The following is a 55,831-nucleotide window of genomic DNA, read 5'->3' as shown; positions in this document are numbered from 1 at the left end:
AGGGCATCGACGCCGTGGGCCGCCCGTACCACGCGCTCGATCCGGAGACGTTCTACTGGGCGCACGCCACCTTCTTCGTCCTCACCCTGCTCGTCGCCGACCGGCTCGGACCTGGGCTGACGGAGGCGGAGAAGCGGCAGCTGTTCGACGAGCATGTGCGGTGGTGGCGGCTGTACGGGATGAGTACGCGCCCCGTACCGGCCGACTGGGAGGCGTTCCAGGAGTACTGGGCGCACATGGCCGAGAACGTGCTGGAGGACAACCGGCCGACCCGCGACGTGCTCGATCTGACGCTGATCGCGAAGCCGCCCGCGCTGCGGCTGCTGCCGGACGCGGTGTGGCGGCTGGTGCGCGGGCCGCAGGCGCGGGCCTCGGTGTGGTTCACGGTCGGCTTCTTCCCGCCCGCGGTACGGCGTCGCCTCGGCTACACGTGGACCTTGCGCGACGAGCGTCGGCTGCGCAGGATCGGGCGGCTGATCCACTGGGGCTGGAAGCTGGTCCCGCCGTCGCGCCGCTACCACCCGAGGGCGCGCGCGGGCTGGGAGCGGGCGCGTGGGGCCGGGGACCGGGACGCGCCGGTGGTGGAGACGCCCGCCCGCAATCTGCCGCCGCCCGAGGCGCGGGACCGGCCGCAGCACTACTCGCCCCCGGTGTGACGCGCCTTCGCGAAGGACTCCGGAAGGACTCCGTGAAGGGACGTTCGTCGAGGGAGCCCGTGCGCGGTGGGCCGTCCGTGGTGGCGGGCGTCACCCGGGTGCGGCGGGCCGTGCCGCCAGGAGGGTGGCGAGGACGGCCGCCGATGCAGCCGCCGCGAGGGGGACCGTGTACGCCCACCCGGCGGAACCGAGCGCTTCGGTGGCCCAGCCCCCGGTCGCCGATCCGGCGGCGATACCGCCGAGCAGCGCGGTCACGGCCAGCGTCATGCCCTCGTTGAGGCGTCCGGCCGGGGTGAGCCGTTGGACGAGTGCCATGCCGGTGACCATCGTCGGTGCCGTCGCCATACCGGCCACCAGGAGCGCCCCGGCCAGCAGCGGCAGCGGGGCCGTCAGCGAGGTGAACAGCGGCAGGGCCATCAGTGCGGTCATGGCGGCCACGCAGCCGGCCAGTCGGCGCCGGTCCGAGCGGGCGGGCGGCAGGGTGCCGAACGCGAGCCCGGCGAGGGCCGAACCGGCGGCCTGACAGGCGAGTACGGCGCCGGCCGCGGCTCGGTGCCCCTGCCCGTCCGCGTGGGCCAGGGTGACCACTTCCAGGGCTCCGAACACCGCGCCGGTGGCGAGGAAGACCAGCAGCAGGGCGGGCATTCCGGGCTGCCGCAGCGGCGCGGGACCGGCTTGTGCGCGGTTCCGGCCCGGTGGGGGTTCCGTCGAGCGCTGCGCGGTGAACAGCAGCGTCCCGGTCAGCAGCAGGGCGCATCCGGCCAGTGTCCCGGCCTGGGGGAAGAGTGTGGTGCACAGGAGGGCGGCGAGGACGGGACCGAGCATGAAGCACAGTTCGTCCGCGGCCTGTTCGAGGGAGTTGGCGGTGTGCCGGGCGGCCGGATCGCCGCGCAGCAGATGGGCCCAGCGGGCGCGTGCCATGCCGCCGATGTTGGGGGTGGTCGCGGTGGCGGCGTAGGCGACGAAGAGCGTCCAGTCGGGCGCGCGGGTGAGTACGCACAGCACGAGTGCGAGGGAGCCGAGCAGCGCGAGCAGGGTGGCGGGCAGGGCGGTACGGGACTGCCCGTACCGGTCGACGAGCCGTGCCACCAGCGGCCCGGTCAGCGCGGTCGCCGCCAGGCCGGTCGCGGTGACGCTCCCGGCGAGCGCGTAGGAGCCCCGCTCGCCCGCGATCATCAGTACGGCGCTGACGGTGAACATGCCCATGGGGAGCCGGGCGAGCAGGCTGCCGAGTGTGAAGCCGACGGTGCCGGGGTGGGCGAACAGCCGAAGGTACGGGCTGCGTGCCCGGCTCCGGCGCGGTGGCGGTGGCGGTGGCGGTGGCGGCGGTGGCGCGTGCCGTGCGACGGCGGGGCCCCGTGCGTCGGCGGCGGGTCGCGTGTCGGCGGGGGGTCGCGCCACGACGAGGGTGCTGCCGTGTACGGCGTACAACGGGCGCGCCGTGTGGGAAGGTCGGTGGTGTGCAGGCATGTCGTACAGCGTTGTCGCAGGTGGGAGTCGGGGTCCAACACCTGTTGGCGGCTCTTTCACACAGCTGTGTTGTGAATTTCCCTGTTGTGGACCGCGTGGCGCCCGCCTAACGTCTTCGGGTGCCCAGTGATCTCTCCCCGCGCCTGCTGCGGGCGTTCGTGGCGGTGGCGGAGGAGTTGCACTTCACCCGCGCCGCCGTCCGGCTGTACGTGGCGCAGCAGGCGCTCAGCCGCGACATCCGCTCGCTGGAGCGGGAGTTGGGTGCCGTGCTGTTCGTCCGCAGCACCCGGCGGGTGGCGCTCACTCCGGAGGGCGAGCGGCTGCTGCCGTACGCGCTGCGGGTGTTGGCGGCGCACGACGGGTTGGCCGCCGCCTTCGGGCGGGGCGAGGCGGGTGAGGCGCGGCCGCTGGCCGTCGATGTGGCGGCAGCCGTCTCCACCGGGCAGCGGGTGCTGGAGGCGGCGCGGGAGGCCGCGCCGGGTGTGGAGTTCGTCGCCCGCTACTACAGCGGTCTGACAGCGGCTGCCGGCGATATCCTCGCGGGCCGTATCGATGTCTCCTTCGGGCGGGTGGCCGGACTGCCGCGCGAGATGCCGGCCGGGCTGGAGCACGACCTGGTGCGGTACGAGCGCGTCGCCGTGCTGCTGCCGGAAGAGCACCGGCTGGCGGGGCTGAGCGAGGTACCACTGGCGGCGCTGGAGGGGGAGACGCTGTACGCCGGTGCCGGCAACCCCGACACCGCCGAGTGGACCTCCTACGCCCAGGCCCTGTTCGAGGGGCGCGGGATACAACTGGCCGCGCCGTTCCCGAAGATCGAGGGGGAGCGGGAGTTCGCCCGGGTGGTGCGGGGGAGGGGGTGGTCGGTGTTGGCCACCACCGTCTTCATCGGCATCGAGGGCATGGTGCTGCGGCCTCTGACCGAGCCGGTGCCGCTGTCACCGGTCTCGGTGGTGTGGCGCCGGGGACTGCGGCACCCGGGCCTGACGGCGCTGCGGGAGGCCGCGCGGAAGCCGGACGGGGACGAGGGCTGGCGCCTGCGCCCGCCCGGCTCCTGGCTCCCGGCCCCGGACGAGGCCCTGCACGGTCCCTGACCAGCGCCCGGGGCACCCCGCGCCGGAGCGGTCAGGCGTTGGCGCCGGCGTCCACGGTGAAGGTGGCGCCCGTGGTGCCCGCGCCGTCGGGGCCCACCAGATGGGCCACCATGGCGGCGATGCCCTCAGGGCTGCCGTAGCGGCCGAGGGCGGTCAGGGCTCGCTGCGCGTCGGCATTGTCGCTGTCGGCGGGGTTCATCTCCGTGTCCGTCGAGCCGGGCTGGACGAGGTTGGCGGTGATGCCGCGGCTGCCCAGGTCACGGGCCAGCCCCCGAGTGAGGCCGCTGAGCGCCGACTTGGAGGCGGCGTAGAGCGTGATGCCGGGGCCGGGGACGCGCTCGGCCAGGTTGCTGCCGATCGTGACGATGCGTCCGCCGTCCGTCATGTGCCCCGCCGCGGCCTGGGCGCCGAGCAGCGCGGCCCGTACGTGGATCGCGAGGGTGCGGTCGATCTCCTCGGGGGTGACGTCCTCCAGCGGGCCGTTGGGGAAGACGCCCGCGTTGTTGACCAGGATGTCGAGGCGTCCGAACTCTCGTGCCGTACGGTGCACGGCCTCCACCGGGTCGGTGGCCGAGGCGCTGTCCGCCTGGACGGCCAGTGCCCGGCGGCCGGTGGCGCGCACGTCTTCGGCGACCTCCTTGGCCCGGCCCTCCGCGCTGACATAGGTCAGTGCGACATCCGCGCCGTCCGCCGCGAGCCGCCTGGCGACGGCCGCGCCTATGCCCCTGCTGCCCCCGGTGACCAGCGCTGCCCTGCCGCTGAGGGGGAGTGTCGACGTCGACGTCATGGCTGTCCTCGTTTCGTGTCGCGTATGGAGCCGCAAGCTGCGCCCGCTCTTTCTGTAGCGAGCGCTTCATAATTAAGGCAGCGAGTATCCTCGGGCGTCAAGGGCTTTCGGTAGCGAGCGTTAAATAAACTGCCGCCAGGGGCCGGGGGCAGCCGACGCCGAGCAACGGCAGGAAGGGGGCCGGTGATGGCCACACGCGGACGGCCACGCGCCTTCGACCGGGACGCCGCGCTCGAACGCGCGATGCACGTCTTCTGGGAGCGCGGATACGAGGCCACCACGATGGCCGAGCTCACCGAGGCCATGGGCATCAGACCGCCGAGCCTCTACGCCGCCTTCGGCTCCAAGGAGGCCCTCTTCCGCGAGGCGGTGGAGCTGTACGGGCGCACCGACGGCACCGTCACCCCCCGCGCGCTGGCCGAGGCGCGCACGGCCCGCGAGGGCATCCACCAGGCGCTGCGCCGCAACGCCGTCGGCTACACCGAACCCGGCAGGCCACCCGGCTGCATGGTCGTCCTCGCCGCCACCAACTGCACCCCGGAGAACGCCGGCGTCAGCGCACTGCTGGCCGAGGACCGCCGGGCGATGGAGAGCAGTCTCCGCGAGCGCATGGACCGCGGCGTCGTGGAGGGCGACGTACCGGACGGCACCGACACCCGCACGCTGGCCTCGTTCTACGCGACCGTCCTGTTCGGCCTCTCCGTCCAGGCCAAGGACGGCGCCTCCCGCGACGAGCTGCTGTGTGTCGTGGAGGCCGCCATGGCGGCCTGGGACACGCTCACGGGCGCCGCGCCCCTCCCCCAGCCTCCGGCCGGGAGGTAACCCCAGGGGCACGGGAACTGCTCCCCCGGACTCCGTCCGGGAGGCGCCCCCACCAGCCGTGACCGACCCGCACCCGGCGCCCGGCAACCGACCGGCAGCGGCCCCCGACCGACAGCGGCACCCCTCGCCGGAACCGCCGGAGCCTCAGCGCTGGTAGAGCCCGACGATGTTGCCGCTGGCCAGCGCGGGGCCGTCCACCGCGCGGTGCACGTCCTCGGCGGAGGCGTTGTCGGGGATGCGCACCGCCTCGGGCAGGGCGTACAGCCGGAAGAAGTACCGGTGCGCCTCGTCCCCCGCCGGCGGTTGGGGGCCGCCCCAGCCGGATCCTCCGAAGCCGTTCGTGAGCGGGGTACCGCCCTGCGGGGTCTCCCCGGTGTCCACCGACCGCGCGGCCGGGTCGACGCCGGTCACCAGCCAGTGCACGAAGGTGCCCGACGGCGCGTCCGGGTCCTCGCACAGCAGCAGCAGTTCGGCGGTGCCGTCGGGCACCCCGGACCACTCCAGGGGCGGGGAGACGTCCTCGCCGTCGCGCGTGTAGCGGCGGGGGATCAAAGCGTGGTCGTTGAATGCCGAGGTGCTCAGCTCGATACCGGACATGCGCCTACGGGTATCCCGGGTGCGGCCCCCGGAATCGTGCCGTGGGCCAGGTAGCCGATGGGGAACCACCTTCCCGGCGGGACCCGTGAGGCAGGTGGGCAGCCGGTGATCGCCCTCCTCGCGCGGCGCCTCCGGCGAACTCTGCCCGCCCGGCGGAACGGGCACGAACGCGGGCCCCGGCAGCCCTTTCAGACCGCCGCCGTCCTCGCCGCAACCCGCCACAGGACGGCAGGCACCACCAGCAGTGCCACCGCGCCGCCCACCGTCAGCACCACCGACGGCGACGAACGGTCCAGCAGCGCGCCGCCGGCCAGCGCCCCCGTCGAGATGGTGGCCTGGAACGACGCGGTGAACAGCGTCGAGGACGCCTCCGCCTCCCCGGGAGCGGCCATGGCGAACAGCGTCCGGGAGCAGACCGGCACGGCCCCGTACCCCACGCCCCAGACCACCAGCAGCGCGAAAGCCCCCGCCTCCCACCGGCCCAGCACCGGCAGCAGCAGCGTCGCGACGGCGAGCGTCCCCGCCGCCGCACCGAACGCCGCGTACGGCCGACGGGCGGCAGCCGGACCGCCCACGAAGTTGCCGAGCATCCCGGCGGCCCCGAAGGCCAGCAGCGCCGCGGTGATCACTCCGGGGCCCGCCCGGGCGACCTGTTCCAGGAACGGCGTCACATACGTGTAGGCGCCGAAGTGCGCCAGCACGATCAGAAAGGTGACCAGCAGCGCGAACCGCGTACCGCCCCGGCCGAGTTGCCGGCCGAGCGTACGCAGCCGGGTGACCTGTTCGGGCGGCAGCGGCGGCACCACCGACAACAGCGCGGCGAAGACCGCCAGCGACAGCGCCCCCATCGCCGCGAACGCCGTACGCCACCCCGCCACATCCCCCACGAACGTGCCCAGCGGCACCCCGAGCACCGAGCCCAGCGGCACCGCCGCGAAGATCACCGCCGTCGCCCGCCCCACCGAGGGCGCCGCGACCAGCCGCGGCGCCAGGCCCGCGCCGATCGACCAGAACCCACCGATCGTGACCCCCACCGCGGCGCGCGAGGCGAGAATCCACCCGTAGTCGTCGGCCGTCGCGGCGACGAAGTTGGCCAGCGCCAGCAGCAGCATGAACGCGCACAGCATCCGCCGCCGGTCCACGCGTGCTGTCGCCACCGTCACCAGCGGTGCGGAGACCGCCGCCAAGAAGCCCGGCATCGTCATCATCAGCCCGGCCATACCGTCCGAGACGGTGAAGTCGGCCCCGATCGAGGTGAGCAGCCCGATGGGCAGGATCTCCGTCGTGACGAGGGAGAACAGCCCCGCCATCACCGAGATCACGGCCGACCACGATGTGAGCGGCGACCCCTTCGCCGGCTGTTCCTTCGTGAGCACTGTTTCCATGCCCACGAGTCCAGCAAGGCCCCCGCGCGAGGGCTGGCGGAAACCCGCCCTCAACGATGTCTCGGTGGACGTCTCGGCGGACGTATCGGTGGGCGTACTGGCGGAGGTCTCAGCGAGGGAAGCCGAGACAGCGAGGGGGCACCGCAGCGGTCAGCCACACGCCGTTCTCGCTCCGCCGGAAGATATGGCCCTGCTCGTGCATGTACCCCGCGGCGACCGTCAGCACCACCGCACGGCCCCGGCGGGCCCCCACCCGGGTCGCCGTCTCGCGATCCGCCGACAGGTGCACGGCATGCCGCGCCATGGGGCGCAGCCCCTCCGCGCGGATGGCGGCGAGAAAACGGGGCACAGTGCCGTGAAAGAGCACATGCGGCGGCGCCAGCTCGGGGAGCTCCAACTCGACAGCGACGGTGTGCCCTTGGTTGGCCCGAATGCGGCTGCCGTCCTCGGAAAGGGCGTAGCGCTGCTTGTCGTTGGTCGCCACCACCTCTCCGAGCTCCGCCCGCGTGACGGGGAAACCGTGCGCCGCGGCGGCGTCCAGCAACTCATCGACAGCGGCCCAGCCCCGCGGGTCGAGCCTGAGCCCGATGCGCGCGGGGTCATGGCGCAGATGGCGCGCCAGAAACTTGGATACGCGGACGTTCCGCTTCTCGTTCATGTACGACTCGTTCATGTACGACGAGGATGGCCCGGGTCCGGCATCGGCCGCACCGGGATATCGCCGGGCGCGAGGCGTCCCGCTTCGTTGTCGGTGCCCGGAATTAGAGTCGCGCCATGAGTTCAGCACTGAGTCTTTACCTGCTCGACGTCGCTGCCACCCGCGCCCTCGTGGGCTCCCGCGACGAGCAACTCCTGGAAGTCATACGCACCAACTTCGCCGAGGACCTCGAACGCGACGACGACTCCTTCAGCTTCGAGATCGAACGCGGCGCGCCCAGCGCGTACGAGGCGCTCACCGCCGTCGTCAACGGTGGCCCCTTCAGCGAGAAGGAGGATCACGCCTTCCAGTACGGCTACGCCTACCGGCGGCTGTGTGACCTCACCGGTTCGTTCCTGCCCAACGACTGTTTCACCCCGCACCGCGGCGACTGGCTCTCCGTCGTGGACGAGGGCCTGGAAGCCCTGCGCATCACCGCCGTATCCGTGGAGGAGTTCAGCTTCTCCGACTTCCCCGAGCCGCTTCCCTGGACCCACATGCCCGGCTGCGGCACCTGGACACCGCAGCAGATAGCCAAGGCGCTGGAGCAGTTCGAGGCCACGAAGGCGGCGGGGCACGCCCCGCCGCTCGAACCGGACGTCGTCGATGCCGTGATGCAGTGCCTCGACTGGATGCGGTACGCCGAAGCCCGGGAGGGCTTCGGCGTCATCGGCTTCCGCTCGTAGGGCTGCTGCCAGCCCCTGCGGGGCGTCTGCCCGCTGCGGGTCTGTTTGTGGCTGGGCGCGCCGTTCCCCGCGCCCCCTTCGGGGCGCGTCCCCGTCAGCGTCGGTGTGCGGCGTACGCCGTGAACTGCGCCCAGGCCGCTGGCGTGAGAGTGAGGGTCGGACCGGCGGGGTTCTTGGAGTCGCGGATGTGAACCTGGGCGTCGGGGCAGGTGGCGACCTCCAGGCAGGCGCCGCCTTCGTCGCCGCTGTAGCTGGACTTGCGCCAGTCGTAGGCGACCTCCAGGCAGGCGCCGCCTTCGCTGCCGCTGTAGCTCGACTTGAACCACGCCAGGTTGTCGGTGCCGGGTGTGGACTGTGCTTCGCTCATGCCTCTCCTACCAACCGGTCCAACAGGCTTCTGGACTCTTCGATGTTGAGAGCCTGGGTTCGCAGCATCGCATATTTTCGCGTAAGGATGCCGACCTCATTTGCGTCTGAGACGAGGATGCTTCCGCGCTGTGTCTCCATGTAGCCCAAACTCTCGTGGTCCGGAGTCCCCAGCAAGATGAAGGGGCCATTGAGCCCGGCATGGGTTTCGCGTCCGAGCGGCATGACTTGGATCGACAGCCCCGGCAGGTCGGCATCCTGCCGGAGGCGGCGTAGCTGCTCCCGCCGCACGAGGTCGCCGCCGATGCGATCCAACAGTACGGCCTCGGAGATGACGAAGCTCGCGGAGGGCGGAACCTTCCGTTGGAGAACGGCCTGACGGTCGATGCGCCCGGCGACCTGGACCTCGATCTCGTCGGCGTCCAGCGGCGGCTCCTTGCTCCGGAAGACCGCGCGGGCATACTCCTCGGTCTGCAACAGGCCGGGCAGTACCTGGTTCTCGAACCAGTCGATGGCCAAGGCCTCCTGCTCCCGGTCGATGAACTCTTCCGCCCACAGCGGATACTTGTCCATCTCCGGCATGTGCTTGACCGCGACCGCCAGGGCGCCCTTCGTATCGAGGAGCTCGTCCAGCTGTTCGGCGAGGTCGCTCTTCAGGGCGCGGCGGCCCTGCTCGATGGAGGCGACGGTTTCCTCTTCCGCGCATACCAGCCGGGCAAGGGACCGTTGCGTGTAGCCCGCCGCGCGGCGATAGTTGGCGAGGAGTTGGCCCACCATCTTCATGGCGGAGGCGTTCTTCGTACGCTTTTTGGGTTGTGGCATGACCGTGTCTCTCCCCCAACCGGCCCGGGGTTGACCGGTACTGAACCCGTACAACGGATCTGTACGAGTGGAACCGGTGTTGAGCGTAAACAAGAGACGCGACTGTTCTCATATGAACCGCGAAACTCACCTCCCGCATTTCCGGGAGCACTTCTATCGGCGGGAGCGGCGCTCAGTTCCCCGTGCGCGGGCCTTCGTGAGGGCCGCGCTCAGTGGTTGGGGTGTCAGCGAGCGCAGCGACGACGTACTGCTGTGCGTCAGCGAGATGGCGACGAACGCGCTGCTGCACGGGGTGCCGCCGGGGCGGGGATTTCGGGTGATGCTTTGGCTGGAGCATGACGGACTGTTGCGAATTGAGGTGCACGACAGCGGGGAGGGAACGCCGCGCTTGTCGTGCGTCGACGACGAGGCGGAAACCGGTCGCGGACTGCTGCTGCTCGAAATGCTGGCGGACAAGTGGGGAGTGGGGGAGCGGAGCCCGGGAAAGGTGGTCTGGGCGGAATTCGCGGGGTGCTGTGCGCGACCCCGGCGTCATTGAAGGGACGCCGAAAGGAAGACCGTGCCGGCGAGCGTCGGCCCCGAGCCGGCAGCCGCCGCCGCGGTGGCGCTGCGGCGGCGGCTGGTTCGGGGGACCGGTCCCGTCCCCCACTCCCTCGTTCCGGTGTCACCCGCGGCTGAGGGTGGCGGCGATGATCTCGGAGCTGTCCGCGTGCAGGGCCTGTGCCGCCGTCTGCCCGGTTGCCGCCAGGTAGGTGTCGACCAGTCTGTTGCCCGCGGCGTACCCGGCGCCCATCGGCAGTCCCACCGGGGTGAGACCGAAGCGCTCGGCGCTGGGGTCGCCGTGCACCCAGGCGGAGAAGTTCTCCATGCCTGTCACGTCGAGCCCGGTGAGCACCTTGCTGAAGACCTCGTCGTCGTGCAGGTGCGGCACGCCGATACGGGCGGGGCCGAGTTCGTCGCCGTAGAGCTGCCGGGCGAAGGCGTCGGCCAGGCCCTCGGAGACGATGTGCTCGCCGACCGTGACGGTCGTCGGATCCCACACGACGCCGCCCGGGCCGAACCGCAGGTTGTGGTGGAGTTCGTGGACGGCGGTGGCCTCCAGCCGCTCCACGTTCTCGGGGAAGGGCCAGAACGTGATGGCGATGTAGCCGGAGATGCCGCCGAACCCGGTCAATCCTTTGCAGGGACCCATGAAGTGCTCGTCACTCGGATCGCCGAGCACGAGCGCCACGGTGATGTCCGGAGCCTCCAGCCCCGGCGTCGCCTCCAGCAGTACGGCGAGGGCGTCGTCGAGTGCGCGTTGCATCCGCTCCCGGGCCCCGGCCGCAGCCAGGGTTTCGACCGCGTCGAGGCAGCGCTCCTCGTCGCGGTCGAGGGGGAACCCGGAGGTTTGGCGATGTATGCCCACCAGGTCGACCTCGCCGGGGTAGTAGCGGTACATGCCCTGGATGGGTTCCAGCATCGAACGCAGCAGGTCGACGCGGTCTGCGGCGGGGGCCGTCAGAATCCGCTTCATGGCGGAGCAGGTGTCAAGAACGGTGATCGACATGGCCGCGAGGCTAGAAGTTGACGCAGCGTAAAGGGCAAGTCCCGGTCCCCCGGTCCCCGGTGCTGCTCGTCGAGACGCGGCCGACCTGGCGCCGTCCCCCTTCCCGTCTCGTCACCTCATGACCGGCATTCGGGTGCGGGTGCCGCTCCGCTCGGCCCAGGCAGGGCTCCCTCGACCCCATGGCGAGCCAAAGCGGCCCGCCTCGCCCGAAAACCGGTGGATCCGCGCTCGGGTGTGCCGCTAGCGTGCTCCCGCTCCTGTCGCCTGGCCGAGGACGTGCCGTTGTACATCCAGTGAGATCTCCCGAGTGCTGATTGGTCGCGCGTCGCGTATGTGCGCCGCGCTGCTTCTTGCTGCGGACTTCTCACTGGAACCGGTGTACTTTCGTGCCCGAAAACTGGGTGGTCGTGCCCATCTGCCTGCCTGTCATTCTCCGCCGCTGCCACGTATGCGCCTCCGCGCGCTTCCGGGCGACCGGCAGATTCCGCGTCAACGCACACCACAAGCTCCTCGACGTCTGGCTCCTCGCGCTGTGCACCGTGTGCGGGGGGACCACCAAGCTCACCGTCCTGGAACGAGTGAACGTGCGCTCCATACGGTCCGAGCTGCTGGACCGGCTGCACCACAACGACCCCGATCTGGCAGCCGAGCTGCTCCAGGACCCGGCCATGCGGCGCCGCAACCGCGTCGCCCTCGACTGGGACAGCGCCTGGCGTCTCCACACCGGCGGATCGGCTCGGCTGGAGGACGAGGCGATCGATGTCGCGGTCCGTTTCGCGGCGCGGATACCTGTCCGACCGGTGCGGCTGATCGCTGAAGGTTTCGGCTTGTCGCGAGCCGAGGTCGAGAGACTGATCGCCGAGGGGCGTCTCGTATCGGCGGTCCGGCTGAGCGGAAAGCTGTCCGGCGACTTCACCTTCACGCTCAAACGCTGAGTCCCACGGGTGTCCCCTGGGGTGTCCCCCGGGAGCGGGGCCTGTCCGGCAGGATCAGCCGGACAGGCCCTGGTCGACGTCCACGTCGGCCAGCCCGTCGAGCATGCGGGAGAGGACTTTCACGCAGGCGTTCAGCTCGGCTTCTGTCAGATCGTCGGCCACCTGACTCAGGAGGCTGCGTTCGCGGGCGTGGAGAGCGGTCATCGCGGCCTCGCCCGCGGGCGTCAGGCGGATGAGGGGAGAGCGCCGATGGGCGGGGTTGGGGGTGGCCTCGGCCAGTCCCCGTTCCGCCGCGTCGTTGACCATCCGCTGGACGAACTGCCGGCTCAACGCCTGGGCGCGGCCCATCTGCGGCACCGTCATGGGGCCCTTCTCGCGCAACAGGTCCAGGACGGCACGTACCCCGACGGAGAGTCCTTCGGTGGGGGCGAGTTGTTCCACCCTGCGGTGTGCCCGCCGGTAGAGCGGGCCCACCAGCGCGTACACCTCGGCGAGCCGGGTGGCGAGTTCGTCCGGAGGGAGGGGGGTCTTCGGTGGTGCGTCGTGGTCGGTCACCGCTCCAGGATGACACCTTGGTTGCCAACTTTGGTGAGTGAATGACATCTTGGTTGTCATGACGGATCGTGGCGAACGACCCCGAACCCCTTCCTTCCGGACCCACTTTCTCCGGATGCCGCACGGCTCCCTGGCCTACCGCGACGAGGGAAGCGGCCCCACCCTGGTACTGCTCCACGGCGGTTACCTCGACCACGGCATGTGGGAGCAACAGATAGCGGCCTTCGCTCGGCACCACCGCGTCATCGCACCGGACGCGCGGGGACACGGCGCCTCCTCGAACGCGGCGACGCCGTTCCGGCACACCGACGACCTGGCCGCACTGCTGCACCACCTCGACACCGCTCCGGCCGTACTGGCCGGCGTCTCGATGGGCGGTGCCACGGCCGTCGACACCGCACTCGAACACCCCCGGCTCGTCCGCGCGGTGGTGATCACCGGAGGCGGAACCAGCGAGCCCACCTTCGAGGACCCGTGGAGCCTGGAGGTACTGGCCGAACAGCAGCGGGCGCTGGCCACCGGCGACGTCGAGGGCTGGGTCGAAGCCCACCTGCGCTTCGCGGTGGGCCCGCACCGGGCACCCGAAGACGTCCGCCAGGACGTACTGCGGTCGCTGCGGGAGATGGCGCTGCACACCGTCTCCAAGCACACCGCCGACGAACCGGACCACCACGTGCCCGTCCCGGACACCTGGAAGCGCGCCGCCGGCATCGACGTCCCGGTGCTGGCCATCGACGGAGCCCTCGACTCGCCCGACCACCTCGCCATGGCCCGCCGCCTGACCAGCACCGTCCGCGACGGCCACTCCACCACCGTCGCCCACGCGGCCCACTACCCCAACATGGAAGAACCCGCCTCCTACAACACCCACCTCACCACCTTCCTGACGCACCTGCCGGGCTAGGAGCCCTCCGGGGGACGGCCTGGGGATCAGGGACCGGTGCGAGGTCGAGCTTCCGACGGCGGGGAGAACTCCGACCGAGCCGAAGGCCGCCCACGTGCCGGCCGATCACACCGGGCTCGGATTACATCGGCTGCAGATCGAGACGCCAACGGACAGTACTGCGCTGCTGCGCTCCACCGAACTCCAACGGCCGCGCCCGCAAAGGGCGCTGCGCTCCTTGTTCGGGGATACCTGGCCCGGGATATCCCTCACTCTCCGCTCGCCGCAGTAGCGTTCGGTAATAGTGCCTGTTAGCTTTGGGGAACGCTTTCGGACGGTCGCACAACAGGCCGGCCCCACTGCGGGGGCGGACCAAGAGGGGCGTCGAGCCGGTTGTGCCCGGAAAGGCAACAGGCCGTCCGCATTCAGGAGGAGGGGGAGAGCGGAGCCATGGGGGGCGACGCAACACCGGACAAGAATCCCACCCCGGGAACAAAACCGGGTGGACATCTGCCGCAGAACTCCGACTTGGTCAACTCGGAGTCGCAGAAGAGGGCTGCGGCACGCTACATCGCGGAGACCTTGGGCCCGGAGACACACAAGGCGGGCTCGAAAGCCGACGGAGACACCGAGACCCTCACAGGAAACCCGCAGAGCCCGACGGGAAGCGGGAAGCTCCACGGTTGGGAGGTGTGGACCGGCATACGTCACCGCCTGACGGTCTGGCGTAAGCACCACAAGCACCTCACCCGGAGCCTGTCCCACGAGCGTGAGGCCCTGTTGGATGTCAACAAGGTCCTCAACAATACCGACATCGACACCAATAACCGCATCAACTCGGCGGCCCCGGGAATCGACTCGACGGCGCCCGGACTTCGACCCAAGAGCGGGCTTGACAAGTTTTGAGGGGGGTGGCAGCGGCATGGCGATTTCTTACGAGGACATCATCAACTCGGATCTCGGTGACCTGGAGACGGCCGCCAAGTCCTGGGAGACGATGGGCAAAAGGTTCGGAACTCTGGGCGGCCACTACAGGGATCACGTTCGGGCAGCTGTGGATGCCGATAGCTGGCAGGGCAAGGCGGCGCACAAGTTCGGACAGTGGGGGCGGAAGACAGCCGAGGAGTACGACCAGGCCAAGGGCGAGGCACACGGCGTGGCTGCTCTGCTGAGGCTGGCGCACGCCACTCTGACCGCCCGCAAGAAGGCCGTGGAAGCCGTTCGCGACGATGCTCAGGACGAGGGCCTGGACGTCGACTCCAGAGGCCGCTGCACGATGAACCTCGAGAAGGTCGAGGCGAAGAAGGGCAAGAAGGTCGCTGATGAGTACCGCGAGGACAAGCAGGCCCGGGCGATGGCAGAGGAAAATTGGAATAAGGCGATAAAGAAAGCTGTCAGGGAAACGCAAGAGGCAGACGCAGCCTTGAAGGAAATCTTCATGGCCGACCCGAAGGAGCCGGAGAGGGGCTTGCCCAACGGGTTCAACGGTGCCATCGGTGACGAAGCGGTGAAGAAAAGCGCGAAGCGCGCCGCTGAGACCTACAAGGACATCAGGGACGGTAAAAACCCGTCGCCCGAAGAGCTGCGTGAGGCCGGCATCCTGGCCCGGGGGCTCGATGACGACCCTGTTTTCAGCCGTACATTGATCAACTCCATCGGAGGCCCGGAAGGCCTCATCAAGACCCACAATCGACTCGACGACCTGGCCTACGCAGATGACACGGACCGGAAGAAGACCTTCCTGTCACTGGACAAAGGTCTTGCCGTGAACCTCGCGTCCGCCACCAAAGAGCCGAATACGGCTTTCTACAAAGAGTTCCAGGCCAAAATGCGAGATGTCGGCCTGAAAAAATATGACATGAAGCTGGTGGCCCAGGACCCTGGGGATGCCCCGGGCCCTGGGCCGGTCCGTGGCTACCAAAGCCTTGTCTCCCTGATGCAACGCGGCGACGATGACTATGGCAAACAGTTCCTGACCGATACGGCTGATTCTATCCGCGTTGCTGAGGACGAGGACAAGAACGGTGACCCGGATGTCTGGGATCTGCAAGGGAATTTCGACGGAAAGAAGTACGCACACTTTGCCAATGACCCCTATGACGGGATTCTTGACGTCATGTCAAGGCAACCCGATGTGGCGACGGAGTACCTTGACCCTGGCGAGCCGGGCGAAAAGGGCAAGAATGACAATCTTGCGTACTTGCTGAACGACCGGAACTGGAAGACCGTCGACGGGGGTCCGGTAAGCCCGGACGGGAGCGACCCGGACCAAGAGACCAGTCACTCGCGGCAAGGGCTTGCGCATGCGTTGGAGGCAGCGGCCACAGGCGAGCAGCCGCAGGACATCAAAGAGCCAGCCCGTCTGGATGCTACACATACGAAGGCAGAAGCCAGGGTTATGAACCGAGCGATCGAATTCCTGGATCCTGGTCAAGGGGGAGGAGCCATTCACCCTAACTTGCAGGAACCCATGGCAAATGCATTGGCTGATTATGCGCCTGACACTCACAGAAGTTTGTACAGTGCAGATAACGTCCGGGACGATCCCTCTGTGAGCGGTTCTGAGGGGGATGCCCAACTATCCGCCAGCCCGGAGAAACTCATCCGTGTCATGAGAGGGGCTTCGGAATCTCCTGATGCCTATTCAAAGATTTACGACGCGGAGCGCGCGCAAATCCAACAGGGTATAGCCAAACTGCCTGATGGTTTGACTCCGGAGCACGAGGATGTTATTGACCAAATGCGGCGTGCCGGTGCTGGAATGGGTGCCATGGAGGCGATCAAGGAAGATATCGTTGGCGACGAGGCCAATGATGAGCTGGACAAAATTCAATGGAAGGCAAAAATCAAATACCATGTCATCGGTGGGCTTGTGACTCCGGTGGGAGGCGGCCGGGGAGACCCGTTGCAGCGATTCGTCGATACGTGGGCCTGGGAGGATGCGAACGAGGAAAGTGCGGCCGTAAGAAAAGCGCTCAATGAAGAAAATACGGATCTGTGGCTTTCCTCGGACTTCCAAATCCGCAATATGGTGAACCGCTGGGCCACGTCTTCCGGGCACAGTGAAGACGACCCCAGCGTGACTAATTTGACGGCTCGAGAAGCGATGGGGCAGCGCAATGACGCACGCCGGGATGCGTCCCAATATCTGAAGTAGTGAGGCGGAGGCGAGCGTTGCAGCGCAAATATGTGATGGTGTCCTTCATTGCCTTCTGCTGCGTCATGGCCGGGGCGGTGCTGGTGGCTCGGGAGACAAAAGGCGAAGAATTCAAGGCGCTATGCAAAGGTGTTGTACGGGAAGAAACTGCTCGTGCAGCCATCGGTGACGGGGAAATCAAGAGATTCCGAGTCGATGATGACGGCCTGTCAAGAAGCAGCGGGTTGCCAGTGGAATGCGGCGCCAGAGCAAAAGATCGGTCACGGTACGTGACATTTTCGGTAGGGTCCTCTGAATTCTCCTCTCGGGTTCTCGATCAGACCTTGCATGACAACTTGTTTATCGGGGATATTTCTTCTCCCTTGGGTGCGAAGTGGCCAGGGACTTTTACTTTGGAGAGCCCAGGTATCGCACATGCCACCGTAATGCTCGAATGCGGCTCCGGGCAACAGGATTACTTGCTGCTCAACATCAAGTCATTGTTTTCCGATACGGACACCGACTTCTCCGAAAGTAAGGGTGAGAGGCTCAGGCTGGCTCAGGCGGCTGCTTCTATGAGTAAGGAAGCGGACAAGCGGTGGAATTGTGGAGCCCAGTTGGGCAAGGAACTCCGCAAAGCGCCTGCCGACCCGCTCAGAAGCCATCGTGAACCACTGTCCGAGGCGACCGGGACATGCCGCAGCATGCGGCAGCTTGCTCCGGCCGCCAAGAAGTGGGGCATCACGCGGGCTATTGGTACCGCAGCGGTCGAGGAGGCTCCGACTCAGGACTGTCTTCTTGTCAACGACGAGGGGAAAAAGGTCTACCGGTTGTCGACCTTGAGCGGCCCGCTCGCCCAGGGCTATCGATTTTCAAGCGGCGTTCTGGGCGAGGTGAACGGGAAGGCGGGCCGGTCCGAACAGAGCTCCGGTTGGGCCTGGGCCAGTGCCAAGTGCCCTGAGGGGCAACCGTCGGCGTTGTTCACCGCCGCCAGCATGCGTAACGGCGACGAGGACCGCCTCGAGGTGAGCCCCGCGTTCGAGCGGGACCTCCTGAAGGCGTTCGGGTCGGACATGGCCGCGCTGCACGGGTGCGAGAAGCCGACCCTCCCCTGAGGGGCTGGATGAGGAGCCCAGCCGTTCTCGGGGGTGGGGCCCTCGCGTGAAGGGCAGCCGCACCCATTGCCTCATCGCCGGTCCTCCGCAAGGGGCCACCAGGGCGCCGCACCAGCGCAGTGGCCCCCCGTCCGCACGTCTCCGCGATGTGGAATCGCGTACGGTTGACGGCTGCCCTAAGGAACGCAGAAGGGGGCCGCCGCGTTGAACGCGCAGCACAGAGCGGAGCCAGAGACCATCCGTGACCGCGAGGTCGACGCGGAGCAACAGCATCTCGACCGGGTGTACCGGAGGCTGGAGGAGAAGATCCATGAGGCGGAGTTCCTCATGGACGACGCCTCCAAGCGCGCCCAGGTGGGCACACCTGGCTCGCTCGCCGAGCGCGATGCCCAGGTTTTCCGGGCCGGGGTTCATCTCAATCGGCTCAACAGCGAGTTCGAGGACTTCCTCTTCGGCCGGATCGATCTGCTGGAGGGCAGGACGGGCGAGCGCGGACCGGACGGGGCCTACACCTCCGTGGAGCCGGCGGAGGGGGCCGTCCGGGAGGAGGGCGGCGAGCAGCTGGCCGATATCGCCGAGACGCTGCACATCGGGCGGCTCGGCGTGCTGGACGCCGACTACGCGCCGCTGGTCATCGACTGGCGTGCCCCGGCTGCCGCGCCCTTCTACCGTTCCACTCCGGTGGCCCCCGGACGGGTCGTGCGGCGTCGGGTCATCCGCAGCAAGGGGCGGCGGGTGCTGAGCGTCGAGGACGATCTGCTGCGTCCCGAGCTGAAGGCCCGGCTGGCGGGGGAGGAGCTGGCCGTGGTCGGGGACGGGGCGTTGATGGCGGCGCTCGGGCAGGCCCGCAGCCATACGATGCGGGACATCGTCGCCTCCATCCAGGCCGAGCAGGACGAGGTGGTCCGCGCCCCCGCCGCCTCCGTCACCGAGGTGGAGGGCGGGCCGGGGACGGGGAAGACCGCGGTGGCCCTGCACCGTGCCGCCTATCTGCTCTACCAGGACCGGCGGCGCTACGCGGGCGGAATCCTGATCGTCTCGCCGACCCCGCTGCTGGTCTCCTACACCGAAGGTGTGCTGCCCTCGCTGGGGGAGGAGGGGCAGGTGGCCATCCGGGCGCTCGGCTCGCTGGCCGAGGAGACCACGGGCGCGGAGGCGACGACGTACGACGAACAGAGCGTCGCCCGCGTCAAGGGCTCGGTGCGGATGGTGAAGGTGCTGCGCAAGGCGGCCCGTGGGGTGTTGGAGCTGGGGTTGCGTACGCCGGTGCCCCAGCGGCTGCGGGTGGTCGCCTTCGGGGCCCGTGTGGAGCTGGACGCGGATGAGCTGGCAGCCGTACGGCAGCAGGTTCTCGGCGGTACGGCGCCGGTCAACCTGATGCGTCCCCGGGCGCGGAAGCTGCTGCTGGACGCGCTGTGGGAGAAGGCCGGGGCGCGTCGCCGGTACGACGACGAGGAACTGGCCGCCGAGGCCCGGCAGGGGTTCGACGAGGACATCGCGGGCGAGGACGACTTCCGTATCTTTCTCGACGCGTGGTGGCCGGAGCTCACCCCGCGCCAGGTGCTGGGCGCCATGGCGGACGAGGGGCGGCTGGCGCGCTGGTCGCGGCGCGTGCTGCGGCCCGGTGAGGCCCGCACGCTGGCGCGCGCCCTCGCCGCGCGCCTCACCCCGCAGGGCGAGGGCCCGCTGTCGGTGCACGACATCGCGCTCCTGGACGAGCTGCGCACCCTGCTGGGTGCGCCCGCGCGCCCGAAGAAGCGGGAAGTGGACCCGTTGGACCAGCTCACCGGGTTGGAGGAGCTGACCACTGCCGCGGACCGGGACGGCGCGGGACGGCGGGAGCGGGTGGCCGAGCGGCACCCGCAGGAACGTACGGAGTACGCGCACGTCATCGTCGACGAGGCGCAGGATCTGACGCCCATGCAGTGGCGCATGGTCGGCCGACGCGGCCGGCACGCCACCTGGACCGTCGTCGGCGACCCCGCGCAGTCCTCCTGGACCGACCCCGACGAGGCCGCGGCGGCACGGGACGAGGCGCTCGGGAAGCGGCCCCGGCGCCGCTTCGAGTTGACGGTCAACTACCGCAACCCGGCCGAGTTGGCCGTTCTCGCCGACCGGGTGCTCGCGCTGGCCATGCCCGGCGTCGCGCCGCCCCGCGCGGTTCGCTCCACCGGCGTCGAGCCCGGATTCACCGTGGCGGGCGACGACCTGGGCGCCTCGGTGCGGGAGAGCGCCGCCCGGCTCCTGGCGGAGGTCGAGGGGACGGTGGGCGTGGTGGTGGCCATGCGGCGGCGGGAGGAGGTGCGCGAGTGGCTCGCGGGACTGGGGGAGCGGGTCGTGGCGCTCGGCAGCCTGGAGGCCAAGGGTCTGGAGTACGACGCGGCGCTCGTCGTCTCGCCCGCGGAGATCGCGGACGAGTCGCCGGCCGGGCTGCGGGTGCTGTACGTCGCCCTGACGCGGGCGACGCAGCGACTGCAGGTGCTGAGTGCTCCCGCCGACCTCCCCGACGCCGAGGGCGTTCCCGACCTGCTGCGGGACTGATCGCGACCGAGCGGGACCGAGAGGACCGACGGGCGGGACCGCGGGGACCGACGGGGCGAAGAGGCCTCGAAAACGGTCCGGCAACGGGGGTCCGGCAACGGGGAATCAGGGGCGCGGGGCGTTTGTTAGCCTGGGTGTGGCACCGGCCCGATCCATGCCCCCGGGCCCAACCATAGGCGCTTCGAGCGCCCACTTGCCGCGAGGCGAGCTGGCGGGTCGGTGTCACTTACACGTCATGAGAGGGCTCCCGTCGAAGCCGATGGGAGCCCTCTTTTTCACTGTGCGGTCCGGGGTGTCGGCGGGGTCAGCCGACCACGCGGACGCCGTCGGCCTGCGGGCCCTTGCGGCCCTGGGTGATCTCGAATTCGACGCGCTGTGCGTCTTCCAGGCTGCGGTATCCCTCACTGTCGATCGAGCTGTAGTGCACGAAGACGTCCGGCCCGCCGCCTTCCTGTGCGATGAAGCCGTAGCCCTTCTCGGCGTTGAACCACTTGACCGTGCCCTGAGCCATGTTGCGGGTCTCCTGTGATGCAGAGGCAGTGTGCGGGGCGATCTTAAGTCGCTTTCGTGCTGTTTCAGGGGAATTGAGGCCGTTTTCTTATGGGGTGACAATCTCTCGGATAGTGGAATACGCTTTCCGAAAGTGCGGGCGCGTTACCACGTACCGGGGGGTAGGTGGGACGATCGGTTGACGTGGCGCGTTGTGGGCCGCAAGAACTGCGGCCACGCGCGCGCACGTGCACAACGTGACAAGGGAAAGCAGAGGGAAGTCGGCAATGGCGCCAAGCGTCTCCTACTCGATGACGGTCCGCCTGGAGGTCCCCGCTGGCGGGACGGCGGTCAGTCAGCTCACCACGGTCGTGGAGTCGTCTGGCGGCTCGGTGACGGGCCTCGACGTGACGGCGTCGGGCCACGAGAGACTGCGGATCGACGTGACGATCGCGGCCAGCTCCACGGCGCACGCCGACGAGATCGTGGCCCAGCTGCGCACCGTCGAAGGCGTCACCATCGGCAAGGTCTCGGACCGGACCTTCCTGATGCACCTCGGCGGCAAGATCGAGATGTCCGCCAAACACCCCATTCGCAATCGCGACGACCTGTCGATGATCTACACCCCCGGCGTGGCCCGCGTGTGCACGCAGATCGCCGAACACCCCGAGGACGCGCGCCGTCTGACGATCAAGCGGAACAGCGTCGCCGTCGTCACCGACGGCTCCGCCGTGCTGGGCCTGGGCAACATCGGCCCGCAGGCGGCGCTGCCCGTCATGGAGGGCAAGGCGGCCCTCTTCAAGCGCTTCGCCGGGATCGACGCCTGGCCGATCTGCCTGGACACCCAGGACACCGACACCATCGTGGAGGTCGTCAAGGCGCTGGCGCCCGGCTTCGCCGGTATCAATCTGGAGGACATCTCCGCGCCCCGCTGCTTCGAGATCGAGGCGCGGCTGCGGGAGGCCGTCGACATCCCCGTCTTCCACGACGACCAGCACGGAACCGCCATCGTCGTGCTCGCCGCGCTCTACAACGCGCTGCGCGTCGTGGACAAGCGCATCGAGGACGTGCGCGTCGTGATGTCGGGGGCCGGCGCCGCCGGTACGGCCATCCTGAAGCTGCTGCTGGAGGCCGGCGTCAAGCACGCCGTCGTCGCCGACATCCACGGTGTCGTCCACGCGGGCCGCAAGGACCTCGCGGACGCCGAGGAGGGCTCGCCGATGCGCTGGGTCGCCGACAACACCAACCCCGAGGGCCACACCGGCACCCTCAAGGAGGTCGTGGTCGGAGCCGATGTCTTCATCGGCGTCTCCGCGCCCAACGTCCTGGACGGCAGCGACATCGCCAAGATGGCGGAGGGCGCCATCGTGTTCGCGCTCGCCAACCCGGACCCCGAGGTCGATCCGGCCGCGGCCCGCGAGTCGGCGTCGGTGGTGGCCACCGGGCGCTCCGACTTCCCGAACCAGATCAACAACGTGCTCGTCTTCCCCGGCGTCTTCCGCGGCCTCCTGGACGCGCAGTCACGCACCGTGGACGACGCGATGATGCTGGCCGCCGCGCGGGCGCTCGCCGATGTGGTCGGCGAGGACGAGCTCAACCCGAACTACATCATCCCCAGCGTCTTCAACGAGAAGGTCTCCGGCGCCGTCGCCGGAGCCGTCCGCAACGCCGCCCTCGCCGAGGGCGAGGGCAAGGCCGCCAAGGAGCCCGCCCAGGCGTGAGCTGCCCCGGCGCCGGGGGCGTCGGCAGGGCGCTGTCGGCGAGTCGGGTGGGGGTTCACTCGGGCGGGCCCTCTAGTGTTGCGGGCAGCACCGCGCGAGGACGCCGGATGACGCCGGATTGGCTTTACCGCCGCAGGTAGGGGCAGGATGCATCCCCAAGGACTTGGTCCGAGGGGGAGACCCCGATCCGGACCTTGTCCAGGGGATATCCCCACGGGGCGCGCGGGCCCGAAGGCGGACCCGGGTCCGGGGACTGTCGGAGGGCCCTGGCAGCATCGGCTTCGCTGTGTCTGATATGCGGCTCTGCCGCGTGGCACGCCTCATCGGCAAGAAGAACACGGGAGTACGAATTATGAACCGCAGTGAGCTGGTGGCCGCTCTGTCCGAGCGTGCCGAGGTGACCCGTAAGGACGCCGACGCGATCCTGTCGGCGTTCGCCGAGACCGTCGGCGAGGTCGTCGCCAAGGGCGACGAGAAGGTCACCATCCCCGGCTTCCTCACCTTCGAGCGCACCCACCGGGCGGCGCGCAGCGCGCGCAACCCGCAGACCGGCGACCCGATCCAGATCCCGGCCGGGTACAGCGTCAAGGTTTCGGCGGGCTCCAAGCTCAAGGAAGCGGCGAAGGGCAAGTAAGCCCAGGAGACCTGAAGCCCAGGCCACCTGCAGCCCAGGACATCCGAAGCTCAGGAACCTGAAGCTCTGAAGCAAAGGGCGGCCCCCAAGGGGGGCCGCCCTTTTCGCGCGTACGCGGAGGTCGAAGCCGGGCGCTGCCGGGGGTCGCCGGAGCCGGGAGCTGCCGGCGCGGTCGCCGAAGCTAGGCGCTGTCGGCGCCGAGGGCGCCGAAGGAGAGCGGCAGCGCCTTCAGGTCGACCTCCCGCAGCGAGGCCAGCAGGAGGGTGCCAGGGGCCTCCTCGATGCCGTCCACGGTGGGCACGGCGATCACCCGGCAGCCCGCGGCGCGTGCCGAGGCGGCGCCGGTGGGGGTGTCCTCCAGGGCCAGGCACGCCGCCGCGGGGACGCCCAGCCGGTCGGCGGCGGCCAGATACGGGTCCGGATGCGGCTTGCCCCGCGGCGTTTCACCGTGGGCGACCGAGCAGGTGAAGCGGTGCGGCCCCAGAGTGGCCAGCACCAGATCGGCGATCGGCCGCTCGGACGCCGTGACAAGAGCCACAGGAACGCCCAGCAGCCGGGCGTCGTCGAGCAGCGCCAGCGCTCCGGGCTGCACCGTCACCCCGGCTCGCACCCGTGCCGTGAAGGACGCGTCCAGTCGCGCCTGGGCGTTCCCGGCGGCCAGCCCGGTGCGGCGCGCGACCAGCTGGGCCGCGCCGTCCAGCGGCAGCCCCGCGAAGGGTGCGAGGGCGGCCTCGTCGGCGGGTGCTCCGTGCTCGGCCAGCAGGTCGGCGAGGGAGGCGAGCCAGTCACGCTCGGTGTCGACGAGGGTGCCGTCCATGTCGCAGAGCAGGGCCGCGGGCATCGAGGGGGCGCCTTGCGGCCGGGTGCCGGTCGAGGCGGCGGGGCGGGGCGGGGGAGTGGGCAATGCGGGCTCGCACTTTCGTCGGTGGGTGGATGCTGCCGGGACGGTGGCTGTTCACGCGCGGGTGCGTGCCAGCGGGTTGGTCTGGGTGGAGTTGCGGACGGTGAAGACGACGGAGCCGGGGCGGTAGCGGTCGTCCGAGGTCTCCACCGGGCGGCCGTCGGCCGTGGTGGTCGTCCGGCGCACGCGCAGCAGCGGGCTGCCCCGGCGCACCCCCAGGTGCTCGGCGTCGGCGGTGCCCGCCGCCACCGCGTCGATGTGGTGCTCGCCGTGTGCGAAGACCAGCCCGGTGTCGTCGTAGAGCCGCTGGGTGACCGACTCGCAGTCGGCCGGCAGCGCCTCGACGGCGGTGCCGATCCACTCCGCGTAGACGGTGCGCTCCAGCAGCACGGGCTCCTCGTCCAGCGTGCGTACCCGCAGCACCCGCAGCACCGGCGAACCGTGCCGCACCTGCAGCAGTCCGGCCTCCTCGGCGCGGGCGGTCTCCCAGTCGGCGGCGACCACCAGTCCGCCCGCCGTCCGGCCGCCCGCGCGGGCCCACTGGGCGAAGCTGCGCAGCTCGGTGAAGCTCTGGCTGGGGGTCGTGGACAGGACGACGCGGCGGGCGCCCTGGCGGGAGCCGATCAGACCCTCGGCGAGCAGCGCGGCGACGGCCTGCCGCACGGTGCCCCGGGAGGCGCCGTGCGCGGTGGCGAGTTCGGCCTCGGAGGGGAGGGTGGCCCCGACCGGATAACGCCCGTCGGCGATGGCGCGGCGCAGCTCGTCGGCGATCCGCTCGTGGCGGGCGGGCTCGGGCATGGGGCGGCTCCTCGAAGTGCTGCGCTTACGGCTGCGCGGGCTCGCCCGATCATGCCATCTGTGCGCAGTGGTGTGCACATTCGATGGGTGGGACAGATGCGTATAACCGCTGTTCGCAGGCCTAAACCTGTTGGCAAATAACGCTTTGAGCTGGGGATTTGATGGAGGTATGGGCTTTGCGCCGAGGGGTGGGTGCTGTTAGCTTGCCCTGGCTCAATGAATCGAGCTTGTCCATACAGGTGACGGGCGCGAACCCCAGGAGTAGACACGTGAAGGCAGACCATCACAGCCGTAGGAGCCGCCGCCGGAGCCGCCTGTTGGCCGCCGCGGCAGCGGCCGTCACCCTCTCCGCCGTCGCCACCGGTTGCGGTTCCGCACCGGCGCAGGGCTCCGACAGCAAGGCCGCCAAGGCGCGCTCGGCCGCGGACCTGGGCGGTATGGACAAGCTGGTGGAGGCGGCGAAGAAGGAGGGCGAGCTGAACGTCTACGCACTCGCCCCCACCTGGGCCAACTACGGCCAGATGATCAAGGCCTTCGAGAAGAAGTACGGCATCGAGGTCCACAACGAGGACCCCGGCGGCAGCAGCCAGGGCGCGCTGAACGCCGCGGCCAAGCGCAAGGGCCAGGACCGCGCCGTCGACGCCCTCGACCTGGGCACCGCCTTCATGCAGCAGGCCAAGGCCAAGAAGCTGCTGGCGCCCTACAAGGTCAAGGGCTGGGAGGCGATACCGAAGTCGCAGAAGCAGCCCGACGGCTCCTTCATGAACAACTACGGCGGCTACATCTCCATCGGCTGCGACGCCAAGGCCGTCAAGGAGTGCCCGAAGAGCTTCAAGGACCTGCTGAAGCCGCAGTACAGGAACAAGGTCGCCCTCAACGGCAACCCCAACGAGTCCTCCTCGGCCTTCTCCTCCGTCATCGCCGCCTCGCTCGCCAACGGCGGCGGCTTCGACGACGTCCAGCCCGGCCTCGACTTCTTCAAGAAGCTGAAGAAGGCCGGCAACTACGTGCCCGTCGAGTCCACCAAGGCCACCATCCAGAAGGGCGAGACGCCCATCTCCATCGACTGGGACTACCTCAACCTCGGCTACGGCGAGGAGCTCAAGTCCAAGGGCGTCGACTGGCAGGTCAACGTCCCCGAGGACGGCCAGTACTCGCAGTACTACAACCAGGGCGTCAACAAGTACGCCCCGCACCCGGCCGCGGCACGGCTGTGGCTGGAGTTCCTCTACAGCCCCGAGGGCCAGAACATCTGGCTCAAGGGCTACTCGCGGCCCGCGCTGCTGGAGAAGATGACCAAGGACGGCACCGTCGACAAGAAGGCCGCCGCCAAGCTCCCCGAGGTCGACGGCGCGCCGAAGTTCCCCACCCCCGCACAGGAGGCCAAGGCGCAGAAGGCCATCAGCCAGGGCTGGGGCGCGGCGGTCAGCTGATGGCTGCGACGACCCCCGCCCCGGCTCGAAGCGGCGCCGCCGACGCGGAGCGGCCGCCGGCACCCTCGCCCACGAACCCGGCGAAGCGCCACGCGCGCGGCGGCGGTGCGCGCCGGTGGCGCTGGCCCGCCGTCGTACCGTTCTTCGCCTTCATGGCCGTCTGCTTCGGGCTGCCCGCCTGCACCCTGGCCTACAACGCGTTCACCGTCGTCGACCCGTCCACCGGCGCCAGCCACTACAGCCTGGACAACATGCGGCACTCGCTGTCCGGCGCCTACGCCACCGGGCTGGCGGGCAGTGTGAAACTCTCGCTGCTCAGCGCGGTGCTGGCCACCGTCCTGGGCACCGTCATCGGCCAGGCGCTGCTGGGCGCGGGCAACAGCGCCCTGCGCAAGGCCGTCATCTCGGCCTCCGGTGTCTTCGCCAACTTCAGCGGCGCCCCGCTGGCCTTCGCCTTCATCGCCACCCTCGGCACCACCGGCACCGTCACCCGGCTGCTGCACCTCAAGAGCACCGGGTTCAGCCTCTACACCTTCACCGGACTGGTGCTGGCCTACCTCTACTTCATGGTGCCGCTGATGGTCGTCACCATCCTGCCCGCGCTGGACGGTGTGCGTACGCAGTGGCGGGAGGCCGCCGCGTCCTGTGGGGCGACCAAGGCACAGTTCTGGCGGCACGTGGGGCTGCCGGTGCTGATGCCCTCGCTGCTGGGCGGCGCCGTGCTGATGTTCGGCACCGCCTTCGCCTCGCATGCCACCGCCGCCGTGATGACCGGCAGTTCGGTACCGCTGATCACCATCCAGATCGCCAACGCCCTGTCCGGCAACGTACTGGTCGGCCAGGAGAACCTGGCGCTCGCCATGAGCCTCAACATGGTGGTGATCGCGCTGCTCGTGATGGCCGTACAGATCCCGCTGCAACGACGGAGCAACCGATGGCTGGGATGACCGCCACTCCCCGCACCCGCACCGCGACTCCCCGCCCGTACGGTCGCCCGCTGCGCAGCCGCCCGTACGGCAGCGTCCTCGTCCTGCTGCTGGCCGCGCTCTACTTCCTCGTCCCCGTCGCCGCCTCGCTGTGGTTCACCGTCGACGACCCCGGCAAGGGGCTCACCTTCGGCGCGTACGCCAAGGGCCTGCGCGACGGCGGCATGGCCACCAGCCTCGGCCTGTCGGTACGGCTCGGCCTGGCGACCGTGGCACTCGGCCTGCTGCTGATGGTGCCCACCATGGTCGTCGTCACCCTGCGGCTGCCCAAGCTGCGCCGGGTGGTCGAAGTGCTGTGCATGGTGCCGCTCATCATGCCGCCGATCGCGCTCGTGGCCGGGGTCAGCACCGTGCTCTCCTGGGAGGACGACCTGCGGACCACCCCGCTGTGGGGCACCTTCCAGGCGCTGCACGACAAGAACTTCCCGCTCGTCCTCGTCCTCGTCTACACCGTCATGTCGCTGCCGTTCCTCTACCGTTCGCTGGACGGGGGGCTGCGCGCCGTCGACCTGAAGACGCTGGTGGAAGCCTCACGCAGCCTCGGCGCCTCGCGGCCGACCACACTGTGCCGCGTCGTGGTGCCCAACCTGCGGCCCGCCATCGTCAGCGGCGCGGTGCTCAGTCTGGCCATGGTGCTGGGCGAGTTCACCGTGGCGAACGTGCTCGGGTTCGAACCGTTCTCCGTGTGGATGGTGCACGTCGGCGAGTACGAGGCCCAGCTGTCCGTCGCCGCCGCCATGCTCAGCCTGCTCATCACCTGGGGCCTGCTGCTCCTGCTCACCAACCTCGCCGGCGGGCGCAACCGCAACCGCGGCCGCGACCGGAACCGGACCGGCAACCGGAGGAGAACGACCGTATGACCACCACCGCCACCACCGTGCAGCAGGCGACACCGGCCCCGCCCGGCGCGGGCGGCGTCGGCCTGCGGCTGCGCGGGCTGCGGCGCGCCTTCGGCGCCACGACCGCGCTCGACGGACTCGACCTGGACATCGCCCCCGGCGAACTCGTCGCCCTGCTCGGCCCGTCCGGCTGCGGCAAGACCACGGCCCTGCGCATCATCGCCGGATTCGAGACCGCGGACACGGGCGAACTGCTCATCGGCGACGAGGACGTGACCGCCGTACCCGCCAACCGGCGCGACATCGGCATGGTCTTCCAGTCCTACAGCCTCTTCCCCACCATGACGGCCGCCGAGAACGTCGCCTACGGGCTGCGCGTACGCAAGGTCTCCAAGGCCGAGCGCGCCGCACGCGCCGAGGAGTTGCTGGAGCTGGTGGGGCTGCCGGGGCGCGGCAAGCACTACCCGCACCAGCTCTCCGGCGGTCAGCAGCAACGTGTCGCCCTCGCCCGCGCGCTCGCCATCCGGCCCCGGATGCTGCTGCTGGACGAGCCGCTGTCCGCGCTCGACGCCAAGGTGCGGCTCCAGCTGCGCGAGGAGATCCGCCGCCTCCAGCTGGAGCTGGGCATCACCACCGTCTTCGTCACCCACGACCAGGAAGAGGCACTGTCTATGGCCGACCGCGTCGCCGTGATGAAGGACGGCCGGCTGGAGCAGTGCGCCGCGCCGAACGAGCTGTACGAACGGCCGACGACGCCCTTCGTCGCCGAGTTCGTCGGCACGATGAACCGCCTCCCCGGCGTCGTACGCGACGGCGGCACCGTCGAAGTGCTGGGACGCCGGCTGCCGGTGCACGGGGAGTGTCCCGGCGCCGGGCGAACGGTGGAGGTACTCCTGCGCCCCGAGGGACTGAAAGTGCGCGCCGGTACCGACACGGACGGCGAGGCGGCGACCGTCCGGGTCGCCACCTTCCTCGGCGGCACCACCCGCCTCCTGCTGACCACCGACTCGGGCGCCGAGGCCAAGGCCGACCTGCCCAGCTGGGAAGCCGAGACCCTCACACCGGGCGCACGCTGCACCCTCACCCCGCACGAGAAGCCCGTGCTGGTGGAGGAGGCCGCGTGACCACCGACCGACGCACCGTACTCGGCGCCGCCGCCGCGGCAACCGCCCTGGCCGCCACCGCCGCTCTGCTCGGGGCCGCCCCGGCGGGAGCCGCGACAGCAGCGGCTCAGCAGCAGCCCGGGGACACCCCCCGGCTGCAGGTGCTCACCTACAACACCTTCCTGTTCAGCAAGACCCTCTACCCCAACTGGGGTCAGGACCATCGCGCGCGGACCATCCCCGAGGCGGACTTCTTCCAGGGCAAGGACGTGGTCGTCCTCCAAGAAGCGTTCGACAACTCCTCGTCCGACGCGCTGAAGCAGCACGCCGCCGACAGCTACCCGTACCAGACACCGGTGGTGGGCCGCAGCAAGAGCGGCTGGGACGCCACGGAGGGCGCGTACTCGGGCACCACCCCCGAGGACGGCGGAGTCACCCTGCTCAGCAAGTGGCCCATCGTGCACCGGGAGCAGTACGTGTACGCGGACGCGTGCGGTTCCGACAAGTTCTCCAACAAGGGCTTCGTCTACGCGGTGCTGGACGTGAACGGCACCCGGGTGCACGTCGTGGGAACCCACACCCAGGCCACCGACTCCGCGTGCGCCGAAGGCGAGAACGGCGGTGGCAGAGCCACCCGCGCGAAGCAGTTCAAGGCGATCGACGCCTTCCTGGACGCCAAGCACATCCCGGCCGACGAACAGGTCATGGTGGCCGGGGACCTGAACGTCGACCGGTACGGCGACGAGTACGCCTCGATGCTGTCCGACGCCGGAGTCGTACCCGCCGACGCACGCACGGGCCACCCCCACTCCTTCGACACGCGGGAGAACTCCATCGCCGCCGACCGCTACCCGCAAGCCCCGAGCGAGGACCTCGACCACGTCCTGCACCGCAGCGGACACGTACGCCCCGACAGCTGGACGAACCACGTGGTCAAGGAGCAGACCGAGCCCTGGACGGTCTCCAGCTGGGGCAAGGAGTACACCTACGACAACCTGTCGGACCACTACCCGGTGACGGCGGGCTGACGGCCCCGCCCACCGGGACCCGGCCCGGCATGCCGAAGCCCCCGGCACCCACACCGGTGACGACCGGTGCGCCGGGGGCTTTGTGCGTGCGGAACAGCCGCCGAACCGGCCGGCGGGCGGGCCGGAACAGCCGCTGAACCGGCCGGCCGGGAACAGCCGAAACCGCCGAACAGTCGAAATCGCCTAGGGGCGTTCGACCTTGGCGCCCAGCTCGACCAGCTTCTGCTGAAAGTTCTCGTAGCCCCGGTTGATCAGGTCGATGCCGTGCACCCTCGAGGTGCCCTGCGCGGCCAGCGCGGCGATCAGATACGAGAAGCCGCCGCGCAGGTCCGGAATGACAAGGTCGCTGCCCTGGAGCTTCGTCGGCCCGGAAACCACCGCCGAGTGCAGGAAGTTGCGCTGGCCGAAGCGGCACGGCATCCCGCCCAGGCACTCGCGGTACAGCTGGATGTGCGCGCCCATCTGGTTGAGCGCCGAGGTGAAGCCCAGGCGCGACTCGTACACCGTCTCGTGCACGATCGACAGCCCCGACGCCTGGGTCAGCGCCACCACCAGCGGCTGCTGCCAGTCCGTCTGGAAGCCGGGGTGGACGTCCGTCTCCAGCGCGATGGCGTTCAGCGGGCCGCCCGGGTGCCAGAAGCGGATGCCCTCGTCACCGATCTCGAAGGCGCCGCCCACCTTCCGGAAGGTGTTGAGGAAGGCGATCATCGACTTCTGCTCGGCACCGCGCACGAACACGCTGCCCTCGGTCGCCAGTGCCGCGCTCGCCCAGGAGGCCGCCTCCAGCCGGTCGGACAGCGCGCGGTGCGTGTAGCCCCCCAGCTTGTCGACGCCCGTGATCCGGATGGTCCGGTCCGTGTCCATCGAGATGATCGCGCCCATCTTCTGCAGCACGCAGATCAGGTCCTCGATCTCCGGCTCGACCGCCGCGTTCGACAGCTCGGTGACACCGTCCGCCAGCACCGCCGTCAGCAGCACCTGTTCCGTGGAGCCGACCGACGGGTACGGCAGCCGGATCTTGGTGCCCCGCAGCCGCTGCGGGGCCTCCAGGTACTGCCCGTCGGCGCGCTTCTCGATCGTCGCGCCGAACTTGCGCAGCACGTCGAAGTGGAAGTCCACCGGACGACCGCCGATGTCGCAGCCGCCCAGACCCGGGATGAAGGCGTGCCCCAGCCGGTGCAGCAGCGGACCGCAGAACAGGATCGGGATGCGGGAGGAGCCCGCGTGCGCGTCGATGTCCGCGACGTTGGCGCTCTCCACGTGGGAGGGGTCGAGCACCAGCTCGCCGGACTCGTCCCCGGTGCGGACCGTCACACCGTGCAGCTGGAGCAGCCCACGGACGACCCGGACATCCCGGATGTCAGGCACGTTGCGCAGTCGGCTCGGCTCACTGCCCAGCAGCGCGGCGACCATGGCCTTGGGAACGAGGTTCTTCGCACCCCGGACACGGAGCTCGCCCTCGAGCGGGGCGCCACCGTGGACGAGGAGTACGTCGGCTGGGCTGTCGGTCATGGATCTCCGCGATTCCGCGAGACGGGATGGGACAACAGGCAAGCGTAATGGCCTCGTCCGGTGCGGACCCAAGTCCGAGGGGGGCAGGGGACTGTCACAGGTCAGCAATAACACGTAGGGTGATTTGCCCGTTACCTGACGTACTGCGAAACCGGTGGCTGTCGTGCCGCGCAACGGTGTGCGGCGTCAGGGTGGGGGTGCGGACGAGGTACGGGCGGGGTGCGATGGGGCGCGGATGAGGCAGGGCTGAGGCGTGGGACGGTCCGGTGGGGGCCCCGATCCGGCCATTGGGTCCCGCAAACGGCGCAGGTGCGGGATCATTGCCGTATGACCGAGGTGTCCTCGCTCACCGGACGACTGCTCGTCGCCACACCGGTGCTGGCCGATCCGAACTTCGACCGCGCGGTGGTGCTCCTCCTCGACCATGACGAGGAGGGCTCACTGGGCGTGGTCCTCAACCGTCCCACCCCGGTGGACGTCAGCGACATCCTGGAGCCGTGGGCCGCGCTCACCGGCGAGCCCGGCGTCGTCTTCCAGGGCGGCCCCGTCTCGCTGGACGCCGCACTGGGCGTCGCCGTGGTCCCCTCCGGCAGAGGCGACCGCACCGACGGCGGCCCCGGCCGCGCGGTCGACGGCGGTACGGGCGCCGCATCGGACGAGAAGAGAGCCCCGACGGCGGACAGCGCGCCGCCCCCGGGCAAGCAGGCCGAAGAGCCCGGCGGACGGCCGGTGGACCGGCCGGACGCCCCGCGTGGCCCGGCAGAGAACGCCACCGGGCGCGGTGGCCCCGCCACCGGGCGCGGCAGCGCCACCGGTCGGCCGGAGACCGCAGGTGAGAGCGCTTCCGGTGGCGATACGGAGGGCGCCGACACCGCCGAGGCGGACCCCGGAGCCGCCGCCGGAATCGGCCCCGAGGCCGACGCCGGCCCCGGTCCCGGCCTCGACGCCGGCACCGACACCGACACCGTCCTGGACACGGACGGCCCCCTCGGCTGGCGGCGGGTGCACGGCGCCATCGGCCTCGTCGACCTGGAGGCCCCGCCCGAACTGCTCGCCGCCGAGCTCGGCTCGCTGCGGATCTTCGCCGGATACGCGGGCTGGGGCCCGGGACAGCTGGAGAAGGAGCTCTCGGAGGGCGCGTGGTACGTGGTCGAGTCGGAGCCCGGCGATGTCTCGTCCCCGGCCCCCGAGCGGCTGTGGCGCTCCGTACTGCGCAGGCAGCGCAGCGAGTTGGCGCTGGTGGCGACGTACCCGGACGACCCGTCGCTGAACTGAGGCCCGTACCGACCGGGGCCGGCCGGAGGGCCGTCCCCCGAGGTCGCGGAGACGTCACCGGGGGAGCCAGGAAGCGGAGCCGAACACGGGTCCGCGCAAGGCTCCCGACGGGTGACGCGGGCCACGGCCCGTGCCTGACGTGTTCCGGTCGCATGAGTACCCTTGGACTGCATGAGCACTCTTGAGCCCGAGCGCGGGGCGGGCACCGGCACACTCGTCGAACCGACCCCGCAGACGTCGCACGGTGATGGCGATCACGAGCGGTTCGCCCACTATGTCCAGAAGGACAAGATCATGGCGAGCGCGATGGACGGGACGCCCGTCGTCGCGCTCTGCGGGAAGGTCTGGGTCCCGGGTCGCGACCCGAAGAAGTACCCGGTCTGCCCGATGTGCAAGGAGATCTACGAGACGATGGGTCCCGGCGGGGACAAGAACGGCAAGGACGGCAAGGGCGGCGACAAGAAGTAGCCCGCCCACGCGTTCTCGCTCCGCGCCCCCCGCGCACACGCGTCACGCGCGTACCGCGAACCGCCGCTTCGCCCGTACTCCGTACGGGCGAAGCGGCGGTTTTGTCTTCGGCCGTCCGCCAGGGGCGGCAGCGACGCTGCCGCCCCGCCCCTCCCCTTGTTCCGGCTTGTTCCGGCGGGGGCCTCGGAAGCCCATTCTTCGGACGGCTCTCTTCCACTTTTCCGCTCCTGAAGTCGCTGGGTGGGGAGTTGGCGCCGCTGCTACCGTCAGGTGCACGACAGTCACCTGATGCAACAGGGAGCCAGCTGTGCACCTCACCCGCCCCGCCGTCTCGTTGGCCGCCGCCACCGCTGCCGCCGCGCTGCTTCTCGCCGGGTGCGGCGGGGGCGAAGACGGCGACTCGCAGAGCGACAAGATCGAGGGCGCGGATTCTTCGAAGGACAAGTCCCCGAGCCCGAAGAAGAATGAGGGCGCCCAGCAGAAGGAGCCCGACTTCCGCACCAGCGACATCGAACTGCCCGATGACGTGAAGCTCGTCTTCGACTGGGACCAGCCCTCCGACCCCGACAAGGCCGCCGCCTTGGATGGAGCCGCGGACTATATGAGGGCGATGGATCACGGCACGGTGAAGCAGGATCCCAAAGACCCGGTGCTGGCACAGCACGTGGTGCCATTGCAGACAGCAGAAGAAGCCGCGAGCAAGAAAATCAAAGCTGACGTGAAGAACGGCTACACGGTCACGGGGACCGAGCGCTTCTCACACGAACAGATCGGCGATGTCGTGGACGGGCGGCTCGTTGAGGTCTCCTTCTGCCTGAATCAAAAGGATTCCTTCAGTAAGGAGATCAAGACTGGAAAGGTGCTGCGCACCGAGGAGAGTGAGGAGAGTTACCTGCGTCTTTCGTTGGTGATGCAGAAGCCTGACAAGGCTGGGCAGGTGTGGAAGGCGCGAACTTTCCGATTCGTGGGGGAAGGTAAGAAGAAATGTACGGGCTGACTCTGAGGCGAGTACTCGTTGCTGGCTTCTGCCTGACTGCTGCCGTCGTCCCTGCTGCTGCCGCCAGTGCGGATGACAAGAGCCGAGGGTCCACCTTTGGTGGCTTCAAGGATGGAAAGGCCGAAACCGGAGCCGGCGGCAGTAGAGAGGTGACGTACTCCGGAAACGGTTCTGGCGGGAACAAGGGTGGGGGTGGCAATCTGTCCGTGCCGGTGGGGGACTGGTCGCCGCCGCCGTGTTGGTACGCGCCCACGTATACGCCGAAGGAGCTCAAGGAGAAGGTTGACGCGTCGCCGTACTCGTTGACCGGGCGAGCTCCCAACAACGGTCGTCTCAAGCAGGAGACGGACCAGGACATCCGGCACATGTACTCGGAGGGCGAGTACAAGGACTTCAACCTGAAGAAGCAGGGTGAGGGGAAGTTCTGGGCGGCGGTGCCGAATCCGAATGAGAAGGACGCGGCGAAGCGGGAGTCGTGTACGAGGTTGCCGTTCTGGGTGAAGAACGGTGAGCGGCCGGATGACGTGGAGAATGCGATCAGCCCGGAGATCCTCTCGAAGTTGGCGTATGCGCAGATCACGGTGCCCGAGACGCGTGTGGAGTTGAATCCGAAGGACAAGCAGACGGTCAATCTGCCCACCTGGGTGTGGCTGGACAAGGGGCGGTACAGGCCGCTGTCGGTGAAGGCGTCCGTGGATCTCGGCGGGGGTGAGGAGATCTGGGCGCGGACGACGGTGACGCCCGATTCCCTCAAGCTGGACCCGGGGACGGAGAACGCGACGGTGCACCCGGAGTCCGGTGAGTGCGCGATCAAGGGTGACGGCAGCATTGGTTCCCCTTACAAGAAGGGGAGCGGGAAGAAGGCGCCGCCGTGCGGGGTGACGTATCTGCGGGCGACCCAGGGCGGCGGGACGTACACCTTGAGCTCCACGCTGACGTGGAAGGCGTCGTGGGAAGGCAGTGACGGCGCCGGCGAGAACGAGCTGCCCACCGGCGAGTTCGGCGGCCAGCAGGACGTAACGGTCCAGGAGATCCAGTCCATCAACTAACCGGGCCCTCACCAGGGTCGCCGGATCGGGTGACGGCGCACGCCGCCGTACCGCCCGGCAGGCGGTGGCGGTTGGCGGCGACGAGGCGATAGCCCATGTGGGCGGCCCAGCGAAAGGGCGGCAGGGTCAGTACGGCGCCGGCCACCGGCCAGGCGCCGCCCGCGCTGAGCAGGGCTTTCGCGAGGGCCTGGGCGCCGCCGTACACCGTTCCGGTCGGCGTCACCCACAGCACCTCGTGTTCGGCGCGCTCGCGCGTGATGCCCAGCGCGGCGAGTTCGGTGCGGTCGAGGAACTGCCAGGGCTCGCTCACGCACCGGGGCCGCACGTGCCGTTCGCCGAAGCGCACCGCGGTGGTGCAGAAGCCGCAGTCACCGTCGTAGACGAGTACCGGTAGAGGTCGGTTCGTCACCGGAGGCGTCATGGGGAAAGGGTCCCACGCCGTCTCAGTCGGTGCGGTCGGCCCAGATCGAGCTGCTGCGCAGCCTGGCCGAGGACGGACCCTGCACGCCGCGCGAGGTCGCCGGACGACTGCGGATCGCGCCCTCCACGGTCAGCAACCTGGTCCGCGCGATGACGGCGTCCGGGCTGGTGGAGCGGACGCCGTCCGCCACCGATCCGCGGACGGTGCGGCTGGCCGCCTCCCCCAAGGCGCTGGACCTGCTCGGCCGCTATGACCGGGTGAGCACCTGTGCCCTCCGCCGCGCCCTGGAGGAGCTCGGTCCGGAGCGCCGCGAGGTGCTGGAGCGCGCGCTTCCCGTGTCCGCGGAGCTGCTGACGGTGCTGGAGACGCAGCCGCAGTCCGGGGCGGCTTCCGCGGGGTCGCCCGGGGAGCCGGCGCGGGGCAGGGGGGCAGGAGTCGGTGCGGGAGGCCGGGCAGGAATCCGGGCAGGAATCCGGGCAGGAGTCCGGCGCGGTGTAAGGCGCCGTTCGCGCGGTGTTTCCCGTCCGCGCAACGTTTCCCTGTTCGCGGCCCGAAGTACGCAACGATCTTCCGGCAATGCGCAACAGGCATGCATTCCTGCCGTGAGCTGCGGACTCGTAGGCTCATGCCCCGTGCCAGGAGTGGCGGTGACCGCCAGTTCGGCGGCCCCCTCACCGGTGCACGGGTAGATCCCCGCACGGGCTGACGCGTCATGCCTTTTGTCATGTACGCGGATTGTGGTCGCCGTCGCATTCTCCGCCGACGCAGCGACAAGGAGCCCGACATGCCGCCGGAACACAGCGGAGCGCCGCCCACGGCCCAGCCCGCCTCCGAACCCACCTCCCCGCCGGGACCGGAGACGGGCTCCGCACCGGCCCCCGGCTCGACCTCCGGCCGGGCCCCGGCCCCGGCCGCCGACCAAGCTTGGGCGCAGGGCCCAGCACCCGGGCGCAGAAGCAGACTGCTGCGCCGCAAGCCCGTCGAGCGGCTGATCGCCGAGGGCGGGCAGGGGGAGGGCGGCGCGCTCCGCCGCTCCCTGTCGATGTGGCAGCTGACGACCATCAGCATCGGTGCCACGCTCGGCACCGGGATCTTCGTCGTACTCGGCGAAGCCACTCCGCTCGCCGGGCCCGCCGTCGCGATCTCCTTCGTCCTCGCGGGACTGACGGCCCTGTTCTCCGCGCTCTCCTACGCGGAACTGGCCGGCTCCATCCCGGTCTCCGGCTCCTCCTACTCGTACGCCTACGCCACCATGGGCGAACTCGTCGCCTGGATCTGCGGCTGGTGCCTGGTGCTGGAGTACGGCATCTCGGTGGCGGCCGTCGCCGTCGGCTGGGGGCAGTACCTCGACGAACTCCTGGCCGGCACCATCGGGGTGACGATCCCCGCCGCGGTCTCCGCACCGCTCGGCGAGGGCGGCTTCGTCAATCTGCCCGCGCTCGCGGTCATCCTGCTCGCCATGGTCTTCCTGATGGGCGGCGCTAAGGAGAGCGCCCGCATCAACACCACCATGGTCGTCATCAAGATCGTGACGCTGCTGCTCTTCTGCGGCATCGGCTTCTTCGGTATCCAGGCGGGCAACTACGCGCCGCTCGCCCCGCTCGGCGCGACCGGCGTCAGCGCCGCCGCCGCGACCCTCTTCTTCTCCTACATCGGCTTCGACGCCGCCTCCACCGCGGGCGAGGAGGCGAAGAACCCCAAGCGGGACCTGCCCCGGGCCATCATGCTGTCCCTGCTGATCGTCACCGTCCTGTACTGCCTCGTCGCGCTGGTCGCCGTCGGCGCCATGCCCTGGCAGGACTTCGAGGGCACAGACGCCGCTCTCGCGCAGATCATGAAGGACGTCACCGGCATCGGGCTGTGGAGCGTGGTGCTCGCCGCGGGCGCCGTCGTCGCCATCGCCAGCGTCGTCTTCGCCGTCCTCTACGGCCAGACCCGCATCCTGTTCGCCATGTCCCGGGACGGTCTCGTACCGCAGGTGTTCGCCAAGGTGAACCAGCGGACGGGCACACCACGTGCCAACACCCTGCTCGTCTCCGCCTTCTGCGGCACCCTGGCCGCCACCGTCCCGCTGGGCGAACTCGCCAACGCAACCAGCATCGGCACCCTGTTCGCCTTCGCCCTGGTCAACGTCGCCGTCATCGTCCTGCGCCGCACCCGCCCCACCATGAACCGCACCTTCCGGGTGGCGCTCTTCCCCCTCACCCCGCTGCTCGGCTTCGGCTTCTGCGCCTGGATGATGGTCAGCCTGCCCGCCGTCACCTGGGCCGTCTTCGGCGCCTGGATGGCCGTGGGCCTCGCCTGCTACTTCCTCTACGGCATCCGCCACTCCCGCCTCACTGCGAGACTTGGCGCGGACGAGGCAGTCGCGGAACGGGCGAACGGAGACCGCAGCGGATGAAGGTGTACATCAGCGCCGACATGGAGGGCGTGACCGGGCTGGTCGGGGCCGACGACGTACAGATGGGCGGCCGGGACTACGAGCGCGGGCGCCGGATGATGACCGAGGACGTCAACGCGGCGGTGCGCGGGGCACTGGCGGCCGGAGCCCGTGAGGTCGTCGTCAACGACACGCACAGCACGATGCGGAATCTGCTGGTCGAAGACCTGCACCCGGCGGCGTCCCTGGTGCGCGGCAAGCCCAAGCCGATGGGCATGCTCCAGGACCTCGACGCCTCCTTCGACGCCGCCGTGTTCGTCGGCTACCACGCACGCGCCGGTGCCCTCGGCGTACTCAGCCACAGCTTCATGGGCCACGAGATCGAGGACATGTGGCTGGACGACGACCGTGCCATGGGCGAGATCGGTTTCGCGTACGCGACGGCCACGGCGCTCGGCGTGCCCGTCGTCGCACTCTCGGGCTGCGACGTGGCCTGTGCGGAGGTCGCCGAATGGGACGCGAACGTGCGTACGGCGCCCGTCAAATACGCCAGGGACCGCTTCGCCGCCCGGCTCCGCCCCGCCGACGAGGCGCGCGGCGCGATCGAGGAGGCCGTACGCGAGGGGGTGCGCCAGGCCCCGTCCCGTACCCGCCCGGCACCCGACACCGGCGCCCACACCCTCACCGTACGCTGGCAGTCGGCCTCCGTCGCCCAGCAGTTGGAGGGCATCCCCGGCGTCACCCGTCCGGGTAAGCACCCGGCCGACGACCGCTCGGCCCACGACCGCTCGGTACGGGTCAGCGGCGATCTGCCGGCCCTCTTCCGCCTCTTCGGCGTCTTCATGGGCGTCGCCTACGCGCTGACGGGCCAGGCACCGTACTGCTAGTGCTGAGACCGCACAGGTTCGGCGGGTTGGTGGTCGTGGCGGTTGGATGTGGGGTGACGTCCGATTCGACCGTGGGAGGCGCGGTGGCCGAACCTGTCCGTGTAGGCAGACTGACCGACCAGGAGGGGCAGAAGCTGCAGCGGATCGTGCGCCGTGGCAGCACCAACTCGGTGCGCTACCGGCGCGCGCGAGGATGCTGCTGGCCTCGGCCGCCCCGTCCCTGGCCGCGCTGAAAGCGATCCGCGCGGCCCGGCCGGACGGCGGTCCACGTGATCCTGGACAACCTGTCCGCCCACAAGGGCAGCAAGATCCGCCAGTGGGCCCGGAAGAACAAGGTCGAGCTGTGCTTCACGCCCACAATCGCCTCCTGGGCGAACCCGATCGAGGCGCACTTCGAGCCGCTGCGGCAGTTCACTCTGGCCAACTCCCGCCACCCCAACCACACCGTTCAGACACGGGAGTTGCAGCGATACCTGCGCCGGCGCAACATCAACGCCCGCCACCCCGATGTACTCGCCGCCCAGCGCAAGGAACGCGTTCGCATCCGAAGCGAGAAGGGCATCCGCTGGGGTGGGCGCCCCCTCAAAACCGCGGCCTGACGCCACACCCTCAGCTGAGGATCTCGGCCGCCTTGGTCATCGCCCCTCCCGCGTCACCGGTGTTCATTGTTCCCGCCGGTTCGAACAACAGGATCGCGGTCTCCTCGTCTGCCACGGGGCAGTGTTCGACCCCGCGGGGAACTACGAACAGCTCGCCGGGTTCCAAGACCACATTGCCATCCCTGAGCTGGATGGTGAGCCGCCCACTGATGACTAGAAACAATTCATCGGTGTCGTCATGGGTGTGCCAGACGAACTCCCCCTTCAGTTTGGCGAGCTTGACCTCGTAGTCGTTGAGCACCGCCACCTTCTTCTGCGACCACAGCTCGCTGAACTGCGCGAACTTGTCGGCGAGGTTCACAGGAACAGCTGACTTGGACATACGGCATCCTTCCTCAGGGCCGGGCGCCGGGATCGACCGCAGGCGCTCCTGCCGGCATCACGAGCCTGCCGCGCCCCGGCTCCGCTGGTCTTGTACGTTCCTGGCATGGCCTCTGACCGCCCCCACACGTCCATCAGCGCCTGGAGGCCGCCGGTCCCTGGGATCGCCGAGGTCTTCCACGCGCACTTCACCGACCACGCGTACCCGGCCCACACCCACGACACGTGGGACCTGATGATCCTCGACGACGGCTCTGTGGACTTCGCGCTCGACCGTCGCCGCCACGGGGCGACCGGCAGCGCCAGCGTCCTCCTACTGCCTCCCGGCGTCCCTCATGACGGTCGGACGGTCACCGAGTCCGGGTTCCGCAAGCGCAACCTCTACCTCGACGACTCCGTACTCCCGCAGCGTCTGGCCGGCCGCGCAGTGGACACCCCGGTCGTCAGCGACGGGCTGTTGCGCTGCCGGATCGACCAGCTGCACGCAGCTCTCGTCCATGCCGGTGACAGGTTCGAAGCTGAGTCCCGCCTCTCGTTCATCCGAGAACGGCTCCACTTCCACCTCGCGGCGCTCCAGCCCCGCGCACCAGGGCGTGAGGCAAACCGGCTCGCCGCTGAACTGCGGGAACTGCTGGACTCACGAACTCGCGCCGGCCTTCCCCTGCACGAGGCCGCAGCCACCCTGCATGCCCACCCCACCCACCTGATCCGCTGCTTCAAGCAGACATACGGCCTTCCGCCACACGCCTACCTCACCGGCAAGCGCATCGAACACGCACGTCGCCTTCTCCTCGACGGCCACCGACCCGCCGAGGTCGCCACAGCCGTTGGACTGCACGACCAAGCCCATCTGAACCGGCACTTCACACGCCACGTTGGCACCACACCCGCGCGTTACCAGCGCACTCGCGCCGGTTTTGACGCAGCTGCCTCCTGAGCCTCACATCGGATACTCACGTCCAAACGCCCCAGTAGCCCCACCTCGAACATCAACCCGGCGAACCTATGCGGTCACAGCACTAGCCGCTCCTGGGCCTGGGCCTGGGCCTGGGCCACAGGATCGGAGAAGCCCCTGGCCGGTCACCGGTGACCGGTCACCCGGCGCGGAAGGGGAGCGTGAGCCAGGGACTCTCCGGATCGGTCGTCAGCACCCGATGGGCGTCCAGCATCTCCTCGTACCACGGCCCGAACTCCTCCTCGTCGAAGTGGAGGCAGCGGCCGAGGATGTACGCGGCGGAGAAGTCCTCCCACGAGCGGTAGGTGACGGTGCTGACCCGACCGGCACGGAGGACGGCCGCCTCCGCCTCCTCCACCGTGCAGAAGCGGGCCGCCAGTCCGAAGCGGGCCATGTTGGAGCCACGGCCGTAGTCCCAGGCGGCGACCGAGCGGACGAACCGGCCCTCGGGCAGCAGCCCGTCGGCGCGGAACCTCGCCTCGTACCGGGTGATCCGGCCGATCAGCCGCTTCACACCGTCGATCTGCCACTCCACCTCCTCCTCGGTGGGGCCCTCCGTGCGCGTCACCCCGTCCGGCGTCAGCTCGATCGTGGCCGTCGCGACCCGCTTGCGCAGCACCCGCTCCGCCGCCTGCCGCCAGTGCGCCGGCTCCACCTGCCCGCCGAAGTCCTGGGCCAGACTGTGCCGCAGCCCCAGGGTGAACTCCCACACCGGGCTGCTCATCTCGTTGGTCAGCAGCTCCTCCTGATACTGCTGCCACTTCTCCCGCGTGGTCACCCCCCACCAGCGTTCGAGCGCCCGCCGCTCGTCGTCGTAGCCGATTCCGTGGGAGAGGGAGTTCCAGTAGCGGCTGTTGTACACGGACAGCAGCGCCCCGCACGCCAGCCCCCGCGCCACGGGGCCGGTACGCGGGCCGCCCACCCACAGCGTGCGGAGCCTGCCCTGCTTGGCCAGATCCTCGGCGCGGTCGGCGTGCTGCTGCCACAGCGCGCACAGGGACCGGCTGGCCGGGAAGTACGCCTCACAGGGCGACCCCGGATTCACCGCCAACCACGGCGGATCCTGCGGCGACCACCTGCGGGCGTACTCACCCAGGCTCTCCGAGATGAAGACCGGATCCTCGACCGGCGCCGGCAACATGGCCTCCGTGTACACGGCCGCACACCAGCCCTGCACCTCGGGACGCCAGACCGGGTGCATCCGGGCCGGTACCCGGCCCGGATTGGCGTCCAGCCAGGGCCGGGAGGCCAGCCGGTAGAGATACTGGTTGGCCAGTACGTCCAGGTATGCGGCCCAGTCATGACGGCACTTGGCCTCGTACAGCCGCTGCTCCACCTCACTGGGCACCTCCGCCCAGACCGGCGCCGCCGCCCCTGTCCCTGCCGCCCCCGCGACCTCTTCGGCCGCCCCCCGCTTCCACATCCGATGCCCTCGCACTAGCCGTCGCCCTGTTCGCCGCCCCACCCTGCCCGCCGGGTCAACGGAGCAACTGCACGACTGGTATCACCACATAGACGAACACCAACAGCCCCGCCACACAGGTCCCGATCACCCGCCCCGTGGTGACCCCCTTCTTCCGCGCCCCCGAAACCGGCGGCGCCCAACCCGCCCCCGGATGCGCTCCATACGGATTGGGCGGCGGCGTAGGCAGTCGCGGGGGCCGCTGGGCCATGGATCGGTGACCTCCGAAGGCTCGCTCGGTGAGAGGGAGACTGCTGCACTGCGCTGACTGACCGAGGGTGACCTTCGGGTCAACGCATGGTCAGGGCAGCCAGGATAGCGCCCGGCTGCTCCCCGCCGGGCGCCGGTCACCCCTCGTCGACCACGGCGATCAATGGACCGGGCGGCGGCCCATGCTCAGCACATCCTCTATCGGCATTCCATTGAGATGTGTGCAAACCCGCTCTTCTGTCCACCGGACGCTTACGGCGGCTCATGCGAGGTGAGCCACCCGTACGGGATACGGATATCCACGCTGCCCACCCTGCCGCATTCGCACCGTGATCAGTAGCGGGGTTTGGAGAGGGCGCGGGAGCGGAGGCGGCGGAGCATGCGGGGGTCGGTGAAGCCGACCTCGTGGGCGGCGGTCTCGGTGGTGGCGCCGTGGGCGATGAGGTGCTCGGCGCGCTCCAGGCGGAGGGTCTGCTGGTAGCGGAGGGGGGTCAGACCGCCGGTGGCGCGGGTGAACAGGCGGGTCAGGGTGCGCGGGCTGACGTCGGCGGTGGCGGCCAGCTGGTCCAGGGTGAGGGGCTCGGCGAAGCGGGTGTCGATGAGGTCCTGGATCCGGTGGACGGTGTCGTTGAGGTGTGAGCGGTACCGCAGTACGGCGCTGGCCTGCGGCTCGTCCCCGTTGCGGCGGGCGTAGACGACCATGCTGCGGGCCACTTGTGCGGCGGGCGCCGGGCCGTGGCGTGCGGCCAGCAGGTGCAGCGACAGGTCGATGCCGCTGGCGATGCCGGCGGAGGTGACGACCCGGTCGTCGGTGGTGAACAGGACGTCGCGGACGACCTTCGCCCGGGGGAAGCGGCGGGCGAGTGAATCCTGGAGCTCGTGGTGCGTGGTGCAGCGGCGACCGTCCAGCAGTCCCGCCTCACCGAGGGCCTGCGCCCCGGAGCAGACGCTGGCGACCGTGCCGCCGGCGGCGTGGTGCGCGGCGATCCGGGCGAGGGTCCGGTCGGTGAAGGGCGGGCCCGGGGTGCGGCGCGGGCAGCGCCAGCCCGGTACGACGAGCAGGTCGTCCGGGCCCAGGTCGGGTGGCCACTCGGTCCGGGCGCTCAACGCCAGCCCCTGGGCGCTGTCGACGCGTTCCTGGTCGCCGACGTAGCTGAGCCGGTAGGGCCGGCCGAGATCCGCCGCGGTGCTGAACACCTGGGCGGGGCCCGCGAGGTCGAGGAGGTGGACGCCCGGGGTGAGGACGAGGACGACGTGGGTCACGCCCGGGATGGTGTCAGCCGCCCCGGCTGCGGTTCCACCCATGACGGCCCCTCGGCACCGGTTCGGATTCCGGCGCCGGTTCGGGGTCCGGCGCCCGCTCGGGCTGCTCCGCCCGCTCAGGCCGTCGTCCGCTCCCCGCCGGGCTGCCGTGGCGCCGGCGGTGCCGACTCCGCCTCCAGTTCGGCCACCGTGGTGATCCGTGCGAACCGGTCGCGGAGCACCGCCACCGTGCGTTCGACGACGGCCTCGGCGCTCAGGCCGCCGACCGGGTTCGTCGTGGTGGCGTCGACGGGGAAGGAGACGCGGTAGCCCAGGTCGCTGCCGAGGCGGGCCGTGGTCTCGACGCACTGCTCGGTGCGGATACCGCTGACGACGAGTTCGGTGACGCCCGCGTTCGTCAGCAGTTGCTGGAGGTTGGTGGTGGTGAACGCGTTGTGGGAGGTCTTGTACAGGACGGGCTCGCCGGGGAGTGGCTGGTCGAGTTCGGCCAGCAGGCGTACCTGACCCTGCTCGGGGTCGAAGACGCCGCCCGAGCCGGGCTCGGTGTGCAGGACCCAGACGACGAGGTCTCCGGCGGTGCGGGCGAGCCGCACCAGTCTGGTGACCGGTCCGGCGATGTGCGGGTCGGCGAGGGTGGCCCAGGAGTCGGGGCGGGCGCGGAAGGATTCCTGGACATCGATGACAAGCAGCGCTCTGTGCATGTGCGCCAGTCTGGCCAGCGGCGGGGGCTGCCGACAGACACGATCGGGGCGGGTGGCGGAACGATCTGGTCACTCGGCCGGGGAGTCGACGCCTCCCGTCGCTGCCCCTTGGCTGGTACAGACCTATTGCCCTCGTGTGTGGCTGCCTCGTAGCCTCCCGTGCAGGTTGTGCTCTGCGAAACGTCAGTTGCATATGTTGCAACGCCGTTGCAGCATCGCGTGCTTGGGGGTCTCGTCGTGAAGGTCGTCAAGGGCAGACAGCGCGTCAAGGGCAGACAGCCCGGCGAGGGCAGACAGTCCGGGCGCGGGCGGCGTCTCGTGGCCCCTCTCATGGCGCTGGGAATGGTGGCGGCCGCGGTGGCCGGGTGCGCTCCCAGTACCTCCGGCGACGAGGGCGGCGCGGACGAGAAGAGCGGGACGGTACGTGTCTGGCTCTTCCGGGAGGTCGGCAACAAGCCCAAGGAAAAGGTCGTCCAAGGGGTGGTCGACCGGTTCGAGAAGCAGCACAACGGTGTGCGCGTCTCCGTGCAGTACATCCCCGTCGACAGCCGGGCCGAGAAGATCAAGGGCGCGTTCAACGACCCCGACTCGGCCCCGGACGTCATCGAGTACGGCAACACCGACACCGCCGGATACGTCGCCGACGGCGGACTGGCCGACGTCAGCGCCGAGTTCGCCGAGTGGGACGCGGCCGACGACCTCGACCCGACCGCCGAGAAGTCCGTCACCGTCCAGGGCAAGCAGTACGGCGCTCCCCTCTTCGTCGGCGTCCGCGCCCTCTACTACCGCACCGATGTCTTCAAGGACCTCGGCCTGGAGCCGCCCCGGACCCTGAGCGAACTGGCCGCGACGGCGAAGAAGATCCGCGCCGAGCGCCAGGACATGTACGGCATCGCGGTCGGCGGCGCCTACACCTACGGGGCCATGCCCTTCCTGTGGGCACACGGCGGGGAGTTGGCCGAGGAGAGCGGCGACGGGAAGTTCCGGGCCACCCTCGACAGCGCCGCCGCCAAGAAGGGCATCCAGGCCTACACCTCCCTGTTCGGGGACGACAACTGCCCCGCCACGACCTGTGCCGCCATGGGCGGCAACGACACGGTGGAGGCGTTCGCCGGCGGCAAGGCGGGCATGGCCATCGGCGGCGACTTCAACCGGCAGGCCATGGACGACGGCGCCGTCCGGGGCAAGTACGCCGTGGTTCCGCTGCCCGGCGCCCGGAAGGGCAGCGTCGCGCCCGCCTTCGCGGGCGGCAACAACATCGGCGTCCTCAAGAGCAGCCGGCACCGCAGCCTGGCCGTCGCGCTGATGAAGGAGCTGGCGGGCAAGCGCACCCAGGAGCGGCTGTTCGACGCCATGGGCTTTCTGCCGACCTTCAGCGACACCAGGAAGAAGGTGGCCGCGCGGGAACCCTTCGTCGAGCCGTTCGTGGCGACACTCGACGCCGGGACGAAGTTCGTGCCCACCAGCCCGGCGTGGGGGCGGATCGACGCCGCGCAGATCCTGCCGGGCATGTTCCAGCGGATCGTCAGCGGCAAACAGGACGTGGACTCGGCCGCCGCCGACGCCGCGGGGAAGATGGACAAGGCGTTCGCCCGGTGAGGGGGCGGGACGGCGCGCGCACCCGCCGTCCTCCCGTCCGGCACGGCGGGTGGACGCCCTGGCTCTACCTCGCGCCCGCTCTGGTCGTCCTGGCCGGATTGCTCGTCTACCCCGTCTACCAGCTCGGGCTGATCTCCTTCCTGGAGTACACCCAGGCGCAGGTCAGCGGCGGAGAGCCGACCAGCTTCCAGGGCCTGGCGAACTACCGCGAACTGCTGGGCGACCCGCAGTTCTGGGATGTGCTGCTGGCGACGGTGGTGTTCGCCGCCGCCTGTGTGCTCGGCACGGTGACCGTGGGGTGCGCGCTGGCCGTGCTGCTCACCCGCGTCCGGGCGGTGCCCCGGCTGCTGCTGATGCTGGCGGCGCTCGGGGCCTGGGCGACGCCCGCGATCACCGGGTCCACCGTGTGGGTGTTCCTCTTCGACCCGGACTTCGGACCGGTCAACCGGGTGCTGGGGCTGGGCGACCACTCCTGGACGTACGGGCGCTACAGCGCGTTCACGCTCGTCTTCCTGGAAGTCGTGTGGTGCTCGTTCCCCCTGGTGATGGTGGTGACGTACGCGGGAATCCGCGCCGTGCCCGGCGAGGTGCTGGAGGCCGCCGCGCTGGACGGCGCCGGTGCCTGGCGTACCTGGCGCAGCGTCCTGGCACCGATGCTGCGCCCGGTGCTGATTGTGGTGACCATCCAGTCCGTCATCTGGGACTTCAAGGTCTTCACCCAGATCTATGTGATGACGGACGGCGGTGGCATAGCCGACCAGAATCTGGTGCTGAACGTCTACGCCTATCAAAAGGCGTTCGCCTCGTCCCAGTACAGCCTCGGTTCGGCAATCGGCGTCATCATGCTGCTGATTCTGCTGGCCGTCACGCTGGTCTATCTCAAGCTGCTCCGCAGAAATGGGGAAGAGATATGAGCGCGGACGTCGGTGCCGGATCGCCGGCACGCCCGGGGCCGGGCGGCGGAACGCGGCCGTGGATACGGAAACCGGGGCGGCTCGCAGCCGACGGCGCCGCCGTCCTCATCGCCGCCGCCGTCGCCTTCCCGCTGTACTGGATGGTGCTCTCGGCGTTCAAACCGGCCGGTGAGGTCCGCTCCGACCACCCCGTTCCCTGGACACTCTCGCCGTCCCTCGACGCGTTCCGGCGCGTCTTCGACCAGCAGGATTTCGGGCGGTACTTCCTCAACAGCCTGCTGGTCGCGGGCACCGTCGTGGTCGCCTCCGCGCTGCTGGCCTTCCTCGCGGCGACCGCCGTGGCCCGCTTCCGGTTCCGGCTGCGGACCACACTGCTCATCCTCTTCCTGGTCGCCCAGATGGTGCCCGTCGAGGCGTTGACCATTCCGCTGTTCTTCCTCATGCGGGACATCGGCGCACTCAACACCCTCTTCTCCCTCATCCTTCCGCATCTGGCGTTCTCACTGCCGTTCGCCATCTGGATGCTGCGCGGTTTCGTGAAGGCCGTCCCCGAGGCGCTGGAGGAACAGGCTTTCATCGACGGAGCGAGCCGGACGCGTTTTCTGTGGCAGATCCTCTTCCCGCTGGTCCTTCCCGGACTCGTCGCCACGAGCGTGTTCTCGGCCATCTCCACCTGGAACGACTTCCTGTTCGCCAAGTCGTTCATCATCAGCGCGACGGAGAACTCCACACTGCCGATGGCGCTGCTGGTCTTCTTCGACACCGAGACCCCCGACTGGGGCGGGGTGATGGCCGCCTCCACGGTGATGACCGTGCCCGTGCTCATCTTCTTCGTCTGCGTACACCGCCGCCTGGTCTCCGGACTGGGCGGCGCGGTCAAGTAAGCCCTCACACAGGTGAACAAGCCCTCACACAAGGAGGACCGGTCATGTCGGCCACCGGCTGGGCGGGGCTCGTGCCGCGCGCCCGTGATGTACGGGAGGGCGACGGACCGCCCTTCGTCTGGGGGAGCGGTACGGCCCTCGTCGTGGAGCCCGCACCCGGCCTGCGCGAGGTGGCCCGCTGGCTGCGCGGCCAGTCCGTGCTGCCCTTCCGGGAGGAGGGCGAGCGGGCTCCGGACGACGGAGGGGCGCCGGACGACGAGGGGGCGCCGGGCAACACCGTGGAGCTGAGGCTGGATGCCGGGCTCGGCCCCGAGGCCTACCGGCTGGAGGTCACGGCCGACCGCGCGCTGATCGAGGGCGGGGACGCCGCAGGGGTGTTCCGGGGCCTCCAGACGCTGCGCCAGGCGCTGCCGCCCGCGGCGTTCCGGCGGGCCGGCCCCCGGTGCGAGTGGCGGATCGCGCCGTGCCGCGTCCAGGACGCCCCGCGGTTCGCCTGGCGCGGCCTGATGCTCGACGTGGCCCGGCACTTCATGCCCAAGGACGGTGTGCTGCGCCTCCTCGACCTGCTCGCCGTGCACAAGCTGAACGTCTTCCACCTCCACCTGACCGACGACCAGGGGTGGCGGATGGAGATCCGCCGCTACCCACGGCTGACCGAGGTCGGCGGCTCCCGCTCCCGCACCCGGGTGGGGCACCGTGCCTCCCCGCTGTGGGACGAGCGCCGGCACGGCGGCCACTACACCCAGGACGATCTGCGCGAGATCGTGGCGTACGCCGCCGAACGGCACATCACCGTCGTACCCGAGATCGAGCTCCCCGGGCACTCGCAGGCCGCGATCGCCGCATATCCGCAGTTGGGCAACACGGACGTCGTCGACACCTCCGCACTCGGGGTGTGGACCGACTGGGGGGTCAGCCCGCATCTGCTGGCCCCCACGGACGAGGTCCTGCGCTTCTACGAGCACGTGCTGGAGGAGGTGCTCGACGTCTTCCCGTCCCCCTTCATCCACATCGGCGGCGACGAGACCCCCAAGGAGCAGTGGCGGGCTTCGGCTGTCGCCCAGGAGCGCATCGCCCGCGAGGGGCTGCGCGACGAGGACGCCCTGCAGGCGTGGATGGTGCGGCACTTCGACCGCTGGCTCGCCGAGCGGGGGCGGCGGATGGTCGGCTGGGACGAGATCCTGGAGGGAGGCACCCTCGCGGGCGACGGCCTCACTCCGGGCGCCGTCGTCTCCTCCTGGCGGGGGTACGAGGGGGGTATCGCCGCCGCCGAGGCGGGCCACGATGTGGTGATGTGTCCCGAGCACGAGGTGTACCTCGACCGGCGGCAGGCGCCGGGGGAGGAGGAGCCGGTGCCGCTGGGCCGGGTGGCGTCGCTGCAAGACGTGTACGAGGTGCGGCCGGTGCCCGCACGGCTCGCGGAGAGCGGACACGCGGGGCGGGTGCTGGGGCTGCAGGCCAACATGTGGACCGAGTGCGCGGAGAGTTCGCAGCGCGTCGACTACCAGGTGTTTCCGCGGCTCGCCGCCGTCGCGGAGGTGGCCTGGGCCGGGCCGGGGCACCCCTACGACGAGTTCGCCGAGCGCCTGGCGGCGGCGCACCTTCCCCGCCTCGACGCCTGCGGGGTGGAGTACCGCCCCCTTGCCGGGCCTCGTCCCTGGCAGCGGCGGCCGGGAATCGCGGGGCGGCCGCTGGAGTGAGGGAGGCCGGCTCCTCGGCAAAAGGTGCGAAAGCAGCCATCCCTGGCCCTCGTGTCGGGCGGGGGCCGAGATATGCCAGAGTTGCCTCGTCCGGGCTGTGAGCACGTACCGTACGGCAGTGCAGCCGGGAGCCCGGTATGTCGGGGAAGGGGCAGCAGGTTGAGCACGCACGTACGGCATGCACCAGACGGCGAACGAGCCGCGCAGGCTGTGCCCCCTGCTGTCATGCTGCCGACCACCCTGGACGAGGCCGTCTCCGCGCTCCTGGCCCAACCCGCCGCCGTGCCGGTCGCCGGGGGCACCGATCTGATGGCCGACGTCAACTCCGGCCAGCTGCGCCCCGCCGCGCTGGTCGGCCTCGGCCGGATCAGCGAGATCCGCGGCTGGTCGTACCAGGACGGGCACGCCGTGCTCGGCGCCGGGCTCACCCACGCGCGCATGGGCCGCCCCGACTTCGCCGCGCTCATCCCCGCGCTCGCCGCCGCCGCGCGCGCCGCGGGGCCCCCGCAGATCCGCAACGCGGGCACGCTCGGCGGCAACATCGTCAGTGCGTCGCCCACCGGGGACGCACTCCCCGTGCTGGCCGCGCTGGAGGCCACGCTCTCCATCGCGGGCCCGGAAGAGTCGCGCCGCGAACTGCCGGTCAGCCATCTGCTCGCGGGGATGGACATGCTCCGGCCCAGCGAGGTCGTGGGCTATGTGAAGGTGCCGCTGCTGCACGCGCCGCAGACGTTCCTCAAGGCCACCAGCCGCACCGGGCCCAGCCGTGCGCTGGCCTCCGTCGCCGTCGTGCTCGACCCGATGCGGCGCGGGGTGCGCTGCGCGGTGGGCGCCGTCGCGCCGATGCCGCTGCGCCCGCTGGAGGCCGAGCAGTGGATCGCCTCGCTCATCGACTGGGACGGCGAGCGGTCGCTGGCCCCCGAGGCGCTGTCCGCTTTCGGGGAGTACGTCGCGATGGCGTGCATCCCCGACCCGACGCCGGAGGAGGGCGCCGACGGCACTCCCGGCGCGGTACCCCAGCTTCCGCCCGCGGCGCTGCACTTGCGGCGTACGGTGGCGACACTGGCCCGCCGAGGACTCGGGAGGGCTCTCGCATGAGCGGCACACCACAGGCACCACACGGCAACGGGAACGGAAACCGGAACGGGGGCGCGGGGCCGCACGCGGGTGCGGATCCGCACGGACACGTGAACGCGCACACGGACACAGACGAGTACGGCAACCCGACAGGCGGCGCCGAACAGTACGGCGAGCCCTACGCCGTCCCGCACGGCGCCGAGTCCGCGCACGGCGCCGGCGCCGAGGCCGGATACGCCCCGTACACCCAGGAGGCCGCGTACGGGCAGCATGTGCCCAGGAGTTGGGGCGGCGGCGAGTACGACGCCGACGCCACCGCCTTCGTGCAGCTGCCCAGCGGGGGCTTCGGGGAGTTCGCCGAGGACGTGCCGCTGGCCGCCCCCGGCACCGGGCAGGGCGGCTACACCCCGCCGCCCATCGACCCGTCCTCCCACACCGCCGCGGAGACCGGCAGCGGCTCCGGAGCGCTGCCCCCCGCCGCGGGCACCGATCCGGCTGCCGGGGGCCACTGGGTGCTGCCGTTCGCACCGGAGAACGGCGAGCAGGGCAGCGGCGGGCCCGGACAGCCGGGGCAGTACGGACAGTCGGGGCCCTACGGCCGGGCCGGTCAGTACGGAGCCGGTCCCGAATCCGGTCCCGGCGGCGGCTCACCGGAGCACGGCCCGGCCGGTGCGCCGAATCCGCACGACACGCTCGGCGGGCAGAGCGGCCACGACGCTCCCGGCGCCGCCACGGGCCCGGCCGGCTCCGCGCCGCCCGCCGGGCTCGGCCAGGGTGCTGCCGCCGCGCTCGCGGGCTCCCACGAGGCCCGCACGGGACGCCGCCCCCTCGGTACCGGTGTGGCCCGCGCGGCGACCGGGGACGAGGAGCAGGCGCAGTCCGCGCCGGGTTCCCCCGCAACCGGTACGCCCGCAACCGGTACACCCGTGCCCGGCACGCCCGCCTCGGGCACGCCCGTTCCTGGGTCCTCCCAGCCCGGTCCCGGCGCCCCCGGGACGGGGACCGCACACGCCTGGGCGCCCTCCGCGCCCTCCTCACCGACCTCGGCGCCGAGCTGGGACAGCACGGCGCCCGCACCCGGGAGCGCACCCGACGCGGTCGGCCCCGGGCCGCTGCCCCCGCAGGAGCCGGGCACGGACGCCTGGCCGACCGAGGAGGCACCGGGCAGCGCCCCGGCGGCTGCCTACAGCTTCCCCGACGCGCCCACCACCGAGCCGGCCGGCGCCGCACCCGCCGAGCAGCAGCCCCTGCCCGCCGAGCCGCAGCCCGCCGCCGGTGCCGGGATCGTCGCCAGCGAGCCGCCCGCCCCGCCCGCCGGGCCGGAGAGCAACGCGGACTCCGAGGTGACCTCCCTGGCCGAGGCCGCCCCGGTACCGCAGCAGGTCGCACCGCAGCAGCCGGAGCCCGAACCCACCCCCGCCACCCAGCCGGACGCCGCACCGCGGACCGGGGAGGCCGGTGGCGCCGACGCCCCGGCCCCGGCCGGTGCCGGGGAAGCGGACGCGGCCGCCGGAGCCGAAGGGACCGACGCGGGCGCCGGGCCGGGCACCGACGGCGGTGCGGACCCCGAGCCCGAGGGGAGCTCCGAGGAGCCGTCCGCCGAGCCGTCCCGGCACAGCGGCACCGGCCCGGCGGAGGACGGCGACGGCGACACCGCGCCGCTCCCCGAAGCCGTCGACACGGAGGACGAGCACCCGCACGTCTCGTACGTCCTGCGGGTCAACGGCGTCGACCGGCCCGTCGCCAGCGCGTGGATCGGCGAGTCGCTGCTGTACGTGCTGCGGGAGCGGTTGGGGCTCGCCGGGGCCAAGGACGGCTGCTCCCAGGGCGAGTGCGGCGCCTGCTCGGTGCAGGTGGACGGCCGGCTGGTGGCCGCCTGCCTGGTGCCCGCCGCCACCGCGGCGGGCAGCGAAGTACGCACGGTGGAGGGGCTGTCGGCCGACGGCATCCCCTCCGATGTGCAGTGCGCGCTCGCCGAGAGCGGGTCGGTGCAGTGCGGGTTCTGCGTGCCGGGACTCGCGATGACCGTGCACGACCTGCTGGAGGGCAACCACGCGCCCACCGAGTTGGAGACCCGCAAGGCGATCAGCGGCAATCTGTGCCGGTGCTCGGGCTACCGCGGGGTGCTGGACGCGGTCCGTACGGTCGTCGAGCAGCGCGCCGCCCAGGCCGAGCGCGAGGCGGCCGAGGCGGAGGCGCAGGCGGCCACCGGCCGGCAGCCGGACGGCCCCGGCGGGCCGGGAACCGGACAGCAGCCCGGCCCGGCCGGCCACGGCCAGGGCGGCTACGACCCGCAGGGCGGCTACGGCCACGGCGTCCCCGAGCAGCAGCAGCCGGGCGGCTACCAACAGCCCGCCCCCTACGAGCAGTACGGCCAGGGCGGCTACGACCAAGGTGGCTACGACCAGGGCGGCTACGGTCAGGGCGGCTACCCGACCGGCGGCTACGGCGCCCCGCAGGGCGGCGGCTACGACTACGACCCGGCGGCGCACGGCCACCACGGGACGTACGACGGCGGAGCGTACGACAACGGGGCCCACGACGGTGGTACGTACGACGACGGCACCTACGGCGCGCACATCCCGCACCAGACCCGGCACCCCGACAACGGCGGCGAGTCCTGATGCGCGCGGCCCTCGCAGCAACGCGTCCCCTGGCAGCGGGTCCCCTGGCGGCAGCGCACCCCGCACCGGCGCGCCCCGCGCACGCAAGCACAGAAAGGCGGCGGCATGACGGAAACGGCTGACGGTCACACCGGCGCCGGCCCCGGACCCGGTGCGTGCGGCTCGGGCTCGCTGCGGGCGCCTCCGTCCTGCCCACCGACTCCTACGCCAAGGCGCAGGGCACCTTCCCGTACGCCGCGGACCTGTGGGCCGAAGGACTGCTGTGGGCGGCCGTGCACCGGTCGCCGCACCCGCACGCGCGGATCCTCGCGATCGACACCGAGGAGGCCGCGAAGATGCCCGGCGTCCGGGCGGTCATCACCCACGAGGACATCCCCGGCGACTCGGCCCACGGACGGAAGATCGCCGACCAGCCGGCGTTCGCACGGGACATGGTGCGCTACTACGGCGAGCCGATCGCCGCCGTCGCCGCCGACCACCCCGACACGGCACGACTGGCCGCCGCGGCCATCGCCGTCGAGTACGAGGTGCTGGAGCCGGTCACCGACCCGGAGAAGTCGTTCGAGGCCGAACCGCTGCACCCGGACGGCAACCTGCTGCGCCACATCCCGCTGCGCTACGGCGACCCGGAGGCCACCGGCGACGTCGTCGTGGAGGGGCTCTACCGGATCGGCCGGCAGGACCCGGCACCCATCGGCGCCGAAGCGGCACTGGCCGTGCCGCGCCCGGACGGCGGCGTGGAGATCTACACCGCCTCCACCGACCCGCACACCGACCGCGACCTGGCCGCCGCCTGCTTCGGACTGCCCGCCGAACAGGTCAAGATCGTCGTCACCGGGGTGCCCGGCGCCATGGGCGACCGCGAGGACGCGGCACTCCAGGTCCCGTTGGGCCTGCTGGCCATGCGCACCGGCTGCCCGGTGAAGATCGCCCTCAACCGCGAGGAGTCCTTCCTCGGCCACGCACACCGCCACCCCACCCTGCTGCGCTACCGCCACCACGCCGACAGCGAGGGCAAGCTCGTCAAGGTGGAGGCCCAGATCCTGCTGGACGGCGGCGCCTACGCCGACACCTCCTCGGACGCCCTGGCCGCCGCCGTCTCGTTCGCCTGCGGGCCGTACGTGGTGCCGCACGCGGTGATCGACGGCTGGGTCGTACGCACCAACAACCCGCCCTCCGGACATGTACGCGGCGAGGGCGCCATGCAGGTGTGCGCCGCCTACGAGGGCCAGCTGGACAAGCTGGCCGAACGGCTGGGACTCGACCCGGTCGAGGTGCGGATGCGCAACGTCATGGCCACCGGAGACCTGCTGCCCACCGGCCAGACCGTGACCTGCCCGGCGCCGGTGGCCGAACTGCTGGAAGCCGTCCACGAGGCGCCGCTGCCGCCCCTGCCCAAGGACGCGCCCGAGGAGGACTGGCTGCTGCCCGGCGGACCCGAGGGCGCCGGCGACCCCGCGGCCGTACGCCGGGGCGTCGGCTACGCACTCGGCATGGTGCACATGCTGGGTGCCGAGGGCACCGACGAGGTCTCCACCGCGACGGTGAAGGTCAACGGACCGGTGGCCACGGTGATGTGCGCGGCCGTCGAGTCCGGGCAGGGCTTCGACACACTGGCCCGGCAGATCGTGCAGGACGTGCTGGGCGTCGACGAAGTACATGTGGCATCCGTCGACACGGACCAGCCCCCGTCCGGGGCCGGCGGCCGCGGACGGCACACCTGGGTCTCGGGCGGCGCGGTGGAGCGCGCCGCGAAAATGGTGCGCACCCAACTGCTCCAGCCGCTCGCGGCCAAATTCGGCATGTCCACCGAACTGCTGACCATCGCCGACGGCAAGATCACCTCCTACGACGGGGTGCTCTCGACGACGGTGGCCGAGGCATTGGAGGGCAAAGAACTGTGGGCGACCGCGCAGTGCCGCCCCCACCCCACGGAGCCACTCGACGAGTGGGGACAGGGCGACGCCTTCGTCGGCCTCGCCTTCGCCGCCGTGCGCGCCGTGGTGGACGTCGACATCGAGTTGGGCTCGGTGCGGGTGGTCGAGGTCGCACTCGCGCAGGACGTCGGCGCCGTCCTCAACCCCCGCCAACTGCGGGCCCGCCTGGAGGCCGGCGTCACCCAGGGCATCGGCACCGCACTGACCGAACATTTGCGAGTGGCCAAAGGCGTCGTGCGGCACGCCGACTTCACGGCTTACGCCCTGCCGACCGCGCTGGACACGCCGGACATTCGCGTGGTGAAGCTGGTGGAGGAACGGGACGTGGTGGCCCCCTTCGGGGCGAAGGCCGCCTCCTCGGCGCCGGTCGTCGTGACGCCGGCGGCTGTGGCGGGGGCGGTGCGGGCGGCGACGGGGCGGCCTGTCAATCGCATGCCGATTCGTCCCCAGGCCGCCTGCTCCACTGGTGCCTCCGCCAATGGCTGAGGGGGCCCGCCTGGGCCCCCTCCCC

General features: G+C 70.6%; 51 protein-coding genes and 2 pseudogenes (1 of these 53 cut by a window edge). 35 read left to right on the top strand and 18 right to left on the bottom strand.

Going from position 1 to position 55,831, the window contains the following annotated elements:
- Positions 1 to 656 carry the 3' portion of an oxygenase MpaB family protein gene (locus KBY19_RS04935; RefSeq protein WP_210965230.1) on the top strand. 286 nt of this gene lie to the left of the window's left edge, so 656 of the gene's 942 nt are visible here — the last part of the coding sequence; its start codon lies beyond the left edge, outside the window; it ends in the stop codon at positions 654 to 656.
- Between the two features lie 90 nt (positions 657 to 746).
- On the opposite strand, the gene KBY19_RS04930 is transcribed toward KBY19_RS04935, so the two are convergent.
- Positions 747 to 2,126, bottom strand: coding sequence for an MFS transporter (locus KBY19_RS04930; RefSeq protein WP_210965229.1), 1,380 nt, complete (start codon positions 2,124 to 2,126; stop codon positions 747 to 749).
- Between the two features lie 119 nt (positions 2,127 to 2,245).
- Between KBY19_RS04930 and KBY19_RS04925 the strand changes: the two genes are divergently transcribed.
- Complete coding sequence (locus KBY19_RS04925; RefSeq protein ID WP_210965228.1) at positions 2,246 to 3,217, top strand: LysR family transcriptional regulator; 972 nt, start codon at positions 2,246 to 2,248, stop codon at positions 3,215 to 3,217.
- 31 nt (positions 3,218 to 3,248) lie between these two features.
- On the opposite strand, the gene KBY19_RS04920 is transcribed toward KBY19_RS04925, so the two are convergent.
- Positions 3,249 to 4,004, bottom strand: coding sequence for an SDR family NAD(P)-dependent oxidoreductase (locus tag KBY19_RS04920; RefSeq protein WP_210957201.1), 756 nt, complete (start codon positions 4,002 to 4,004; stop codon positions 3,249 to 3,251).
- Positions 4,005 to 4,190: 186 nt separating this feature from the next.
- On the opposite strand from KBY19_RS04920, the gene KBY19_RS04915 reads away from it, so the two are divergent.
- Entirely contained in the window at positions 4,191 to 4,826 is a 636-nt protein-coding gene (locus KBY19_RS04915) for a TetR/AcrR family transcriptional regulator (protein WP_210965227.1), read from the top strand.
- Between the two features lie 144 nt (positions 4,827 to 4,970).
- Here the strand turns inward: KBY19_RS04915 and KBY19_RS04910 are convergent, their stop codons facing one another.
- The 3 genes from KBY19_RS04910 to KBY19_RS04900 form a co-directional block, all read right to left on the bottom strand.
- The gene (locus KBY19_RS04910; protein ID WP_099881434.1) at positions 4,971 to 5,423 is read right to left on the bottom strand and encodes a YbhB/YbcL family Raf kinase inhibitor-like protein; all 453 of its coding nucleotides are present in this window, start codon (positions 5,421 to 5,423) and stop codon (positions 4,971 to 4,973) included.
- Positions 5,424 to 5,611: 188 nt separating this feature from the next.
- Entirely contained in the window at positions 5,612 to 6,808 is a 1,197-nt protein-coding gene (locus KBY19_RS04905; protein ID WP_210965226.1) for an MFS transporter, read from the bottom strand.
- A 109-nt stretch (positions 6,809 to 6,917) separates the two neighbouring features.
- The gene (locus KBY19_RS04900; RefSeq protein WP_210965257.1) at positions 6,918 to 7,466 is read right to left on the bottom strand and encodes an RNA 2'-phosphotransferase; all 549 of its coding nucleotides are present in this window, start codon (positions 7,464 to 7,466) and stop codon (positions 6,918 to 6,920) included.
- A 116-nt stretch (positions 7,467 to 7,582) separates the two neighbouring features.
- Between KBY19_RS04900 and KBY19_RS04895 the strand changes: the two genes are divergently transcribed.
- Entirely contained in the window at positions 7,583 to 8,191 is a 609-nt protein-coding gene (locus KBY19_RS04895; protein ID WP_210965225.1) for a hypothetical protein, read from the top strand.
- A 94-nt stretch (positions 8,192 to 8,285) separates the two neighbouring features.
- On the opposite strand, the gene KBY19_RS04890 is transcribed toward KBY19_RS04895, so the two are convergent.
- Complete coding sequence (locus KBY19_RS04890) at positions 8,286 to 8,558, bottom strand: DUF397 domain-containing protein (RefSeq protein WP_099881423.1); 273 nt, start codon at positions 8,556 to 8,558, stop codon at positions 8,286 to 8,288.
- Positions 8,555 to 9,379, bottom strand: coding sequence for a helix-turn-helix transcriptional regulator (locus KBY19_RS04885; RefSeq protein ID WP_210965224.1), 825 nt, complete (start codon positions 9,377 to 9,379; stop codon positions 8,555 to 8,557). The genes KBY19_RS04890 and KBY19_RS04885 overlap by 4 nt, the downstream gene beginning before the upstream one ends.
- Before the next feature lie 112 nt (positions 9,380 to 9,491).
- Between KBY19_RS04885 and KBY19_RS04880 the strand changes: the two genes are divergently transcribed.
- On the top strand, positions 9,492 to 9,917 hold the full coding sequence (locus tag KBY19_RS04880) for an ATP-binding protein (protein WP_210957206.1): 426 nt from the start codon (positions 9,492 to 9,494) through the stop codon (positions 9,915 to 9,917).
- Between the two features lie 126 nt (positions 9,918 to 10,043).
- Here KBY19_RS04880 and KBY19_RS04875 read toward each other — a convergent pair whose 3' ends face one another.
- The gene (locus KBY19_RS04875) at positions 10,044 to 10,928 is read right to left on the bottom strand and encodes a DUF2268 domain-containing protein (RefSeq protein WP_210965223.1); all 885 of its coding nucleotides are present in this window, start codon (positions 10,926 to 10,928) and stop codon (positions 10,044 to 10,046) included.
- A gap of 386 nt (positions 10,929 to 11,314) precedes the next feature.
- Here KBY19_RS04875 and KBY19_RS04870 point away from each other — a divergent pair, with 386 nt between their 5' ends.
- Positions 11,315 to 11,863 (top strand): DUF1062 domain-containing protein, encoded by a 549-nt coding sequence (locus tag KBY19_RS04870; RefSeq protein ID WP_210965222.1) that lies wholly within the window; start codon positions 11,315 to 11,317, stop codon positions 11,861 to 11,863.
- A 54-nt stretch (positions 11,864 to 11,917) separates the two neighbouring features.
- Here the strand turns inward: KBY19_RS04870 and KBY19_RS04865 are convergent, their stop codons facing one another.
- Positions 11,918 to 12,418: a MarR family winged helix-turn-helix transcriptional regulator gene (locus tag KBY19_RS04865; protein WP_307843436.1), complete on the bottom strand. Its 501-nt coding sequence runs from the start codon at positions 12,416 to 12,418 to the stop codon at positions 11,918 to 11,920.
- Positions 12,419 to 12,533: 115 nt separating this feature from the next.
- Here KBY19_RS04865 and KBY19_RS04860 point away from each other — a divergent pair, with 115 nt between their 5' ends.
- The 5 genes from KBY19_RS04860 (at position 12,534) to KBY19_RS04840 (ending at position 20,093) form a co-directional block, all read left to right on the top strand.
- Positions 12,534 to 13,322 (top strand): alpha/beta fold hydrolase, encoded by a 789-nt coding sequence (locus KBY19_RS04860; RefSeq protein WP_210965221.1) that lies wholly within the window; start codon positions 12,534 to 12,536, stop codon positions 13,320 to 13,322.
- Positions 13,323 to 13,751: 429 nt separating this feature from the next.
- Positions 13,752 to 14,207 (top strand): hypothetical protein, encoded by a 456-nt coding sequence (locus tag KBY19_RS04855; protein WP_099881407.1) that lies wholly within the window; start codon positions 13,752 to 13,754, stop codon positions 14,205 to 14,207.
- A 16-nt stretch (positions 14,208 to 14,223) separates the two neighbouring features.
- A complete protein-coding gene (locus KBY19_RS04850; protein ID WP_210965220.1) occupies positions 14,224 to 16,458 on the top strand; it encodes a hypothetical protein in 2,235 nt (744 codons plus the stop codon).
- A 17-nt stretch (positions 16,459 to 16,475) separates the two neighbouring features.
- Positions 16,476 to 17,552 (top strand): hypothetical protein, encoded by a 1,077-nt coding sequence (locus KBY19_RS04845; protein ID WP_210957211.1) that lies wholly within the window; start codon positions 16,476 to 16,478, stop codon positions 17,550 to 17,552.
- 204 nt (positions 17,553 to 17,756) lie between these two features.
- Positions 17,757 to 20,093 (top strand): UvrD-helicase domain-containing protein, encoded by a 2,337-nt coding sequence (locus KBY19_RS04840; RefSeq protein ID WP_210965219.1) that lies wholly within the window; start codon positions 17,757 to 17,759, stop codon positions 20,091 to 20,093.
- Between the two features lie 304 nt (positions 20,094 to 20,397).
- Here KBY19_RS04840 and KBY19_RS04835 read toward each other — a convergent pair whose 3' ends face one another.
- Positions 20,398 to 20,604, bottom strand: coding sequence for a cold-shock protein (locus KBY19_RS04835; protein WP_019354305.1), 207 nt, complete (start codon positions 20,602 to 20,604; stop codon positions 20,398 to 20,400).
- Between the two features lie 265 nt (positions 20,605 to 20,869).
- Here KBY19_RS04835 and KBY19_RS04830 point away from each other — a divergent pair, with 265 nt between their 5' ends.
- Positions 20,870 to 22,303, top strand: a complete 1,434-nt coding sequence (locus KBY19_RS04830; protein WP_099881398.1) for an NAD-dependent malic enzyme — start codon at positions 20,870 to 20,872, stop codon at positions 22,301 to 22,303.
- A 352-nt stretch (positions 22,304 to 22,655) separates the two neighbouring features.
- Entirely contained in the window at positions 22,656 to 22,937 is a 282-nt protein-coding gene (locus KBY19_RS04825; protein ID WP_099881396.1) for an HU family DNA-binding protein, read from the top strand.
- Positions 22,938 to 23,118: 181 nt separating this feature from the next.
- Here KBY19_RS04825 and KBY19_RS04820 read toward each other — a convergent pair whose 3' ends face one another.
- Both KBY19_RS04820 and KBY19_RS04815 read right to left on the bottom strand, forming a co-directional pair.
- Positions 23,119 to 23,778 carry an HAD family phosphatase gene (locus tag KBY19_RS04820; protein WP_247690602.1) on the bottom strand — a complete coding sequence of 220 codons (660 nt, stop codon included), beginning with the start codon at positions 23,776 to 23,778 and terminating at the stop codon, positions 23,119 to 23,121.
- Positions 23,779 to 23,892: 114 nt separating this feature from the next.
- Positions 23,893 to 24,636 carry a GntR family transcriptional regulator gene (locus tag KBY19_RS04815; protein WP_185016972.1) on the bottom strand — a complete coding sequence of 248 codons (744 nt, stop codon included), beginning with the start codon at positions 24,634 to 24,636 and terminating at the stop codon, positions 23,893 to 23,895.
- Positions 24,637 to 24,953: 317 nt separating this feature from the next.
- Between KBY19_RS04815 and KBY19_RS04810 the strand changes: the two genes are divergently transcribed.
- From KBY19_RS04810 to sph, 5 genes are read left to right on the top strand one after another with little or no spacing between them, the layout of a single operon-like run.
- Positions 24,954 to 26,069, top strand: coding sequence for an ABC transporter substrate-binding protein (locus KBY19_RS04810; protein ID WP_185019411.1), 1,116 nt, complete (start codon positions 24,954 to 24,956; stop codon positions 26,067 to 26,069).
- Positions 26,069 to 27,016, top strand: a complete 948-nt coding sequence (locus KBY19_RS04805; protein WP_099881392.1) for an ABC transporter permease subunit — start codon at positions 26,069 to 26,071, stop codon at positions 27,014 to 27,016. Before KBY19_RS04810 ends, KBY19_RS04805 begins: the two co-directional genes overlap by 1 nt.
- Positions 27,013 to 27,915 (top strand): ABC transporter permease, encoded by a 903-nt coding sequence (locus KBY19_RS04800; protein ID WP_247690612.1) that lies wholly within the window; start codon positions 27,013 to 27,015, stop codon positions 27,913 to 27,915. Before KBY19_RS04805 ends, KBY19_RS04800 begins: the two co-directional genes overlap by 4 nt.
- Positions 27,912 to 29,018, top strand: a complete 1,107-nt coding sequence (locus tag KBY19_RS04795; RefSeq protein ID WP_210965218.1) for an ABC transporter ATP-binding protein — start codon at positions 27,912 to 27,914, stop codon at positions 29,016 to 29,018. Before KBY19_RS04800 ends, KBY19_RS04795 begins: the two co-directional genes overlap by 4 nt.
- Positions 29,015 to 30,025: a sphingomyelin phosphodiesterase gene (gene sph, locus KBY19_RS04790; RefSeq protein ID WP_099881388.1), complete on the top strand. Its 1,011-nt coding sequence runs from the start codon at positions 29,015 to 29,017 to the stop codon at positions 30,023 to 30,025. The genes KBY19_RS04795 and sph overlap by 4 nt, the downstream gene beginning before the upstream one ends.
- Positions 30,026 to 30,208: 183 nt before the next feature.
- On the opposite strand, the gene murA is transcribed toward sph, so the two are convergent.
- A complete protein-coding gene (gene murA / locus KBY19_RS04785) occupies positions 30,209 to 31,537 on the bottom strand; it encodes a UDP-N-acetylglucosamine 1-carboxyvinyltransferase (RefSeq protein WP_185016970.1) in 1,329 nt (442 codons plus the stop codon).
- 327 nt (positions 31,538 to 31,864) lie between these two features.
- On the opposite strand from murA, the pseudogene KBY19_RS36225 reads away from it, so the two are divergent.
- The 5 genes and pseudogenes from KBY19_RS36225 to KBY19_RS04765 all read left to right on the top strand — a co-directional run.
- Positions 31,865 to 32,122 (top strand): annotated as a pseudogene (locus KBY19_RS36225) (YqgE/AlgH family protein); the annotation flags it as partial.
- A gap of 144 nt (positions 32,123 to 32,266) precedes the next feature.
- A complete protein-coding gene (locus tag KBY19_RS37445; RefSeq protein WP_307843438.1) occupies positions 32,267 to 32,812 on the top strand; it encodes a YqgE/AlgH family protein in 546 nt (181 codons plus the stop codon).
- A gap of 171 nt (positions 32,813 to 32,983) precedes the next feature.
- The gene (locus tag KBY19_RS04775; protein ID WP_099881383.1) at positions 32,984 to 33,280 is read left to right on the top strand and encodes a DUF3039 domain-containing protein; all 297 of its coding nucleotides are present in this window, start codon (positions 32,984 to 32,986) and stop codon (positions 33,278 to 33,280) included.
- Positions 33,281 to 33,587: 307 nt separating this feature from the next.
- Positions 33,588 to 34,277: a hypothetical protein gene (locus tag KBY19_RS04770; protein ID WP_210965217.1), complete on the top strand. Its 690-nt coding sequence runs from the start codon at positions 33,588 to 33,590 to the stop codon at positions 34,275 to 34,277.
- Positions 34,278 to 34,483: 206 nt separating this feature from the next.
- A complete protein-coding gene (locus tag KBY19_RS04765; protein WP_307843435.1) occupies positions 34,484 to 35,326 on the top strand; it encodes a hypothetical protein in 843 nt (280 codons plus the stop codon).
- Here KBY19_RS04765 and KBY19_RS04760 read toward each other — a convergent pair.
- The gene (locus tag KBY19_RS04760) at positions 35,319 to 35,747 is read right to left on the bottom strand and encodes a thiol-disulfide oxidoreductase DCC family protein (RefSeq protein ID WP_185016967.1); all 429 of its coding nucleotides are present in this window, start codon (positions 35,745 to 35,747) and stop codon (positions 35,319 to 35,321) included. The two genes, KBY19_RS04765 and KBY19_RS04760, sit on opposite strands and share 8 nt — an antisense overlap.
- A 29-nt stretch (positions 35,748 to 35,776) precedes the next feature.
- On the opposite strand from KBY19_RS04760, the gene KBY19_RS04755 reads away from it, so the two are divergent.
- From KBY19_RS04755 to KBY19_RS04740, 4 genes and pseudogenes are all read left to right on the top strand, one after another.
- Complete coding sequence (locus tag KBY19_RS04755) at positions 35,777 to 36,436, top strand: MarR family winged helix-turn-helix transcriptional regulator (RefSeq protein WP_210965216.1); 660 nt, start codon at positions 35,777 to 35,779, stop codon at positions 36,434 to 36,436.
- Positions 36,437 to 36,531: 95 nt separating this feature from the next.
- Positions 36,532 to 38,148 carry an amino acid permease gene (locus tag KBY19_RS04750; protein ID WP_185016965.1) on the top strand — a complete coding sequence of 539 codons (1,617 nt, stop codon included), beginning with the start codon at positions 36,532 to 36,534 and terminating at the stop codon, positions 38,146 to 38,148.
- Positions 38,145 to 39,014, top strand: a complete 870-nt coding sequence (locus KBY19_RS04745) for a M55 family metallopeptidase (protein WP_210957512.1) — start codon at positions 38,145 to 38,147, stop codon at positions 39,012 to 39,014. Before KBY19_RS04750 ends, KBY19_RS04745 begins: the two co-directional genes overlap by 4 nt.
- Positions 39,015 to 39,231: 217 nt before the next feature.
- Positions 39,232 to 39,613 (top strand): annotated as a pseudogene (locus KBY19_RS04740) (transposase); the annotation flags it as partial.
- A 10-nt stretch (positions 39,614 to 39,623) separates the two neighbouring features.
- On the opposite strand, the gene KBY19_RS04735 reads toward KBY19_RS04740, so the two are convergent.
- Positions 39,624 to 39,995 carry a cupin domain-containing protein gene (locus KBY19_RS04735; protein ID WP_099881370.1) on the bottom strand — a complete coding sequence of 124 codons (372 nt, stop codon included), beginning with the start codon at positions 39,993 to 39,995 and terminating at the stop codon, positions 39,624 to 39,626.
- A gap of 105 nt (positions 39,996 to 40,100) precedes the next feature.
- On the opposite strand from KBY19_RS04735, the gene KBY19_RS04730 reads away from it, so the two are divergent.
- The gene (locus KBY19_RS04730; protein WP_099881368.1) at positions 40,101 to 40,931 is read left to right on the top strand and encodes an AraC family transcriptional regulator; all 831 of its coding nucleotides are present in this window, start codon (positions 40,101 to 40,103) and stop codon (positions 40,929 to 40,931) included.
- 157 nt (positions 40,932 to 41,088) lie between these two features.
- Here the strand turns inward: KBY19_RS04730 and KBY19_RS04725 are convergent, their stop codons facing one another.
- The 3 genes from KBY19_RS04725 to KBY19_RS04715 form a co-directional block, all read right to left on the bottom strand.
- Positions 41,089 to 42,372 (bottom strand): DUF1266 domain-containing protein, encoded by a 1,284-nt coding sequence (locus tag KBY19_RS04725; protein WP_210957510.1) that lies wholly within the window; start codon positions 42,370 to 42,372, stop codon positions 41,089 to 41,091.
- Between the two features lie 582 nt (positions 42,373 to 42,954).
- Positions 42,955 to 43,884 (bottom strand): GlxA family transcriptional regulator, encoded by a 930-nt coding sequence (locus tag KBY19_RS04720; protein WP_210965215.1) that lies wholly within the window; start codon positions 43,882 to 43,884, stop codon positions 42,955 to 42,957.
- Between the two features lie 116 nt (positions 43,885 to 44,000).
- Positions 44,001 to 44,585: a cysteine hydrolase family protein gene (locus KBY19_RS04715; RefSeq protein ID WP_099881360.1), complete on the bottom strand. Its 585-nt coding sequence runs from the start codon at positions 44,583 to 44,585 to the stop codon at positions 44,001 to 44,003.
- A 342-nt stretch (positions 44,586 to 44,927) separates the two neighbouring features.
- Here KBY19_RS04715 and KBY19_RS04710 point away from each other — a divergent pair, with 342 nt between their 5' ends.
- The 7 genes from KBY19_RS04710 to KBY19_RS04680 all read left to right on the top strand — a co-directional run bounded on the left by KBY19_RS04710 (position 44,928) and on the right by KBY19_RS04680 (position 55,806).
- Entirely contained in the window at positions 44,928 to 46,184 is a 1,257-nt protein-coding gene (locus KBY19_RS04710; protein WP_247690607.1) for an extracellular solute-binding protein, read from the top strand.
- Positions 46,181 to 47,098, top strand: coding sequence for a carbohydrate ABC transporter permease (locus KBY19_RS04705; RefSeq protein ID WP_185016962.1), 918 nt, complete (start codon positions 46,181 to 46,183; stop codon positions 47,096 to 47,098). Before KBY19_RS04710 ends, KBY19_RS04705 begins: the two co-directional genes overlap by 4 nt.
- Complete coding sequence (locus tag KBY19_RS04700) at positions 47,095 to 47,982, top strand: carbohydrate ABC transporter permease (RefSeq protein ID WP_247690601.1); 888 nt, start codon at positions 47,095 to 47,097, stop codon at positions 47,980 to 47,982. Before KBY19_RS04705 ends, KBY19_RS04700 begins: the two co-directional genes overlap by 4 nt.
- Before the next feature lie 44 nt (positions 47,983 to 48,026).
- Positions 48,027 to 49,682 carry a beta-N-acetylhexosaminidase gene (locus tag KBY19_RS04695; protein ID WP_210965214.1) on the top strand — a complete coding sequence of 552 codons (1,656 nt, stop codon included), beginning with the start codon at positions 48,027 to 48,029 and terminating at the stop codon, positions 49,680 to 49,682.
- A 225-nt stretch (positions 49,683 to 49,907) separates the two neighbouring features.
- Entirely contained in the window at positions 49,908 to 50,780 is an 873-nt protein-coding gene (locus tag KBY19_RS04690; protein ID WP_210965213.1) for a xanthine dehydrogenase family protein subunit M, read from the top strand.
- Complete coding sequence (locus tag KBY19_RS36210) at positions 50,777 to 53,383, top strand: (2Fe-2S)-binding protein (RefSeq protein ID WP_282106884.1); 2,607 nt, start codon at positions 50,777 to 50,779, stop codon at positions 53,381 to 53,383. The genes KBY19_RS04690 and KBY19_RS36210 overlap by 4 nt, the downstream gene beginning before the upstream one ends.
- 155 nt (positions 53,384 to 53,538) lie before the next feature.
- A complete protein-coding gene (locus KBY19_RS04680; RefSeq protein WP_210965212.1) occupies positions 53,539 to 55,806 on the top strand; it encodes a xanthine dehydrogenase family protein molybdopterin-binding subunit in 2,268 nt (755 codons plus the stop codon).
- The last annotated feature ends 25 nt before the right edge of the window (positions 55,807 to 55,831 follow it).

The sequence above is a fragment of the Streptomyces sp. B15 genome (assembly GCF_018070605.1).
Taxonomy (GTDB): Bacteria; Actinomycetota; Actinomycetes; order Streptomycetales; family Streptomycetaceae; genus Streptomyces; species Streptomyces smyrnaeus.
This window is presented reverse-complemented; position numbering and strand designations above follow the sequence as displayed.

Coding starts and splice junctions, on each gene's coding strand:
- KBY19_RS04930 (WP_210965229.1), bottom strand. CDS start 2,126: ATGCCTGCACACCACCGACCTTCCCACACGGCGCGCCCGTTGTACGCC.
- KBY19_RS04920 (WP_210957201.1), bottom strand. CDS start 4,004: ATGACGTCGACGTCGACACTCCCCCTCAGCGGCAGGGCAGCGCTGGTC.
- KBY19_RS04915 (WP_210965227.1), top strand. CDS start 4,191: ATGGCCACACGCGGACGGCCACGCGCCTTCGACCGGGACGCCGCGCTC.
- KBY19_RS04910 (WP_099881434.1), bottom strand. CDS start 5,423: ATGTCCGGTATCGAGCTGAGCACCTCGGCATTCAACGACCACGCTTTG.
- KBY19_RS04905 (WP_210965226.1), bottom strand. CDS start 6,808: ATGGAAACAGTGCTCACGAAGGAACAGCCGGCGAAGGGGTCGCCGCTC.
- KBY19_RS04900 (WP_210965257.1), bottom strand. CDS start 7,466: ATGAACGAGAAGCGGAACGTCCGCGTATCCAAGTTTCTGGCGCGCCAT.
- KBY19_RS04895 (WP_210965225.1), top strand. CDS start 7,583: ATGAGTTCAGCACTGAGTCTTTACCTGCTCGACGTCGCTGCCACCCGC.
- KBY19_RS04890 (WP_099881423.1), bottom strand. CDS start 8,558: ATGAGCGAAGCACAGTCCACACCCGGCACCGACAACCTGGCGTGGTTC.
- KBY19_RS04885 (WP_210965224.1), bottom strand. CDS start 9,379: ATGCCACAACCCAAAAAGCGTACGAAGAACGCCTCCGCCATGAAGATG.
- KBY19_RS04880 (WP_210957206.1), top strand. CDS start 9,492: ATGAACCGCGAAACTCACCTCCCGCATTTCCGGGAGCACTTCTATCGG.
- KBY19_RS04875 (WP_210965223.1), bottom strand. CDS start 10,928: ATGTCGATCACCGTTCTTGACACCTGCTCCGCCATGAAGCGGATTCTG.
- KBY19_RS04860 (WP_210965221.1), top strand. CDS start 12,534: ATGCCGCACGGCTCCCTGGCCTACCGCGACGAGGGAAGCGGCCCCACC.
- KBY19_RS04855 (WP_099881407.1), top strand. CDS start 13,752: ATGGGGGGCGACGCAACACCGGACAAGAATCCCACCCCGGGAACAAAA.
- KBY19_RS04850 (WP_210965220.1), top strand. CDS start 14,224: ATGGCGATTTCTTACGAGGACATCATCAACTCGGATCTCGGTGACCTG.
- KBY19_RS04835 (WP_019354305.1), bottom strand. CDS start 20,604: ATGGCTCAGGGCACGGTCAAGTGGTTCAACGCCGAGAAGGGCTACGGC.
- KBY19_RS04830 (WP_099881398.1), top strand. CDS start 20,870: ATGGCGCCAAGCGTCTCCTACTCGATGACGGTCCGCCTGGAGGTCCCC.
- KBY19_RS04825 (WP_099881396.1), top strand. CDS start 22,656: ATGAACCGCAGTGAGCTGGTGGCCGCTCTGTCCGAGCGTGCCGAGGTG.
- KBY19_RS04820 (WP_247690602.1), bottom strand. CDS start 23,778: ATGCCCGCGGCCCTGCTCTGCGACATGGACGGCACCCTCGTCGACACC.
- KBY19_RS04815 (WP_185016972.1), bottom strand. CDS start 24,636: ATGCCCGAGCCCGCCCGCCACGAGCGGATCGCCGACGAGCTGCGCCGC.
- KBY19_RS04805 (WP_099881392.1), top strand. CDS start 26,069: ATGGCTGCGACGACCCCCGCCCCGGCTCGAAGCGGCGCCGCCGACGCG.
- KBY19_RS04800 (WP_247690612.1), top strand. CDS start 27,013: ATGACCGCCACTCCCCGCACCCGCACCGCGACTCCCCGCCCGTACGGT.
- KBY19_RS04795 (WP_210965218.1), top strand. CDS start 27,912: ATGACCACCACCGCCACCACCGTGCAGCAGGCGACACCGGCCCCGCCC.
- murA (WP_185016970.1), bottom strand. CDS start 31,537: ATGACCGACAGCCCAGCCGACGTACTCCTCGTCCACGGTGGCGCCCCG.
- KBY19_RS04775 (WP_099881383.1), top strand. CDS start 32,984: ATGAGCACTCTTGAGCCCGAGCGCGGGGCGGGCACCGGCACACTCGTC.
- KBY19_RS04760 (WP_185016967.1), bottom strand. CDS start 35,747: ATGACGCCTCCGGTGACGAACCGACCTCTACCGGTACTCGTCTACGAC.
- KBY19_RS04750 (WP_185016965.1), top strand. CDS start 36,532: ATGCCGCCGGAACACAGCGGAGCGCCGCCCACGGCCCAGCCCGCCTCC.
- KBY19_RS04745 (WP_210957512.1), top strand. CDS start 38,145: ATGAAGGTGTACATCAGCGCCGACATGGAGGGCGTGACCGGGCTGGTC.
- KBY19_RS04735 (WP_099881370.1), bottom strand. CDS start 39,995: ATGTCCAAGTCAGCTGTTCCTGTGAACCTCGCCGACAAGTTCGCGCAG.
- KBY19_RS04730 (WP_099881368.1), top strand. CDS start 40,101: ATGGCCTCTGACCGCCCCCACACGTCCATCAGCGCCTGGAGGCCGCCG.
- KBY19_RS04725 (WP_210957510.1), bottom strand. CDS start 42,372: ATGTGGAAGCGGGGGGCGGCCGAAGAGGTCGCGGGGGCGGCAGGGACA.
- KBY19_RS04715 (WP_099881360.1), bottom strand. CDS start 44,585: ATGCACAGAGCGCTGCTTGTCATCGATGTCCAGGAATCCTTCCGCGCC.
- KBY19_RS04710 (WP_247690607.1), top strand. CDS start 44,928: ATGGTGGCGGCCGCGGTGGCCGGGTGCGCTCCCAGTACCTCCGGCGAC.
- KBY19_RS04700 (WP_247690601.1), top strand. CDS start 47,095: ATGAGCGCGGACGTCGGTGCCGGATCGCCGGCACGCCCGGGGCCGGGC.
- KBY19_RS04695 (WP_210965214.1), top strand. CDS start 48,027: ATGTCGGCCACCGGCTGGGCGGGGCTCGTGCCGCGCGCCCGTGATGTA.
- KBY19_RS04690 (WP_210965213.1), top strand. CDS start 49,908: ATGCTGCCGACCACCCTGGACGAGGCCGTCTCCGCGCTCCTGGCCCAA.
- KBY19_RS36210 (WP_282106884.1), top strand. CDS start 50,777: ATGAGCGGCACACCACAGGCACCACACGGCAACGGGAACGGAAACCGG.